The organism is Amycolatopsis sp. MtRt-6, from assembly GCF_017308975.1.
Classification (GTDB): domain Bacteria; phylum Actinomycetota; class Actinomycetes; order Mycobacteriales; family Pseudonocardiaceae; genus Amycolatopsis.
On sequence record NZ_JADWPD010000028.1, the window covers coordinates 114,675 to 157,072 of the forward strand.

Annotated in this window: 28 protein-coding genes (1 of these 28 only partly in view); 11 read left to right on the forward strand and 17 right to left on the reverse strand. The window is 72.5% G+C overall.

The window, feature by feature from the left end:
* The 5 genes in view from I4Q55_RS36360 to I4Q55_RS36380 are tightly spaced (at most 1 nt apart) and all read right to left on the reverse strand, a layout consistent with a single transcriptional unit that may run on beyond the window.
* Positions 1 to 397, reverse strand: partial view of a tryptophanase gene (locus I4Q55_RS36360; RefSeq protein WP_206791914.1) — the 5' end (the start) only. Its footprint begins 1,001 nt before the window's first position; the window shows 397 of its 1,398 coding nt (coding positions 1-397); its start codon is at positions 395 to 397; its stop codon lies off the left edge, out of view.
* Between the two features lies 1 nt (position 398).
* On the reverse strand, positions 399 to 1,553 hold the full coding sequence (locus I4Q55_RS36365; protein WP_206791911.1) for a cation:proton antiporter: 1,155 nt from the start codon (positions 1,551 to 1,553) through the stop codon (positions 399 to 401).
* Positions 1,546 to 2,928, reverse strand: a complete 1,383-nt coding sequence (locus tag I4Q55_RS36370) for a tryptophan 7-halogenase (protein ID WP_206791910.1) — start codon at positions 2,926 to 2,928, stop codon at positions 1,546 to 1,548. Before I4Q55_RS36370 ends, I4Q55_RS36365 begins: the two co-directional genes overlap by 8 nt.
* Entirely contained in the window at positions 2,925 to 4,742 is a 1,818-nt protein-coding gene (locus I4Q55_RS36375; protein WP_206791909.1) for an amino acid adenylation domain-containing protein, read from the reverse strand. Before I4Q55_RS36375 ends, I4Q55_RS36370 begins: the two co-directional genes overlap by 4 nt.
* Complete coding sequence (locus I4Q55_RS36380; protein ID WP_206791908.1) at positions 4,735 to 5,517, reverse strand: thioesterase II family protein; 783 nt, start codon at positions 5,515 to 5,517, stop codon at positions 4,735 to 4,737. The genes I4Q55_RS36375 and I4Q55_RS36380 overlap by 8 nt, the downstream gene beginning before the upstream one ends.
* 557 nt (positions 5,518 to 6,074) lie before the next feature.
* Between I4Q55_RS36380 and I4Q55_RS36385 the strand changes: the two genes are divergently transcribed.
* The 3 genes from I4Q55_RS36385 to I4Q55_RS36395 all read left to right on the forward strand — a co-directional run bounded on the left by I4Q55_RS36385 (position 6,075) and on the right by I4Q55_RS36395 (position 8,600).
* Entirely contained in the window at positions 6,075 to 6,908 is an 834-nt protein-coding gene (locus I4Q55_RS36385; protein WP_206791907.1) for an alpha/beta fold hydrolase, read from the forward strand.
* A complete protein-coding gene (locus I4Q55_RS36390) occupies positions 6,905 to 7,699 on the forward strand; it encodes an alpha/beta hydrolase (protein WP_206791906.1) in 795 nt (264 codons plus the stop codon). The genes I4Q55_RS36385 and I4Q55_RS36390 overlap by 4 nt, the downstream gene beginning before the upstream one ends.
* Positions 7,700 to 7,781: 82 nt before the next feature.
* Positions 7,782 to 8,600, forward strand: coding sequence for an alpha/beta fold hydrolase (locus I4Q55_RS36395; RefSeq protein WP_206791905.1), 819 nt, complete (start codon positions 7,782 to 7,784; stop codon positions 8,598 to 8,600).
* Between the two features lie 6 nt (positions 8,601 to 8,606).
* Here the strand turns inward: I4Q55_RS36395 and I4Q55_RS36400 are convergent, their stop codons facing one another.
* Positions 8,607 to 11,345 carry a helix-turn-helix transcriptional regulator gene (locus I4Q55_RS36400; RefSeq protein ID WP_206791904.1) on the reverse strand — a complete coding sequence of 913 codons (2,739 nt, stop codon included), beginning with the start codon at positions 11,343 to 11,345 and terminating at the stop codon, positions 8,607 to 8,609.
* Between the two features lie 135 nt (positions 11,346 to 11,480).
* Here I4Q55_RS36400 and I4Q55_RS36405 point away from each other — a divergent pair, with 135 nt between their 5' ends.
* Positions 11,481 to 12,437 (forward strand): helix-turn-helix domain-containing protein, encoded by a 957-nt coding sequence (locus I4Q55_RS36405; protein ID WP_206791902.1) that lies wholly within the window; start codon positions 11,481 to 11,483, stop codon positions 12,435 to 12,437.
* Between the two features lie 4 nt (positions 12,438 to 12,441).
* On the opposite strand, the gene I4Q55_RS36410 is transcribed toward I4Q55_RS36405, so the two are convergent.
* The gene (locus tag I4Q55_RS36410) at positions 12,442 to 13,746 is read right to left on the reverse strand and encodes an aminotransferase class V-fold PLP-dependent enzyme (RefSeq protein ID WP_206792108.1); all 1,305 of its coding nucleotides are present in this window, start codon (positions 13,744 to 13,746) and stop codon (positions 12,442 to 12,444) included.
* Between the two features lie 140 nt (positions 13,747 to 13,886).
* On the opposite strand from I4Q55_RS36410, the gene I4Q55_RS36415 reads away from it, so the two are divergent.
* Both I4Q55_RS36415 and I4Q55_RS36420 read left to right on the forward strand, forming a co-directional pair.
* On the forward strand, positions 13,887 to 14,378 hold the full coding sequence (locus tag I4Q55_RS36415; RefSeq protein ID WP_206791901.1) for a MarR family winged helix-turn-helix transcriptional regulator: 492 nt from the start codon (positions 13,887 to 13,889) through the stop codon (positions 14,376 to 14,378).
* 471 nt (positions 14,379 to 14,849) lie between these two features.
* On the forward strand, positions 14,850 to 16,547 hold the full coding sequence (locus I4Q55_RS36420; RefSeq protein WP_242546933.1) for an enoyl-CoA hydratase-related protein: 1,698 nt from the start codon (positions 14,850 to 14,852) through the stop codon (positions 16,545 to 16,547).
* A gap of 213 nt (positions 16,548 to 16,760) precedes the next feature.
* On the opposite strand, the gene I4Q55_RS36425 is transcribed toward I4Q55_RS36420, so the two are convergent.
* The 6 genes from I4Q55_RS36425 to I4Q55_RS36450 all read right to left on the reverse strand — a co-directional run bounded on the left by I4Q55_RS36425 (position 16,761) and on the right by I4Q55_RS36450 (position 34,300).
* Positions 16,761 to 27,686 (reverse strand): calcium-binding protein, encoded by a 10,926-nt coding sequence (locus tag I4Q55_RS36425; protein WP_206794239.1) that lies wholly within the window; start codon positions 27,684 to 27,686, stop codon positions 16,761 to 16,763.
* Between the two features lie 240 nt (positions 27,687 to 27,926).
* A complete protein-coding gene (locus I4Q55_RS36430; protein ID WP_206794237.1) occupies positions 27,927 to 28,604 on the reverse strand; it encodes a helix-turn-helix domain-containing protein in 678 nt (225 codons plus the stop codon).
* A 103-nt stretch (positions 28,605 to 28,707) separates the two neighbouring features.
* Positions 28,708 to 29,427, reverse strand: a complete 720-nt coding sequence (locus I4Q55_RS36435) for a hypothetical protein (protein ID WP_206794234.1) — start codon at positions 29,425 to 29,427, stop codon at positions 28,708 to 28,710.
* The gene (locus I4Q55_RS36440) at positions 29,420 to 32,443 is read right to left on the reverse strand and encodes a DEAD/DEAH box helicase (RefSeq protein ID WP_206794232.1); all 3,024 of its coding nucleotides are present in this window, start codon (positions 32,441 to 32,443) and stop codon (positions 29,420 to 29,422) included. The genes I4Q55_RS36435 and I4Q55_RS36440 overlap by 8 nt, the downstream gene beginning before the upstream one ends.
* Positions 32,444 to 32,700: 257 nt before the next feature.
* Positions 32,701 to 33,879, reverse strand: a complete 1,179-nt coding sequence (locus tag I4Q55_RS36445) for a serine hydrolase (protein ID WP_206794230.1) — start codon at positions 33,877 to 33,879, stop codon at positions 32,701 to 32,703.
* 55 nt (positions 33,880 to 33,934) lie between these two features.
* On the reverse strand, positions 33,935 to 34,300 hold the full coding sequence (locus I4Q55_RS36450) for a MarR family transcriptional regulator (protein WP_307793399.1): 366 nt from the start codon (positions 34,298 to 34,300) through the stop codon (positions 33,935 to 33,937).
* 37 nt (positions 34,301 to 34,337) lie between these two features.
* On the opposite strand from I4Q55_RS36450, the gene I4Q55_RS36455 reads away from it, so the two are divergent.
* The 3 genes from I4Q55_RS36455 to I4Q55_RS36465 all read left to right on the forward strand — a co-directional run bounded on the left by I4Q55_RS36455 (position 34,338) and on the right by I4Q55_RS36465 (position 36,607).
* Entirely contained in the window at positions 34,338 to 34,853 is a 516-nt protein-coding gene (locus I4Q55_RS36455) for a hypothetical protein (protein ID WP_307793398.1), read from the forward strand.
* 152 nt (positions 34,854 to 35,005) lie between these two features.
* Complete coding sequence (locus I4Q55_RS36460) at positions 35,006 to 36,235, forward strand: HNH endonuclease signature motif containing protein (RefSeq protein WP_206794226.1); 1,230 nt, start codon at positions 35,006 to 35,008, stop codon at positions 36,233 to 36,235.
* Positions 36,236 to 36,376: 141 nt separating this feature from the next.
* Positions 36,377 to 36,607 carry a hypothetical protein gene (locus tag I4Q55_RS36465; protein ID WP_206794224.1) on the forward strand — a complete coding sequence of 77 codons (231 nt, stop codon included), beginning with the start codon at positions 36,377 to 36,379 and terminating at the stop codon, positions 36,605 to 36,607.
* Positions 36,608 to 36,950: 343 nt separating this feature from the next.
* On the opposite strand, the gene I4Q55_RS36470 is transcribed toward I4Q55_RS36465, so the two are convergent.
* From I4Q55_RS36470 to I4Q55_RS36485, 4 genes are read right to left on the reverse strand one after another with little or no spacing between them, the layout of a single operon-like run.
* Positions 36,951 to 38,102: a mandelate racemase/muconate lactonizing enzyme family protein gene (locus tag I4Q55_RS36470; RefSeq protein WP_206794222.1), complete on the reverse strand. Its 1,152-nt coding sequence runs from the start codon at positions 38,100 to 38,102 to the stop codon at positions 36,951 to 36,953.
* Position 38,103: 1 nt separating this feature from the next.
* A complete protein-coding gene (locus I4Q55_RS36475; protein ID WP_206794220.1) occupies positions 38,104 to 38,931 on the reverse strand; it encodes a carbohydrate ABC transporter permease in 828 nt (275 codons plus the stop codon).
* A complete protein-coding gene (locus I4Q55_RS36480) occupies positions 38,931 to 39,878 on the reverse strand; it encodes a sugar ABC transporter permease (protein ID WP_307793397.1) in 948 nt (315 codons plus the stop codon). Before I4Q55_RS36480 ends, I4Q55_RS36475 begins: the two co-directional genes overlap by 1 nt.
* Positions 39,879 to 39,882: 4 nt before the next feature.
* Complete coding sequence (locus I4Q55_RS36485) at positions 39,883 to 41,151, reverse strand: ABC transporter substrate-binding protein (RefSeq protein WP_206794218.1); 1,269 nt, start codon at positions 41,149 to 41,151, stop codon at positions 39,883 to 39,885.
* Positions 41,152 to 41,305: 154 nt separating this feature from the next.
* On the opposite strand from I4Q55_RS36485, the gene I4Q55_RS36490 reads away from it, so the two are divergent.
* Together I4Q55_RS36490 and I4Q55_RS36495 are read left to right on the forward strand one after the other, a co-directional pair.
* Positions 41,306 to 42,064, forward strand: coding sequence for a FadR/GntR family transcriptional regulator (locus I4Q55_RS36490; protein ID WP_206794216.1), 759 nt, complete (start codon positions 41,306 to 41,308; stop codon positions 42,062 to 42,064).
* A gap of 46 nt (positions 42,065 to 42,110) precedes the next feature.
* Positions 42,111 to 42,398: L-rhamnose mutarotase (locus tag I4Q55_RS36495; RefSeq protein ID WP_206794603.1), on the forward strand; the 288-nt coding region annotated here is incomplete at its 3' end.

The following is a 42,398-nucleotide window of genomic DNA, read 5'->3' on the forward strand; positions in this document are numbered from 1 at the left end:
GTTCCTGGTGGGCGCGCGTGCTGGGGAAGTACATGTTGCCGGGAATGTGCGTGCCGGGCCGGATCAGGCAGCGGGACAGGATGTTCTCGCCGCCGCGGCCCTGGTGCACCGGGATCACGTGCTCGTAGCCGTAGAAAGCGCGCACGGCCTCCTCGAAGACGTAGAAGCTGCGGGCCCCGGCGTAGGCTTCGTCGCCGTGCAGCAGCGCCGACCACTGCCGGTCCGACATCGCGTTCGTGCCGGAGTCGGTGAACAGGTCCACGTAGACGTCCTCCGCGCGCAGCAGGCACGGGTTCCAGCCTGCCGCGCGCAACGCCGCTTCACGGTCGTCACGGGTGGTGGCGCGCAGCGGCTCGACCATCTTGACGCGCCACGGTTCCGGTGGGTAGACGGGCATGTCAGACTCCCTCGCGTTGCCGGGACAGCCGGGTGAGCAGCGGGCCGGTCATCGCCGTGGTCACCAGGGCCATCACGACCAGCGCGGTGTAGAGCGCGCCGTCGATGAGGCCCAGGTTCAGGCCGATGCCGGCGAACACGATCTCGGTGACGCCGCGGGTGTTCATCAGCACCGCGAACACCCCGGCCGGGTGCGGGTCCAGCCCGCCACAGCGCGCGCCCAGGTACGCGCCGCCGAGCTTCCCCGCCACGGCGACGCCGACGACCGCGGCGATGTCCGCGGCCAGCCCCGCGTCGAGCAGGCGCAGGTCGACCGCCCGCCCGGTGAGCACGAAGTACAGCGGCACCAGCAGCGAGCCGGCCGGCGCGAGCAGCGCGGCGGGATCGAGTGCCGGGACGGCGTGGCCGAGGACGATGCCCGCGAAGAAGGCGCCGATCGCCGGGTGCAGGCCGGCGGCCTCGGTGCCCGCCGCGGCCGCGCAGGCCAGCCCGGCCAGCACCGCCGTCGCCGACGGCCGGGACAGCCGGGCGGCCCAGCGGCGGAACCGGTCGCGAGCCAGCCACGGCACCGCCACGAACGCGACCAGAACCGGCCACGCCGGCGTCGCGGACCAGCCGTGCCAGGACGCGGCGGCGACGGCGAGCGCCGTCCACGCGGCGACGTCGGAGACGGCGGCCGCGCTGAGGGCGCGCTGCCCGGTGACCGCGTCGGACAGGCCGCGTTCGGCGAGGATCCGGGCCAGCACGGGCAACGCCGTGACCGCCAGCGCGGCCGCGACGACGATGACGAACGCCCCGGAGCCGGCCCGGGCGTGCCGCTGGGCGAGCCACACCGCCAGCACCACCCCCAGCGCGAACGGGACCAGGGTCGCGCCCAGGGCCGGGACCACCGCCGACTTCAGCCGGACGCGGGTCATCGACGGTGCCAGGTGGGCACCGGCGGCGAAGAGGAACAGCACCAGGCCGAGCTGGGCGAGCGCGGTGAGCGCGAGGCCGGCCGGCTCCGGCAGCAGGCGCAGGAGGGGCGCGAGGGCCACCCCGCACAGGATCTCCCCGAACACCGCGGGCTGGCCGAGCCGGACCGCGGCCGCCCCGGCGAGCCGGGCCAGGCCGAGCACCACAGCGAAGGCAGCGAGCAGGATCGCGAGCTCAGGCATCGGGCACCTGCCACCGCCGGCCGTCCGAAGTAGACACCAGCCCGCCGGGGAACATCGGCGGCTCCTCGCCCGCGTCGGCCCCGAGCAGGCCGCGCAGCTGCAGGTGCGCGCCTTCGGCGAGCACGTCCCCGAAGGCGTCGAAATCCCCGGACGACACCCCGCCGACGAGATCGGCGAACGCCGCGCGGTCGTCGCCACCGTCGCCATCGCGACCGGTGACGTGCCCATCAACAACGTGGTGCGCGTACCGGAAGTAGGCGCGCTGGTCGGACGCGAGCCGGTAGAAGCCGCGCAGGAAGTCCCGGAACACCCCGAACTCACGGCGGTAACGCGCTTCGAACTCGGCGAAGCACCGGTCTTCGGGCACCAGCCCGGCCAGGGTGCTGTTGATCGACCGGGCGGCCAGCAGCGCGCTGTAGGTGGCCAGGTGGACCCCTGAGGAGAAGACCGGGTCGATGAAGCAGGCAGCGTCGCCCACCAGCACCATGCCGGGGCAGTACAGCGAAGTCCGGTCGTAGGAGTAGTCCTTGCGCACCCGCAGCCGGTCGTACGGCGGTTCGGTGGCCGGCCGCGCGTCCCGGAGGAACTCGGCGATCAGCGGGCAATCGGCGATCAGGCCGCGGAACGCCGCCTCCCGGTCGCCTTGCACGCGGGCCGCGCACTCCTGCCGGACGACCGCGCCGACGCTGGTCAGGGTGGCCGACAGCGGGATGTACCAGAACCAGCCGGCGTCGAAGGCGACGCAGAGGATGTTGCCCGCGTCCGGCTCCGGCAGCCGGGCGCCGCCGCGGAAGTACCCGAAGAGCGCCACGTTGCGGAAGTCCGGGGAGTATTCGCGGGTGCCGCCGGCGTCGTGGTGCAGCCGGCTGGTGTGCCCGGAGGCGTCGACGACGAAGCGGGCCGTCGCGATCCGTTCGCGGCCGGCCTCGTCGAGGTAGCGGACGCCGGTGATCCGGCCGCCGTCCCGCACCGTGCCGACGGCCCGGTGCCCTTCGCGGACGTCGGCCCCGAGCCGCCGCGCGCCGCGCAGCAGGATCGTGTCGAACCGGGTGCGTTCGACCTGGTAGGCGTAGGAGGTCGGCCCCGCCATGCGGTCCGAGGCGGCGAAAGCGAACGTCCACGGCTCGGGGCTGCTCCCCCAGCGGAACGCGCCGCCGCGCTTGCGGACGAACCCGGCGCGCTCGATCTCGTCCCGCACGCCGAGCAACGCGCAGACGCCGTGGACGGTGGCCGGGAGCAGCGACTCGCCGATCCGGTACCGCGGCAGGTGTTCCTGCTCCAGCAGCAGGACGCGGTGGCCGTCGGCCGCGACCAGCCCGGCCGCGGTCGACCCACCGGGCCCGCCGCCGACGACGATGACGTCGTAACCGGTCATGACGCACCGCCTTCCATGCTGTCGGGGACGAGTTCGGCGAGCCGGGCGACGGTGCGGCGGCGCAGGACGTCGCGCAGCGAACACGGCACCCCGCGGGCCCGCAGCCGCGCGGCCAGCGCCGCGGCGGAGAGGCTGTGCCCGCCGAGGGCGAAGAAATCGCTGCTCGGGGCCACCGAAGTCACCCCGAGCTGGCTGCGGAACGCGGCCGCGACGACCGCCTCGGCGCGGGTCATCGGCGCCGGGCGCCGCGCGATCCGGGTGGCGGTGCGGCCAGTCTTCGCGGTGCGGCCAGTCTGCACAGTGCGGCCAGTCTGCACAGTGCGGTCGATCTTGCCGGCGCGGTCGATCTTGCCGGTGCGCCCGACCGGCAGGGCGTCGGCTTCGACGACGACGGGCACGAGGTATTCGGGCAGCCTGCGGCGAAGCCGCTCGCGCAGGTCCTCCGGCGTTCCCGCGTCGAGGACGACGTAGGCGACCAGGGCGCCGTTCTCGCCGCGGACCAGGGCCTGCCGCACCCCGGGCAGCGCGAGCAGGGCGTGTTCGGCTTCGGCGGGCTCGACGCGGTGACCGCGGATCTTGACCTGGTCGTCGAACCGGCCCAGCCAGCGCAGCGTGCCGTCGGGCTCGCACCGGCACCGGTCGCCGGTGCGGTACCAGCGTTGCGGCGGGGACCCGAACCGTTCGGCCGTCAGCGCGGCGTCGCCGAAGTAGCCCAGCGCGAGCGACGCCCCGCCGACCAGCAGCTCACCGGCTTCCCCGACCGGCACCGGCCGCCGGTGGTGCGGATCCACGACCTGGACGGTGGTGTTGGCGATCGGCCGGCCGATCGACGGCGTTTCCCGGTCGGCCACCCGACAGCAGGTGGTGAACACCGTGCATTCGGTCGGGCCGTACAGGTTGACCGCCGTCAGGTCCGGGGTCTCGCGCAGCCGCGTCCACAACGATTGCGGGACGGCTTCGCCGCCCATCAGCAGCATCCGCGGGCGGGTGTCCTCGGCGAGCAGGCCCGCGTCGACGAGCCCGGACAGCTGCGCCGGGACGGCTTCCACCACGGCGAGCCGCCGCTCGCGGACGAACCGGACGTAGCGCTCGGGATCGGTGCGGACGTCCTCGGGTACCAGGTGCACCTCGTGCCCGCCGACCAGCCACAGCAACGGGTCCCACGCGGCGTCGAACGCCGGCGGCAGGCCGTGCGCCACCCGCTGCCGCTCGCCGCCGGCCGGGAACAGCCGGGCGGCGAGCTCGCAGTACAGGTTGACCAGGCTCCGGTGTCCCACCACGACACCCTTGGGCCGTCCGGTGGAGCCGGAGGTGTAGACGATGTACGCCGGATCTCCCGGGCGGGGGCCGGTGACCGCGTCCCCCTGCTCGGGGCGCGCGGCGAGTTCGCGGCGCCAGTTCTCCGGTGTCAGCGCCACGTCCGCGTCGGCGGCGAGCTCGGCCACGTCGGTGAGCAGCACCGCCGGACGCGCCTCGGCGAGGATCAGCGCGCGCCGGGCCGGCGGCAGCCCCGGGTCCAGGGGCAGGTACACCGCGCCCGCCTTGGCGACGGCGAGGGGCGCGAGCACGGCCAGCACGGACCGGGTCATCGCGCACGCGACCACCGAGCCGGGCACCGCCCCGGCCGCGCGCAGCGCGTTCGCCAGCCGGGCACTCCACCGGCACAGGTCGCCGAAGCTCCAGGCGACGTCGTCGGCCACCAGCGCCGTCCGCCCGGGAAACGCCCGCGCGCGCAGCTCGAACAGTTCCTGCCACCCCACCTGCGGCACGAAGCGCCGCCCACCCCCGACCACGCTCGGCGGCAGATCAGGCATCGCGTGCCCCCGCCGCGACGACGTCCCGTTCGACCCGGCGCATCCACGTCCAGAACCCGGCGCCGCCGCCCGGGGCGAGCAGCCCCAGGTGGCCGCCGGGGACCGTCGCGGCGAGGAAGGCCCCGGTCGTCCAGTCCCGCCACGCCTCGGTCGCGTCCTCGGTCGTGACGGGGTCGTCCTCGCCGCACAGCGCGGCGAGCGGGCACCGCACCGGCGTCCCGGCCGGACCCCGGTAGGCGGCGGTCAGGGCGACGTCGCGCCGCAGGAGGTCCACGGCGTACGCCCAGACCTCGAAGGACGCGCGGTTGCCCAGGCCGGGAACGAACCCTTCGCCGCCCAGCACCTCGGGCAGGCTGTCCTCGCCGAGCTGCCGGTACCGCCCGCGGACCCGCCGCTGCGGCGCCGGCGCCCCGGCGACGACCACGGCCGCGGGCAGCGGGCCGCAGCGGGTGCGCAGCCGCTGGGCCAGCTCCACCGCGACGAACGCCCCCATGCTGAACCCGGCCACGACGGTGCGCCGCACCCACGCGGGGTCCCGGATGAGCAGCTCGCCGGTGAGGTGCTCGGCCAGCTGTTCCAGCGACGCGGGCGGCGGCACGTCCAGCCGGTCGCCCCGGCCCGGGTACTCCGCGGCCCACACCTCGGCGCCACCCGCCGCGGCGGCGACGTGGCGCAGCGTGCCGACAGTGCCACCGGCCGGCGGGAGAAGCAGATATCGGCACTCGCCGTCGCCGAGCCGTTCCCCCGTGGACAATGACCTGATGGCAGCGGGCATGACAAATCCTTCGGTGTACCGCGTCGGCGTTTTTCCCGATTTTCCAAAAAGGAAAACCGGCCTTGGTGCCGCCATTGTGGAATGGCGATGGAATTTCACAGGCGGCGACCGCCAACGTCTTCGGTTTCCTGCGATCGCGGGGGACCGTGTCCAGCTACCTCCGTCAACCGATGTCGATCATCGCCTGCCCCGAAAAGATACGACTCGACCAGAGCAACGTCCATAACGGTTCGGTCGCGTTGCCGGAAATTAACCTCAGTCCACCCAGGACTGGGCAATACTCCCCCGCCGGGGTGATATTCCGGGGAGACCCGTAGCTTCGAAGGATATTCATCTTCGACCGGGCCCGGAATTGCGAACCGCGACGGTGACCGAAGCGGGACGGCGAGTGCGGACCGCGACCCACCGCGAGGGTGCCCGGCGGTGGCCCGCGCGTGCTCGAAGCCGGGCCGGGTCGGTCCGCACTACGCGGAGCGCGGGATTCGAAGCGGGTGGTGCCGCGGAAGGGTCGGCGGTGTGGCCGGGACACGGCCGGCCCGACTCGGAGGGATACCACGTTGAGTTATGTCACCGCTTCTGACGGGGCGCGGATCTTCTACAAGGACTGGGGTGCCGGCCGTCCGGTCGTGCTCAGCCACGGCTGGCCCCTGAACTCCGACAGCTGGGAGGCCCAGGCTCTGTTCCTGGCCGGGAACGGGTACCGGGTGATCGCCCACGACCGGCGCGGGCACGGCCGCTCCACGCAGACGTGGGACGGCAACGAGATGGACACCTACGCCGACGACCTCGCCGCGTTGCTGGACTTCCTCGACCTGGCCGAGGTCACCCTGGTTGGGTTCTCCACCGGCGGCGGCGAGGTCGCCCGGTACGTCGGCAGGCACGGCACCGGCCGGGTCGCGCAGGTCGCGCTCGTCTCGGCCGTGCCGCCGTTCATGCTGCGCACCGAGGACAACCCGGGCGGGGTGCCGGTGGCGGTGTTCGACGCGATCCGCGCGGGGTCGCTCGCCGACCGGTCCCAGACGTACCAGGACCTGGCCGACGGGCCGTTCTTCGGCCACAACCGGCCGGGCGCGAACGTCTCGCAGGGCATCCGTGACGCGTTCTGGCTGCAGAGCATGGCGTCGGGGCACCGCAGCGCCTACGAGTGCATCGCCGCGTTCTCGGCCACGGACTTCCGCCCGGACCTGGCCGCGATCGACGTCCCCACGCTCGTCGTGCACGGCGACGACGACCAGGTCGTGCCGTTCGAGGTCGGCGGCAAGGCGTCGGCGGAGCTGATCAAGGGCGCGCGGCTGGTGGTCTACCCCGGCGCGCCGCACGGCATCACCGACACCCACAAGGCGCAGCTCGGCAGCGACCTGCTCGCTTTCCTGAAGGAGTACGGGGCATGACCACCATCGTTCTGGTCCACGGGCTGTGGATGACGCCGCGCAGCTGGGAGCACTGGGTGCCGTACTACGAGGCGAAGGGGCACACCGTGCTGACGCCGGCGTACCCGGGCTTCGAGGTCGAGGTGGAGGCACTGCGCGCCGATCCGGCGCCGATCGCCACGGCGACCGTGCCCGAGACGGTGGCCCACCTGGAGAAGGTCATCACCGCGCTGCCGGAGCAGCCGATCATCATCGGGCACTCGTTCGGCGGGACGCTGACCCAGCTGCTGCTCGACCGGGGGCACGGGGCGGCCGGGGTGGTCATCGACTCGGCGCCGCCCGAAGGCATCCGGGTGAACCCGCCGTCGCAGATCAAGTCGTTGTTCCCGATCCTGAACAACCCGGCCAAGCGGCACCAGGCCGCCGGGTTCACCCCGGAGCAGTTCCGCTACGCCTTCACCAACACGCTGTCCAAAGAGGACTCCAGGGCGGCGTACGACCGGTACGCCATCCCGGCGCCGGGCAGCTGGGTGTGGGCGTACGGCCTGCTGGCCAACCTCACCCCCGGCAAGCAGGAGACGTGGGTGAACTTCCGCAACGAGCAGCGGGCTCCACTGCTGTTCATCGCCGGCGGGGCGGACCACATCATGCCGCCGTCGGTGAACAAGTCCAACGCCCGCCACTACAAGGCACCCGGCACGGTCACCGAGTACGTCGAGTTCCCCGGTCGCTCGCACTGGACGTGCGCCGAACCCGGCTGGGAGCAGGTCGCCGACCACGCGCTCGACTGGGCGCTCCGGCACGCCCGGTGACGCGGGTCCGGCTCGGCGACGTGATCCACCCGCACCACGGTTCCCCTCCCCGGCAAACCGTTCCGACCAGTGAGGACATCCCATGAGCCACGACGCGACCGGACTCCGGCGCCGCACGTTCCTGGCCGGTGCGGCCGCCGCCGGGGTGGTGACCGCGGTCGCCGCCCCGGCCGCGGCCGCCGCTTCCCCCGGCGGTCCGAAACCGACCATCGTCCTGGTGCACGGCGCGTTCGCCGACGCCTCCGGCTGGAACGACGTCGTCCACCGGCTGTTGTGCGAGGGCTACCCGGTCATCGCGCCGGCGAACCCGCTGCGCGGCATCGCCGCCGACTCCGCCTCCCTGGCGAGCCTGCTCGCCGCGCTCGAAGGCCCGCTCGTGCTCGTCGGCCACTCCTACGGTGGCGTCGTCATCACCAATGCCGCCACCGGCAACCCCCGCGTCAAGGCGCTGGTGTACATCGCGGCGTTCGCTCCCGACGACGGCGACACGGTCGGGGGCCTGCAGAACATGTTCCCCGGCACGAAGCTCGGGCTCGACGCCCTCGACCTGCGGCCGATCACCCTGCCCGACGGAACGCCGAGCCACGACGGCTACGTCAAGAAAGCCGTGTTCCGCGACGTCTTCGCCGGTGACCTGCCGCCGGCGACGACCGCGGTCATGGCGGCCACCCAGCGCCCGGCGAACGTGCGGTCCCTGCAGGAGCTGTCCGGGCCGCCGGCGTGGCGGACCATCCCGTCGTGGTTCCTGGTCGCCCGCGACGACCAGCTCATCCCCGCCGCCGCGCAGCGGTACATGGCGCGGCGAGCGGGTTCGCGCGTCGTCGAGGTGCGCAGCTCGCACGTCGCGATGATGTCCCGGCCGGCCCAGACCGCGGCGATCGTCCTCGCCGCCGCGCGCTGAGCCGGCTCACTCCAGCCGGGACACGTGGGCCAGCCGGCGGCGGGACGTCACGCCGAGCTTCCGGAACACCTTCCGCAGGTGGTAGTCGACGGTGGAAGCGCTGATGAAGAGCTGCTCGGCGATCTCGGCGTTGGTCGCGCCGCGGGCGGCGAGCTTCGCGACCGCGAGTTCCTGCACGGTCAGGTCGCCCGCCGTCTCGGGCGACCGCCGCCGCGCCTTCTCGCCGGTGGCGACCAGTTCCTTGGCGGCTCGCGTGGCGAAGCCGGGTGCCCCCATCCGCTGGAAGATCTCCAGCGCCGTCCGGAGCTGGTCGCGGGCGTCCCGGCGGCGTTTCCGCCGGCGCAGCCATTCTCCGTAGAGCAGGTGGGCGCGCGCGAGGTCGGCGCGCGCGCCCGCTGCGGACAGCAGGGTGACCGCCTCGCGGTAGTACGGCTCGGCGGTGCCGGCCGGGGCGAGCAGGGCACGCGAGCGGGCCAGCACCCCGGCCGCCCAGCCGGTGCCGGCGGCCGTGGCCCGGGGCGTCAGCCTGGCCAGCGCGGCGGCCGCCAGGACCCGGTCACCGCTGCGGACGGCGGCTTCGACGAGGTCGGGCAGGATGCGGGAGTGCACGCTCAGCACATCGGTCTCGGCGACCTCGTGGGCGATCGCGCGGGCCCGCGCGTAGTCGGCCCGCCCGAGGTACAGCACGACCAGGCCGATGCGGACGAGCGACTGGACCGAGCCGCCCCCGAGCCGGCCGGCCGCCTCCAGCGACTCGTGCAACGCGGCGGCGGCGCCGTCGTGGCCGCCGTCGTCGGTGCGCCAGGCCAGCAGTTCCGGCAGGCGGTGGATGGACCACAGCTCGTCCGTCGCCCCGATCGCCGCGCGGACCTGGTTGCACTGCGCCAGCAGGTCCTCGGCCGCGGCCAGGTCGCCGAGGTAGGTCTCCACCGTGGCCGAGCAGTACAACGCGGTCACGAGTGTCCACAGTGCACCGTTCTGCCGCGCGACGTCGACGGCTCGCCGCCACACCGCCCGGTGCCGCTCCGGGTCCCAGAGCAGGATGCTGAGCGTCGTGCCGGCCAGGTGCCGGCGCAGCACGTGCTCGGCGGGGGTCGCCGGGTCCAGCAGCGCGTCGGTGGCTTGCCGGATGTGCGGCACGGCCGGCGCGCAGCCGTCCGTGACCAGCACGGTGAACGCGCGCAACACCAAGTCTCGTAGGGTCGCGTCGCCGGGTGCGCCGGCGGCACGGGCGATCCGCGCCACCGTGGTGTCCTGGATGAGGTGCCCGCCGCGCACGGCGTGCTCGACGGCGTCCACCAGCGCTTCACGGGCGAGTTCGGGCTCCCGTTCGCCGAACGCCGCCGCCGCGTCGAGGCACAGGGCCGAGCCTCCCGCGTACGCTCCCTCGCCGCCGAGCACCACCAGCGTGCTCGCGCGGACGAGCAGCGCCCGGCCCCGCCCGACGTCGCCGACCTGCTCGACGCCGACCGCGTCGAGCAGCTTCAGCGCCTGCACCGGCGCCCCGGCCAGGAGCGCGGCTTCGGCGGCCCCGAGCATCCGGTCGGCGCGAGCCGGCCCCTCGGGAGTCAGCTCGGCGGCCCGGGTCAGGAACGCCGCGCGCGCCGCGTACCCGCCGCGCGCACCGGCCCGGTCGGCCGCCCGTTCCAGCTCGACGGCCACCGTTTCGCCGGGTCCGACGCAGGCGGCGGCCAGGTGCCAGGCCCGCCGGTCCGCGTCGGCCGGCCGGGTGGTCGCGCCGGCGAGCGCGGTGTGCGCCCGCTGCCGCTGCGCGCTGGTCGCCCCGCCGTAGACCGCGGAGCGCACCAGCGGGTGCCGGAATTCGGCGGTGGTGCCGAGCACCAGCAGGCCCGCCGCCTCCGCGGGACCGATGTCGTCCAGCCGGACGCCGAGCTGCGCGGCGGCGTCGGTGATGTAGCCGATGTCGCCGCCGGGCTCGGCCGCCGCCACCAGCAACCACGTCTGGGTCTCCGGCGGCAGCGCACGCACCCGGCGCAGGTAGGTCTCCTCCAGCCGCCTGCCGAGGGGCAGCGGGTCCGGCAGGGACAGCGCCCCGGTCAGGTGGTCGGCCGACAGCTCCTGCCCCAGCAGGGTCAACGCCAGCGGGTTGCCGCCGGTCGCCACCGCGATGCGCGCGGCGACCCGCCGGTCCACCGGCCGGGTCACCACCGCCTGCAGCAGCTCCACCCCGTCGGCCTCGGCCAGGCCGGTCACTTCGAGCACCTCGAGCCCGGCCAGCGCGTCGACGGCGTCGCGCGTGGTGAACAGCAGCCCGAGCCCCTCGGCGTGCAGCCGGCGGCCGACGAAGGCCAGCACGCCCAGGGACTCCTCGTCCAGCCACTGCGCGTCGTCCACACAGCACAGCACCGGCGCGCCGGCGGCGACCTCGGCGAGCAACGTCAGGGTCGCCAGCCCCACCAGGAACCGGTCGGCCGGCGGGCCTTCGGCCTGCCCGCAGGCCACCCGCAACGCGCGGTCCTGCGCCGCGGGCAGGCCACGCGGAGCGCTCAACAGCGGGATCAGCAGCCGGTGCAGTGCCGCGAACGGGAACGCGGTCTCCGCCGCCACCCCGGCCACCCGGACGACCCGCAGGCCCTCGGCCCGCGCGGTGGCGTCGTCGAGCAGGGCGGTCTTGCCGATCCCCGCGTCGCCGCGCAGGACCAGCGCGCCGCTCAACCCGGCACGCACCGTGGCGACCAGCCGGTCGAGGCGCTCGCGTTCGGCTCGGCGGCCGTGGAGCGTCACCGCCGCGGTCCGGTTATTCCGTGGAAGAACACAGGACAAAAGGGTAGAAGCGGGATCAACCGGGAGGACGGCTGTGCGTGCACGCCTCTCGGCTCACCGTGCATCATGGGAGCGCTAACACTGGGAGGGTGCGCCATGCCGTTCGTCCTCGACACCGCGGAACTCCCGGCCGGCGACCGGATCGAGGCCGTGCACGCGGCGATGCAGGAGGCGTCCGCACCCTGCTACGTCATCCACGAAGACCCCGGGGGCGACGTCCACGCGCTCATGGGGGTCTGGGAACTCGGCCCCGCCAACATCTTCACCAACCGCGCCTCGGGCATCCGGCTGTCCCGCACGGCCAAGCAGGCCAAGCAGGACGTCGAGCCGGTGGTCGCCCTGTCGGTCCAGCTGCTCGCCGACGGCCGGCGGGAACAGCTGTCCGCGCGGGAGGTGGTCAAGCCGGGCGAACTGATGGCGATGGACCTGTCGGCACCCTACGAGTTCTCCTGGTCCGGCACCGGCGCCGCGGGCTGCGTCCAGATCCGGTTCGAGCAGCTCGGCCTTCCGGTCGACGTCATCCGCGACGCCACCGGCAACCTGCGCGCCAGCCCGCTCAACCGGCTGTTCACCGACCACGTCAGCCACCTGGTCGCCGACGCCGGCCGCCTCAGCGCCGACGCCGGAGCCGCCGCGCTCGGCACCGCCACTGTCGAACTGGCCCGCGCGCTGCTCATCTCGGCCGCGCACCCCGGCCGGCACACCGCCGAGGTCCTGCACCAGACGCTGCTGACCCGGGTGCGCGCGTATGTGCGCCGGCACCTCACCGACCCGGCCCTCCGCCCGGCGACGATCGCGGCCGCGCACAACGTCTCCCTGCGCTACCTGTACAAGATCTGCGCGGAGGCGGGCTTCAGCCTCGAACAGTGGATCATCGGCGAACGGCTGGCGGGCGCCCGCGCGGACCTCGTCCGCCCGAGCAGCCGCGGCCACACCATCGCGGTGATCGCCCGGCGGTGGGGCTTCAGCGACCCGACCCACTTCACCCGGCGGTTCCGCGCGGCGTACGACATCACGCCGGGCGAGTGGCGGCGCAGCGGAACGCCGCGATAACGGCTCACCTGCTCAACCGGGCGATTTCGCGGTGCAGGCCGGGGATGTGCGTCTCGCTCTCCGGCTTCATCAGGACGCTGCGCAGGATCCGGCCCCGGGGGACGTCCTCGCGCACCGCGTGACCTCGGCGGGCGAGGTCGGCGCCGGTGACCGTGTACGTCGCCACGAACAGCGCCTGCTCCGGAGGGCGACGCATCCCGGCCTCGAGCACGTGGGCGCTGACGCGGTCGATCTCGGAAAGCGTGTCGCGGGCGGGGAAGTAGCTGACGATGTCGAGCTGCGGACGCTGGAACAACGCCAGCTCGGCACCGCCGGCGATCAGGTCTGCCCAGGCGAGCGCGGCGCGGCGCCCGGGCCGGAGCACCGCGCCGAGCCCGTCCGGGGTCAGGGGCAGGACCCGCGACGTCAGCCACAGTGCCGCGGCCGCGGCACCGGCCCGGGAGCATTCGAGGGAGATTTCCCCGAGGTGCAGCTCGTCGGAGGTGAAGTACGTGTACGGCGAGTCGTGCAGGTAGAGGCCGGCGACCGACGGGTCGCGGAAGAGCACGGCACCGCAGCCGTAGGGCTGCAGCCCGTGCTTGTGCGGGTCGATGACCACCGAATCGGCGTCGGCGATGGCGCGGAACGGCGCCGAGGCCACGCCGTCGGCGGTGTCGTCGGCGATGAGCCGGAAGAACCCGCCGTAGGCCGCGTCCACGTGCACCCGGGCGCCGTACCGGCGGGCGAGGGTGACGATCTCGCCGACGGGGTCGACGGCACCGAGGCCCGTCGTCCCGGTGGTCGCGACCACCGTGCCGACGCGGCCGGTGCGGAGCAGGTCTTCGAGCGCGTCCAGGTCGAGGGTCCCGGCCGCGGTGACGGCCACCGGGACGGCCTCGATCCCGAGCACGTGGCTCATCCGGCCGTGGGTGTAGTGGGCGTCGGCGCTGTGCGCGATCGCCCGGCCCGGGTGCGTCTGGCGGGCGACGAACAGGGCCTCCAGGTTCGCGATCGTCCCGCTGCTGGTCAGGTGTCCCAGGTGCTGGGGCAGGCCGAACATCGCCGCCAGGTCCGCGACCACCTCCTTCTCCATGGCCGCGGTGGCGGGACCGCCGTCGAGGGCGTGGTTGTTCGGGTTGATCAGCATCGCGCTCAGGTAGCCGGCGACGGCCGCCGGGTGGGGCGGCTTGAGCATCTGCCCGACGTACCGGGGGTGGAAGAACGGGTAGTTGTCCCGCAGGCGGCGGTGCAGGTCCGCGGCCGCCTCCCGGAACCGTTCGAGCGGCACGTCCTGGGCGGGGTGCGGGTCGTAGCCGCCGTACTCGGACATCCAGGCCCCGACATCGCGGACGGCGTCGCCGAGCACCGCCGCGAGCTCCGCGAAACCGGCCGGCCCCGCACGCAGGACACCCTCGTTTTCGTTCATCGGCACATAATTATGTTTACATAACTATCGGGTAGCGTAAAGGGGTGCCGCTCCCCCAGCCTCCGGACCCGTACGCCGACCTGGCCGACCTCGTGCTCAACGTCGCGCGCCTGATCCGCCTGCGCACCCCGGCCGAGCCGGACGTCGTACCGCTCACCGCCACCGAGCGCCAGGTCATGCGCATCGTGGACCTGGACCCGGGGTGCGCACCGAGCCGCATCGCCGAGCGCGCCGGCTTGCAGCGCACGAACGTCAGCACGGCCCTCCGCGGCCTCGAAGCCAAGGGCATGCTGACGCGCTCGGGCCACGGCCGGACCGTGACGGTGCACCCCACCGAGCTGGCCCGGACCAACCTCGAAGTCCTCCGCGGCGCCTGGTCGGAGCTTCTGGCAGGCCTGCTCGACGACATCGACCCGGCCGAGATTGCGCGGTGCAACGAGACCCTCGCCCGGCTGGAGCGGCGCTTCGCCGGCGACGGGGCCGGCCGGGCGGCACTTCTTGCGCAACCTCGGCCGCCCGGTCCGGCAAGCGCTTGAGCTGCCTCCTTTCCGCGGTACGAACCTGCCGACGACCTGCCGTCCGAGTGCGGCGAGCACCTCGTCCGCCGCGTCGAGAGCCGCACCGCCGTCTTCAGCTCGGCCCCGATGGCGCACGCCGCTTCCGTGGCACGCGCGAAGTCCGGCTCAGGCCGCGGTGCGCAGCGGCCGGACCGCCCGGACTTCTCACGACGGAAGGCCTTTCGAGGAGGAGAACAGGGTGCTCCGCCGTGCATTGAAAGCGCTTTCTCAAAGTGACCGACAAAACGCAAGGTGACCGGCGGTCACACCGTGTCGAGAGAAGAAATATCTCCACTTCACCGCCGTAAACGAATGTTTCGCACGGCGCTTCAGCCGAACACCCCGGTTGGCCGAACGGGGTTACCCCGTTGGCCGCGTCGACTTCACCGCCGCCTCGGGTAGCGTCGGTCGGTCGCCCCGGGATCGAAAGCGTCAACGAGCGGAGGCCCGTTGAAAATCCTGCTGCTGTGCTCCGCGTTCAACGGTCTCAGCCAACGCGCCTGGCTCCAGCTGCGCGGCCGCGGCCACCACGTCACGGTGCGGACCGTGCGCGATCCGCAGGACATCGCCGCCGCGGTTGCGGCAGGCGATCCCGACTTGATCATCTGCCCGTTCCTGCGCCGGCGCGTTCCCGAGGGGGTCTGGCGCCGCTACCGCACGATCGTCATCCACCCCGGTCCGGAAGGGGATCGCGGCCCGTCCGCGCTCGACTGGGCGATCATGGACGCCGAACCTCGCTGGGGCGTCACCGCCCTGCAGGCGACCGGGGAGCTCGACGGCGGGCCAGTCTGGGGCACCCGGGTGTTCCGGATGCCGGCCGACCCGCCGCGCAAGAGCACGCTCTACAACACCGAGGTGTCCGACGCCGCGCTGAGCCTCATCGACGAAGTCGTGACCAAGGCCGGAGACCCCGGGTTCGCGCCCCGGCGGCAGGACAGCCGGGCGGGCGCGGACCGGCCCCTGGTCCGGCAAGCCGACCGGGCCTTCTCCTGGGGTGACCCGACCGGCCACATCCTGCGTCGCGTCCGCGCCGCGGACGGCCGGCCCGGCGTGCACACCGAGCTGGCCGGTGTCCCGGTCGCCGTGTTCGACGCCCATCCCGGGGACGCCGGGCCCGGCGAGCCCGGCACCATCGCGGCACGCTCGCGCAGTGCCGTGCTGGTCCGGACCGGCGACGGCGCGCTGTGGATCGGTCATGCGCGGCGGCTGGCACCCGAAGCCCCGGGCACGACGGTCAAGCTCCCCGCCGTTCTCGCCCTCGGGGACCGGGTTCCCCCCGTGCCGCGGATCGCCGCGCCGCCCGGCCTGCGGGACATCGGCTACCGGCGGGCAGGCCGGGTCGGCTTGGTGCGCTTCGCGTGCTACAACGGCGCGATGTCCACGGCCCAGTGCCGCCGGCTCGGCGCGGCCGTGCGCTACGCCTCGGCGCAGGACACCGACGTCCTGGTCCTGGCCGGCGGCGAGGTGTTCTCCAACGGCCTGCACCTGGGTGTCATCGACGCGCACCCGGATCCCGCGGCGGAAGCCTGGCGGAACATCACCGCGATCGACGACCTCTGCCGGGACATCATCGGCTGCACCCGCCAGGTCGTGGTCTCCGCGCTCGCCGGCGACGCCGGCGCGGGCGGGGTCATGCTGGCTCTCGGCGCCGACAAGGTGATCGCCCGGGACGGCGTCCTGCTCAACCCGCACTACCGGAAGATGGGTCTCTACGGCTCGGAATACTGGACCTACGTGCTGCCGCACCGGGTCGGCGAAGCACAGGCACACCGGCTGACCACCGACTGCGAGCCGATCACCGCCGCCGAAGCCGCCGGGATCGGGATCATCGACCGGCTCGCCGCGAGCGACCGCGCGGCCTTCGTCGCGAACGCACTGGCCTACGCCACCGAACTCGCCGCCGGCGGCCACGCGAAGGCCCTGATCAGCCGCAAGCGGGCGACCCGGGAAGCCGACGAGCAACGCCGCCCGCTGGAGACCTACCGGATCCGGGAGCTCGCCGAGATGAGCCACGACATCTTCGACGACCGCCACGGTTTCGCCCACGCCCGGCGCGCCTTCCTCACCGGCCGGCCCGCCGACCCGGCACCACCGGAACCGCCCCGGCTGCCGGTCCCCCGCCGGCCCCCGAAGACACCCGTCGGCTGACCGCGGCCGGCGGGTCCGGTGGGCACGGCCGGCGAAGGCGGCAGGTCACGGCGGGCTCGCGGGACAACGCCGGCCTCGGCTGACTGTCTTCCCAGAGGACTCGGCGGCGGAGCCTACGCCGAAGTGGCACATCATTGTGCCATTTGGCCCTAGGGTCCGGCAGCACGGCGGGCGCCCGGGATTCCGGGCGCCCGCCGTGGCTCTTCCTCCCTGTCAGGGTGCGCAGGCGTTCGGGTTGTCGAAATGCCCCGGCGTGGTCGGGAACGCCGGTCCCGACCCGTGCTCCTGCAGGTCGGACTGGTACACCAGCGCCAGCTCGTCGAACGCGGACGTGCCTGCCGTGGTCACGTCCCCGGCCGCCTGGCCGGCGCCCAGCGAGTACGCCCACCGCTGCAGGAAGTCCTGGTGCGTCGGGCTGAACTGACGGACGTCGTTGTAGCCGCCGTAGGCCGCGTTGCAGTGCGTGTACAGGTTGTACGCTCCGCCCCAGTCCAGCAGGCGGTCGCCCTGGTTGGGGCCGTTGTCGGCCACGTCGGCCTGCAGCACGTCACGGTCCCAGCCGCCGTAGATCCAGTCGATGCCCTGGTGGTGCTGGTTGTCCGCGACGTCGGCGTTGTGCAACTCGGTCAGCTCGAACCACGTGCACGGGTCCACCGTCACCGCGTTCTTGCCGTTGCCGAACGTCTGCGGCCACGGGTTCGCCGTGCACGTCGTCTGACCCGGCGTGCCGTACGTGCCGCGCGGGCGCCAGTCGATGATGTCCGAACCCAGCGCTCCGGTGTTCGGATCGACCGACGGGCCGGACGTCGCGCCCTTGCCGCCGAGGACGTAGTCGACGAGCGAGTCGTTGACGCCGCGGTCGTTCGGGTTGGCCGGGTCGGTGCTTCCCTTGCCACCCCACAGCACGTCCGCGCCGTCGTCGCCGAAGACGATGTCCCCGCCCGAATCGCCGTTGGCCAGGTCGTCGCCGAAGCCGCCGTGGATCGAGTCGTGGTCGTCGCCGCCGCGGATGCGGTCGGTGCCTCCTTCCAGGTCACCGCGGTGGGGCATCGCCGGTGCGTTGCCCGGTGCCGCGAACGCGTCGCCGTTGACGTCGTGCTGCAGGTCGACCTGCCGGGTGACCGAGCCGGGCAGGAAGCCCTCGTAGTGGATCGCGGGCACCTGGCTGTTGTCGATCACGAACTTGTTCGAGCCGTCCTGGTACACGTCGACGATGCCGCCGCGGTCGCCGACCATGGCGTCGTCGCCGCCGGTGCCCCACATCCGGTCGTCGCCCAGCTCGCCGTACATGTCGTCGGCGCCGTCGCCCGGAGCCGTCGTCGTGCCGGTGTCGCCGTGCATCAGGTCGTTGCCGTCCTGGCCGTACAACGTGTCCTCGCCCGCGTCGCCCCACAGGTTGTCCCCGCCCGACGCGCCGAGCGCCTCGCACGTGGCCTGCGTGGTGGTGCAGAAGCGGGTGGGAGCGCCGCCCGCGCCGTGGCGGACGAACGCCGCACCCACCGGCGGGGTCGCCGGGTAGCGCTTGGCGTAGATCCGGTTCGTCAGCGGCAGCGACACCTTCGACAGGTCGTCGCCGAGCGCCACCGGCTTGCCGGTCTGGTCCACGATGTCCCGCACCGCGGTGCCGCCGTCGCCGAGGACGAAGTCGGCGGCGCCGTCGCCGTGCACGTCGTCGGCCGTGTCGCGGAAGACCGCCAGGGAGCTGCCGCCGAGCAGGTCGTCCTGCCCGTTGGGTGCGGAGACGTCGCCGAGGTCGCCCGAGGCCGCGCCCGGCCACACCGGGTTCGGCGGCGTGATCGGGATCCCGGCTTCGGCCAGGGTGCGGTCGCCGAACATCGTGTCGTGGCCACCGTTGCCCTCGGCGTAGTCGTCGTGCGCGCCGCCGGAGATCTGGTCGTCGCCGTCCTGGCCGAAGACCACGTCGACGCCGCCACCACCGGACAGCTGGTCCCCGCCCGCGACGGGACGCGCCGGCGCGCCGAGGAACCCGTTGCTCCACGAGAGGTCGAGCAGCCGCAGCGAACGTTGCGTCTCGAACGTCCCGGTGCTGCCCACGCGGAGCAGGTACGGCGACGGCGGCGCGATCCGGTCGGTGATCGCGTTGTCGCCCAGCACCACGTCGTCCCCGGTGCCGCCGAACACGACGTCACCGATGTCCGGCTGACCCTGCGTGGTCAACGCCGTGTCGGTACCGAAGATCACCGAGCTGCCGCCGACGAGGTCGTCGTCGCCGCCGTTGCCTTCGATCCAGTCCCGGCCGGGACCGCCTTCGGCGTAGTCGCCGTCGGCGTTGCCCTTGAGCCGGTCGTTGCCCGACTGGCCGAGGATCGCGTCGCAGCCGTTGTCCCCGGTGATGTCGTCGCCGCCGGAGGTGTTCGGCACCGGCCCGTCGCCCAGGTCGTACAGCTGGATGCTGCGCTGGACCATCGGCGCCGCGCCCTGCGCGTCGGTGTCGAAGCGGCCCTGCGTGATCGGGCTCTTCGGAATGCCCGCGTCCCGCGTCAGCAAGGCGTTGTCGCCGGTGATCAGGTCGGCGTCGTCGCCACCGGAGATGGTGTCGCCGGTGTCGAGCTGGCCCGCCGTGCCCTGGCCGGTGCCCGACTCGACGTACGACGAGCCGCCGACGAGGTCGTCCTGCCCGGACTCGCCGAACAGCTTGTCCGCGTCCTGGCCACCCTCGCCGTAGTCGTCGCCGGCGTCGCCGTGCACGGTGTCCGTGCCGCCCTGGGCGTAGATGACGTCCGTGGCCTCGCCGCCGAAGATCGAATCTCCGCCGGACGTGCCCGCCACCGGCGTGTAGCCGAGGTCGAACAGCACCACGTGCCGTCCGGCCGACAGCCCGCGGCCCCGCGTGACCGGGTCGCCGGTGTCGCCGCCGCCTGTACCGGTGATCGTGGCGTTGTCGCCGGTGATCACGTCGTCGGCGTCGCCGCCGGAGATCGTGTCGCCCGCGTCGGGGTAGCCGGCCGCGTTCTTGACCGCCGGGTCGCCCGGCGTCTGGTGGCTGCCGCCGATGATGTCGTCGGCGCCGGTCTCGCCGTTCAGCGTGTCGGCACCCGGGTTGCCTTCGATGCGGTCGGGGTCCTTCCCGCCGAAGACCGTGTCGTTCTCCAGCCCGCCGAACAACGCGTCGTTGTCGAAGCCGCCGGAGATCGTGTCGTCGCCGCCCAGCGCCGGGTCGGCACTGGCCAGGTCGAACACCGGGCCGCCGGGCACCAGCGGATCACCGTTGTCGCCGATGATCGTGTCGGGGCCGGTGTCGCCGAACAGCTTGTCGCCGTCGTCGGGCTGGCCGGCCGCCCGGGTGCCGCCGACGATCGTGTCGCCGGCCAGGCCACCGGAGACCCAGTCCGTCCCGTTGTTGCCCTCGATGGTGTCGGGGTCGTCGCCGCCGAACATCGTGTCGGCGCCGTCGTTGCCATAGAGCATGTCCGCCCCGGCGTCGCCGTGGACGGCGTCGTCGTCCGAGCCGCCCCAGACCTGGTCCGCGTCGCGGCCGCCGTGCAGCGCGTCCTTGCCCTTCTCGCCGCACACCAGGTCGTTCGCCGCTTCGGCATCGACGTTGTCGTCACCGCCACCGGCCCGGACGTTCTCCACGCCCGCGCCGCCGATGATCCGGTCGTTGCCGTCGAGCGGGTCGTTCACCGACTCGTCGACCGGGGTCGACGGGATCGGCGTCCCCGCCTTGCACGGCGTCGTCTGCTTGTCGCCGTAGACGTCCGCGCCACCGTCACCGCCGATGACGTGGTCGAAGCCGAGGCCACCGACCAGTGTCTTGGGCGACGGCGTCACGCCCTGCGGCAGCGGGGTGTGCGTGACGACGTAGAACGGCCCGAAGCCGTCGGTCTTCCCCGGGTTCGGGAAGTCCAGAGTGGACGGTTCGGCGATCACGTAGTCGTCGTCCGGGCCGCCGTAGAGCGTGTCGGGCCCGAAGCCGCCGAACAGGATGTCGTTGCCGCCGCCACCGCGGAAGTCGTCGTGCTGGTCCTTGGTGGAGTGGCCGGTGACGCGGTCCTGGCCCTTGCCGCCGTAGACCGTGTCGTTGCCGCTGCCGGTGTCGATCGTGTTGATCGGCCCGCCTTCGGGACCGCCGGAGGTGTTGGCGTCGTCCGAGCCGTAGCCGTCGATGCCGGGATCGACCTGGGCCGCCGGGTAGATCTTGTCCGGCCCGGTGCCGCCGGCGAACCGGTCGCTGCCGTCGCCGCCGACGAGCGTCGCGCCCTGCGACACGAACAGCGCCTGCGGATAGGTGGGCACGTCCTTCAGCGGGTCGTCGGCCGAGACGCCGAGGGTGTCGTCGCCGCCGTTGCCGAACGCGGTCGACTTGGCCAGGCCCACCTTGATCGTGTCGCCGGCGTCGCCGGTGCCGGTGCCGCCCGCCGGATCGGGCAGCAGCGCCCAGTTCGGCACGGAGACGCTCGGCCCTCCGGTGCCGTCTGTTAGGGGGTCGCCGCTGTCGCGGCCGTCGTTCTTGAGTTCCTTCAGGCCGATCGACGTCACCGGGGGCGCGCCGAGGCTCGAGTCGCCCGCGACGATGTCCACGCCGTTGCCGACGGTGATGCTGTCGACGCCGGGACCACCCGCGACGCGGGCTTTCGCGTCGTCGCGGACGTAGCTCGTCTTGTTCGCGGCGAGCACGGTCCGGTCACCGGTGACGATGACGTCGTCGCCGGCGCCGCCGTCGACCCATGAGTGGCCGATACCGGTCTTGATCTGGTCGTTCTTGGTGCCGCCGAACACGACGGCGTCACGGTCGAACTGCGCGGTCGGCGGTGGTGGGCCGGTCTTGGTGGTGTCGGCCTTGGCGTCCCCGATGAACGTGACGCTCATCGGTTTGGCGTAGCCGCGGCCGTCGACGATGACGCGTTCGATGTTCGGGTTCCGGAACTCGCGCCGGATGCCGAGCATGTCCACGGCCACGCCGGTGAACGCCGGGTTCGCCGGGTTGGCGTAGTCGTGCAGTGAAGTGATCTTGACGGTGTCCTTCTCCTGGTTGTTCGACTCGTACGGGTCACCCGCGCCGCCGCCGCGTTGCGCGGTGTGGCCGAGCGCGGCCGCGTACACGACCAATGTCTTCCCGTCGCCGCTCAGCCCGCCGAGCTTCGGCGGTGGTGGTGTGCAGTTCGGGGTCGCGGTGAAGTCGAGCAGGGTGACGTCGACGATCGTGAAGCTGAACGACACCGAGAACGGGCCGAACCCGACCGTCACGTACAGCTTGAGGAAGACGTAGAGCCGCCCGGACACCGTGAACAGGCATATCGGGTTGTTCAACGCCGTTTGCAGGAACTCCGTGATCCGGAACTTCCCGTCGTGGTTGGGATCGTTCCACAGGAACGAAACCGTGAGGCCGAGCCCGCCCTCGATGCCGACCGTGATGATCACCGCCGTGACCGCGGCCCCGGCCGCGATCTCGCCCGTGAAGGTCACCACCGGGATCGGCTTGCCGTTTTCCGTGGTGTAGAAGAACAGGCTCTGCAGGAACGCGTTGCCCACGGTGCCGAGGTCGAGGGTGCCCGCGCGGGCCGCCTCGAACGCCTTGCGGATGCCGTAGGTGTCGAAGCCCGCGACGATGCGCAGGGTTACCGACGCCGAGCCGTGCAGGGTGATCACCACCGGCGGCGGCGCGTACACCGGCCCGAACTGCTGGCGCCAGTCGAAGCCGAGGCGCAGTGGCCCGGAGTCGAACTTGACCAGGTCGACGTCGCCGCCGAGCAGCACGTTGAACAGTGACGCCGGCTTCTCGAACACCGGGAAGCTGAAGCCGGCCGCCGACGCCTGGGTGGTCATCGGGTTGACCGAGTTCGGGTTGGAGTTCTTGCCGTTGATCGTGTCGAGCAGCGGCGCGAACGTGGTGCCGCCCCCGGCGTCCTTCTTGGTGCTGATCAGGCTTTCGGTGTTGTCGGGGGTCGCTGTGGTGTCGAGTGCCTTCTGGCCGCCGAGCTCGAACGAGCCGAGCGGGATGAGGCACGTGGTCGTGCACGTCGGGAAGTTGTTGATGAAGGTGATGATCCCCGCGATCGTGTCGACGAACTTCAGGTCCGGGCCACCCGCGATCGTGCTGAACGCCTTGCCGAGGGAAACGAGCGTGACGTCGCCGCCGCCGGCCAGGTGGGACAGGTCCGACAGCACCGGGATCGGCGCGTACAGCGTCTTGATCACCGGGTCGAGCGGGCCGGTCACCTGCTTGACCTTGTTGACGATCGGGCCGAGGATCTTCCCGAAGATCTCGCCGCTGTCGATGGCGACCTTGTCGAACGCCAGCGTCAGCGGGCTGTTGCCGCCGTCGGCGCTGTTGGTGCCCGGCTTGACGTTGTTCCACGCCCAGTGCAGGCGGAAGTTCGCCTGGATGCCCGGGAACCCGGCGTCGTCACCCGGCCGCGCCTTGAGCAGCCAGTTGATGTCCGCGCTCGCGTGCAGCTTGACGTCGGCGAGCCGGTCGAGTCCGGCGTTCTGCAGGTCGGTCAGGTGCAGCCGGCCGTTGGTCGGGTCGTCCGGCGCGATCAGGTCGATCTTGAACGCGCCGCCGAACAGTGGCAGGACGGCGTTGGCCGGGGGCGCGGCCGCGGCGTTGCAGTCGTCCGCGCTCAGGTCCTTGGTGCAGTTCTCCGCGGTGATGTTGATGAACGCCAGCTGCGCGTTGATCTTCTGCGGCAGGGTGACGTTCAGCCCGACCGCGAACTCCGGTTGCGCGGAGTCCTTGGTGATGACGAAGAACCCTTCGCTGCGGCTGATGCCCATGGCCAGGTGCAGCCGCCAGCCGAGCTGGACCTCGGGGCCCGCGCCGCCGTCGGCCTTGAGCGAGAACCCGGGGATGCCCAGGTCCAGCGGCACGGACTTCTTCAGGCACTCGTGGCCGGCCGGCAGCCCGGCGCAGTTGAGCAGGTCGCCGCTGAAGTCGCCCTGGCTGACGTTGAGGCTGATCGTCACGGCGTCGAGGTCGTTGTACGCGCAGTCGTGCGGCTGCGGGTTCTCGGCCGGGTTCTCCGGGGCCCCGCCGATGGCCGCGGCGCCGGTGTCGGTCGTCTTGGTGCCGGTGACGTCCGCGATGAGCTTGAAGACGCCGCCTTCCTCACGGAACACCATGTACCCGGAAGCGCTGTCGACCGGTTCCCAGGAGATGTCCAGGGAGTCCGTTGCGGACAGTGTGGCCGGGCCGGTGGTGATCGAGCCGGGGTCGCTCGCCTTGGCCTGCTTCTTCTCCCCGTTGATCGTGGCGTAGGACGCGATGACGTACCGGTAGGTCTTGTCGGCCGCCGTGGCGCCTTCGTGCAGCGCGACCGTCGGGACGCCGACCGTGCCCAGCCGCGTCTTGCACACGGTGTCGACGGTGACGGTGTCCGGGTTGAGGCCGGCGGCGGCGAGCTTCGCGCCGAGCTGGTCGTTCACCCAGCCGCGCACCGCGGCCATGTCGGTGAAGTGCCCGTCGGCGGGCAGCTGGTCCAGCGCGGTGTGGATCGCCGCGCGCAGCTTGCCGATGAAGTCCGCGCCCTGCTGGAGGTCGTCGCCGAGCAGCGGCAGCTTGCCGCCGAAGCTGGCGGTGTTGAGGGCCTGCTCCACCAGGTTGAGGTAGCTGTCGAGGCCGTCGAGCCTGCCGAAGTCGATCAGCCGCTTGGCCAGCTCCTGGCCCAGCAGCGTCGGGTCCGGGGTCTCCAGCCGCGGGTGGCCGTCGATGGCGGCGCCGCCGAGGTCGAAGTAGTCGTCCGGCGTCGTGGACTTGGGCAGGCGCAACGCGAAGTCGTTCGCCTTGGTGTCGTCGGTGATCACCTTGCCGTAGGTCGCGCCGCCGTCTTCGCTGATGTACAGCGGCAACTTGGCGCACAGGCCCAGTGGCGTGCTGCCGTCGAGGCCGCAGTTCACCGCCGTGCTCGCGGCGTTGACCGACGGGCCGACCGCGCCCACGAACTCGGAGAACGTCACCGGCGTACCGGTGCCGCCGCTCTTGGCCAGGTCGAGCGAGTAGGACGCCTTCGCGGTCGCCTTGTCCGCCGACTTCGGGTTGCCGAGCGAGACGGTCAGCGGGCCGAGGGTGGTCGCGATGGTGGCGTTCTCCACGGCGGCGTCGAGCTGCACGCCGATCTTGGAGTCGTCCAGGATGCGCAGGGCGTTCGCGTCGGCCGGGCCGGAACCCGGCTGCAACGGGACGACCAGGCCCATCTTGACCTCGCCGCCGACGCCCAGCGACACCGAGCCTTCGCCCTGCACGCCGGCGACGCGCTGGGTGCCCGCGGGCAGGCTGAAGTCGAACTGCACCGGGGTGCTGGTGTGGTAGGCGCGCTTCCAGTCCAGCCGGATGATCAGCGACGGCGTCCCGGCGAGGTCGGCGTACTCGAACTGCACCGGCGCGCTGCCCTTGAAACGCTCGTTGATCGTCTGGACGAGCCGCTGCAGGTTGTCCGACGGCGCCGCTTCCAGCATCGAGATGACGTCGTCCAGTTCGGACCGGATCACGTAGGCCGTCGACGGCGAGGGCTGGCTGGCCCACGGCCCGGCCAGGACGAGGGTGTCCGCCGTGACGCTGCCGACGATGCCCACCTGGGTCCCGGCGACGACCGTGCGCCCGATGAGGGTCTGCGGGAACGCGTTGCCCTTCTCGACGCTGCGCGCGGTGTCCTTCACGGAGTTGGCGCCGTAGGTCACCTTCGGGCCGGAGCCGGCTTCGTCGGCTCGCAGCAGGTCCCGCAGCGAGCGGCCGACCAGCGGGATCTTGGTGCCGAACACCGCGGCGCCGGCCGGGGAGGCGTCGCTGATCGACGCGTTGAGCGTCTGCAGCGTCTTGAGGACGATCGAGAACAGCGCCTTCGGGTTGGCCGGGTCGAAGTCGAAGTTCGCCAGCTCGGACAGGTCGCTCGTGCTGAACTGCGGGCCGTCGGAGCCGGTGAGCTTGGTGAGGTCGTTCCAGGTGAACCCGGCGTGCGCGGTGGCGCCCTTGAGGAAGTCACCGGTGCCCGGCGCGCTCGCGTCGACCCCGCCCGCGCCGCGGACGCTGACCTGGAAGTCGAGCAGCGCGCCGGGGTCGTGCAGCAGCTTGTCCACGACCGCGCCGAAGGTCAGGTCACCCTGGTCCTTGAGCTTCACCTGGAGCATGTGGTCGTCGGCGTCCGGGGTCCCGCCGCAGTCGGCGCCCGCGTCCGGGTGGCAGACGTGGGCCGCGCCCTTGAGCTCCACCTGGAGGAAACCGGCGTTGGCGAAGATGTCGACGTCGGCGTCCATCGGGAAGTCCGCGGTGAACAGCGAGGGAGCGCCGGCGGTGCGCAGCAGCACCCGGTCCGGCCCGGTCGGCGTCGCGCCGACGAGGATCGTGCTGCCGTCCGGGTTCTTCTGCTCGATCGGCGGGTTGTGCACGGTGGGGTTCCGCAGGTCGAGCACCAGCGTGACGGCGGCGTCGTAGGACGGCTTGACCTTCGCGGTGGCGTTGACCGCGTTGGCTTCGCCGACACCGCGGCCACCGGTCTTGAGGTCGTTGCCGAGCTGGACGACACCGACGTCACCCTGCATCCCGGAGATCGTGTAGGGCGCGTTGGCGACGGGGACGACCGGCGTCCAGCCGGGCGCCTGCAGGAACAGGGTGTTCTCGTTGTTGTTCTCTACCGTCGCCCCGGCGGCTCCGGCGACGACGTGCCGTCCCGCGAACTCCCCCGGCTTCCACTTCTGGTTCTCGTCCTTGAGCGTGGTCTGGGTGTAGGTCGTCTTCCCCGGGCTGCCCGCCGGACCGGACGCCGCCGCCGCGGCCGCGTTGAGGTCGACGGCCGTCGTGGGTGCCTGGCGCGAGATCGTGATCTTGAAGTCGAGCTTGGTCGTGCCCGGTGGGAAGTGGACGTCGGAGACGCCGATCTTGCCGCCACCGGGGAGGTTCGCCGCGGTGTTGAGCTTGTCGAGCATCTCCTGCAGGGACACGAACAGCGGCTCGCCGGCCTGTGCCGGGTCCGCGGCGGTCTTGGTGTTGTCCTGCAGGAACTTCTTGATCGACTCGTTGAGCTGGATCGCGTCGGCGAGGGTGCCCTTGAGGAACGGCAAGTCGAGGTTGCCGACCGGGTTCGCGGCGTCGCCCCACTTCGCGCGCTGGATCGAGGTGAGTGTCGTGGCCAGCTGGGCCAGGCCGGTGGCCAGGTCGCGCGGGGTCATGTTGAGGAACGGGCCGACCGTGTCGATGCCCTCGGGCACGATCTGCGGGGTGCCGGTGGCGATGTCGGGCCACTGGATGCCGATCTTGGCGTCCACGGCGGGCAGTTCGAGGGAGAACGAGCTCGCCGGCGCGGCGGCGAGGTGCAGCGAGCCGGTCAGCGACCCGGCCGGGCTCGCGAAGCCGAAGCTGACCAGGCCGGCCAGCGAACCGTTCTGGGCGAGCTCGCCGGCGGTGCCGTCGAAGTTGGTGAACGCGAGTTTCCCGTCGTTGTCCGGATCGTTGATCGTGGCCGCGAAGTGCGCCTTGAGGTCGAGGGAGGAATCGTCGGCGAGCCGCACGCCGAGGATGCCGACCGCGGCCTTGACCGCCTTGACGGCGTTCGCGTCGGGGAAGCCCGCTTCGGCGTCGACGGTGAAGGCCGGGGTGGTCCCGTCGTTGACGAAGTAGGCCTTGTCGTGGGCCTTGTCCCAGATGAGGCTCAGCTTCATCGTGGTGCTGACGGTGAGCCGCACGCCGCCGGTCGAGGAGAAGGCCGACTGCGGCGCGTTGGTGCCGCCACCGATCGGCAGCGGGACGCTCAGCGCCTGGTCCTGCAGCACGCGGGAGACGGTGAGGGTGAGGTCGAGCCGCTTGTCCTCGCCGACGGAGGTCAGCGTGGTCTTCAGCGTCCCGGTGCGGTCGGCGCTGAGGCTGATCGGCTGGTCGATGTCGAGATCGGCGTCGTCGACGGCGTCGGCCAGCTTCTTCGTCCCGGTGTGGAAGGCTTCCTGCGCCAGGGTGTCGAACCCGAGCGCCGCGCCGGGGCTGGTCTGGACGGCGGGCAGCGCCTTGGCGAGCTGGCCGAGCGTGCCGAGTCCCTTCGACCAGGCCGCGAAGCTGTTCGCGGGGGCGGCGAGGGCGTTCACCAGGGTGGTGACACCGGGGTCGGCCGCCCGGGCCGGAGCGGCGGTCACGACGATGCCGCCGAGCGAGAGCGCGAACGCCGTGGTCAGTCCGAGCCAGCGTCTGGAGCCCATGGGTCAACCTCCACTGTCGCGGGCGCACGGAAGACCGGCGCCGCTCACCGGGCGAGACTGACAAAAGGGACGGATCTTCGGGAAGAGCCGGGTCCGCTCAGTGGACCCGGACCCGCCGCGCCCCTCGGCTCCTGTCCCCAAGCGCCCCAATGTGGCCTTCGGTGCGTCCAACGCACCCAAGGCGGCCTTCGGTGCGTTGAACGCAACCAAGGCCACCTTGGGGCGCTTTGCCGGGGTCGCTCAGCGGAGGTGCAGCGGTTCCGCCAGCTCGCGCCCGGCCTCCGCGGCGGCGGACGTCACCAGCGGCCGCAGCCGCGGTAGCTCGTCGGCCGAGGGGCTCAGGACGCCCAGCGCCGCGACGACCCGGCCGTCCGGGGCGTGGATCGGGGCCGCGGCGCAGCTCCGCCCGGCCACCTCCGGGCCGGTTCCCGTGCCGCACCCGCCCAGCAGCACGTCGGCGAACGGGGTCGGGGGCGGCAGGACCGTGCCCGGCCGGACCACCGGCAGCCGGGCCGAGTGGCCGGCGAACGTCGCGACCACCAGGACCTCGGCGGCGGACAGCACGCACACCACGACGTCCGTGCGCGAGAGCTTGGCCAGCCGGACCGCGGGCCGTCCGGCGGCGGCGCGGATCCACGCGTGCCCGCGGTCGCGGCCGTCGCACAGGCGGCCGAACATCGGCCCGACGCCGTAGCCGCGGACGCGGTGCTCGGCCGCGCCCATCCCGCACAGCTGCTCCAGCAGCCGGTGCGCGGTGGACTTGGGCAGCCCCGCCCGGCGGGCGGCCTCGGTGAGTCCCAGTTCGGCCTTCGCGTCGGCGAGTGCCTCCAGCAGCGCGAACGCGCCGGCCAGCACACTCCGGCCCGGAGCCCGCCCGGCCTCTTCGACCAGCCGCAAGTCAGAGCCGTCCGTGAACATCGACGCCTCCCCTCCTGGGCCGAATGGCCGTGCCGGGGGGCAAGTCGCGCCGCGTCGCCACGTCGTTACGGCACCTCCCACAGGTGGGTGAGGGCCCGCCCTGCTAACCGGTGAGGGCCCGGTAGGCCGGCCGGAGCAGATCGGCGACGACTTCGCCACCCACCGTGATCGCGAACGGCGGCGCCTGGTCCAGGAGCACGTCGGACGCCGTCCGCGGCGCGTGCAATGGCGCCGCACCACCGAGGCCCGGGGCCGGACCACCGGCGAAGAACGTGGCCATGACGTCGGTCAGGGCCGGGGACCCGTCGCCGGGGTGGAGTGGCTCGGCGGAGATCAGCCGGTGCTTCAGTTCCTCGAGCAGCGCCTCCCGGTTCCGGCCGCGCAGCGCGAGGACGGTGAACGGATCCTCCGCGACCCGCGCCACGAGCGCGGAGAACACGGCGTTCAGGTGGCCACAGGGCACTTCGGCGGCCGGGCAGGTGCAGTCCAGCGAAACCTCGCGGGCCGCCGACGGGAACAAGGGCAGCCGGACCGTTTGGCAGACCTGTTCGACGTCGCGGGGCAGCTCGCCGCCCAGCAGCTGGACGGTGAGCGACGCCTTCGCGGCGAGGGCGTGGGTGATCGCCGCCCAGTCCGCTTTCCCGAACGCCGCCAGGCCGATCCGCACCTGGTGCGGCCGGCCGTCGCGCACCTCGGCGTCGACCCGCCCGGCACCGACCGTCAAGGACGCGACGCGCCCCTGGCCCTTCGCCGGCAGCGGGACGCCGATCGACGTCAACGCGCGGACGAACCGGGTCGCCCACCACGGGAGTGGCTCAGTCATCGATCGCGTCCTCCCCCAGGGTGAGCACCTCGCGCAGCGCGTCGGTGGACAGTTCGGTGAGCCAGGATTCGCCTTCGCCCACCACCATTCCCGCGAGCGCGCGTTTCTTGGTGATGAGGGTGTCGATGCGGTCTTCGATGGTGCCCGGGCAAAGGAACTTCCGCACCTGGACGGTGCGGCCCTGCCCGATCCGGAACGCCCGGTCGGTGGCCTGGTTCTCCACGGCCGGGTTCCACCAGCGGTCCAGGTGCAGCACCTGGCCGGCCGCGGTCAGCGTGAGCCCGGAGCCGCCGGCTTTGAGCGAGAGCAACAAGATCCGCGGCCCGGCGCCGGACTGGAAGCGGTCCACGATCGCGTCGCGCGCCCCCTTGGCCAGGCCACCGTGCAGGAATCCGACTTCGGTGCCGAGCCGGTCCGCCAGGTGGGGCACGAGCAGGTGGCCGAATTCGGTGTACTGCGTGAAGCACAGCACCCGGTCTCCCGAGGCGAGGATTTCCGCCAGGACCTCTTCGAGGCGGGTGACCTTGCCGGAGCGGTCGCCGATCGGGGAACCGTCGTGCAGCAGGTGCGCGGGGTGGTTGCAGACCTGCTTGAGCTTCGTGATCGCGGCGAGGACGTTGCCGCGGCGCTTGATGCCTTGGCTGTCCTCGATCTTCTTCATCATCTCCTCGACGATCGCGCGGTACAGCGTGCCCTGTTCGCGGGTGAGCCGGTACTCCTGCCGGATCTCGATCTTTTCGGGCAGCTCGGGGACGATCGCGGGATCGGTCTTCACCCGGCGCAGCAGGTACGGCTGGGTGCGCCGGCGCAGCGCGGCGGCCGCGGCGGTGTCGCCCCGGCGCTCGATCGGGACGGCGAACCGTTGCCGGAACTCGAACCTGCTGCCGAGCAGCCCGGGGTTGAGCAGGTCCAGCACCGACCACAGGTCCGCCAGCCGGTTTTCCACCGGCGTGCCGGTGAGCGCGAGCCGGTGCCCGGCCGGGAACCGGCGCACCGCCTTGGCCGTCGCGGTGTCGGCGTTCTTGATGGCGTGCGCTTCGTCGAGCACCAGGCGTCGCCAGTCGAACGTCTCGAGCTCGCCGGCGTCGCGGGCGGCGGTGGCGTAGGTCGTGACGACGAGGTCGGCCGCGGCCACCTGCGCGGCGAGCGCGTCCCCGTGCCCGCGCGCACTGCCGTGGTGGGCGTGGACCCGCAGGCCCGGGGCGAAGTTCGCCGCCTCCCGCTGCCACATGCCGACCAGCGACATCGGGCACAGCACCAGCGTCGGACGGCGCTCGCCGTCCGCCCGCTCGAGCGCTTCGAGCGCCAGCGTCTGGACGGTCTTGCCGAGGCCCATGTCGTCGGCCAGGCAGGCGCCGAGTCCCAGCGCCGACATGAACGCGAGCCAGGCCACGCCCCGCTGCTGGTAGGGGCGCAGCGTGGCCTGGAACGACGGCGGCAGCTCGACCGGCCGCAGCGTCTGCCGGACCCGCCCGGCCAGGACGTCCCCGACCCAGCCGTCGGCGCGGACGTCGACGACCGGCAGCGGCGTCTCCAGTCCCAAGTGGACTGTTTCCAGCAGCTCGGCCGCGGTGGGGCGGCGGTTCTGCCGGGCCGGGTCCCGGCGCAGGAACTCGAGACCGGCGCGGAGCCGGTCGGCGTCGACGCTGATCCACCGCCCCCGCAGCCGCACCAGCGGTGTCTTCGCCGCGACGAGCCTGCCCAGCTCTTCTTCGCCGATCTCGTCGTCGCCCACCGCGATCGACCAGCGGAACGCGGCGAGCTCGTCGCGGCCGACCCGGGTGCAGGCGACGACCTGCTCGGCCGGCGTGCTGCGGACGGACAGCCGCAGCCCGAGCCGGCGCCGGCCGTCCCAGGTGGCCGGGAGCTGCACTTCGAACCCGGCCTCGATCAGCCGGTTCGCCCCCGAGGTGAGGAAGCGTTCGGCTTCTTCGACGGTCAGGTCGTACTCGGACGGCTGCGTCCGGCGCAGGGCCGGCGCCAGCACCGGTTCCACCAGCGCGGCCCGGCCCAGTTCGGCGACGAGCAGTCCCCGCGGGTCCCGGACCAGGCCGTTCGCCTCGCCGGACCAGATCTGCCCGGCCGACAGCAGCAGGCTCGGATCGGCCGTGGCACGCAGGAGGAACTGCAGCTGCCACTTGGTGCCGTCGCCGGTCTGGTCGTCGGGATCGTCCGCGTCCGGCTGCCGCAGGGTGCGGACCTCGGCCAGCCGGAAGCAGGCCCGGCCGTCGACGACGTCGGTGTCGGCGACCTCGTCCCACTTCGCGACGGCCTCAGCCAGGACGCGGAGTTCGTCCAGTGGCAGGTCGACGCGGGGATCGCCGCCCTGCAGAGCGGCCAGCCACACCCCGGCCGCGCCCTGGCCCCCACGCAGGTCGACGGGCGGCTCGGCCCGCGCCAGCCGGTCCCGGACCGCGGCGTCGACCAGGGTGTGCAGGGCATCGGTGCCGAGCGCCCGCGGCGAGGCCCCGATGAGCGGCGCGATCTGTTCGGCCCGCCCGACCGGCGGCATGGCCGCCACCAGCGCGTCGAACGCGACGAAGTCCACGCCCTGCAGCACCGGGCGCCACCGGGCCTCCGCCGCGTCGCCCCGCCGGAGCAGCGTCGGCAGTACCCGACCGCGGCGCACCAGATCCCCGGCCAGGCGGGCAACGGCCTGCAGGTGGGTGACCGAAGCGCCGTAGGAGGCGGAGCAGTCGAGGTCGTCCAGCTCGGCCGCGTCCACGACCAACGCGGGCACGGACCACGCCCGCAGCGACGGCGCCGGGCCACGTGGCTTGCCGCCTGCCTGCAGCTCGGTGGCGGCGAGCGGCCGGTTCGCCCGCGACGGCAGCAGCAAGGTCACCGAGGTGGGCTTGCCGGGATGCAGAGCGGTCAGGTCCGAGCTGGAGACGGCGAACGGGTGCGAGAGCGCGATCCGCGTCGAGCGGCTCGACGTGCCCACCGGGCGCCGGTCGTGCTCCGCCCAGAGAACCAGGCCGCGGCCCGGAGACCACAGAGCGTGCACGAGGGGCAAGGGTCTTCCTCCGGTCCGGGTTCCCCGCCGATCGTCGCACGACGGGGCCCGGCCGCCGCCGCCGGCGGGATGTTCACCGGGCCGCGGTCACCGTCCGGCCCGACCTCGAAAGCCGGTACCGGCACCGGCCGGCCTGTTCGCCGAGTATCGCGACCGAAGCCGGGCGGCGCCGCGGGCCACGCTGTCGACCCACGCCGGCTCGGGGCTGCGGCACGAGCCCGGCCGCCCGGCGCGGGCGGGGGTCGGCGCAACCCGCGTCAACGCAGCGCGGCCTGGATCCGCGCGGCGCGTTCCGGGGCCGCCGGCAGGTCCGGCGTACAGAACTCCGTGACCATCGCCAGGATCCGGCGGGACGCCGCGGCGGGCGAGGCCGTCAGGTCGGGGCTCGACGCGACCGTGATCCCCCGCGTGCCGGCCGCGTCGCTCATGCTCCACGTGTTGTACCCGGGCACGTCTCCGCCGTGGCCCCAGACATCGGGGGCGCCGGGACCGCAGATCCCGGACAGGGAAATGCGCATCAGCCCGAGCCCGTAGCCGACCAGCCCGCCCTCGCCCGGCCACGGCACCGTGGTCTTCATCTGCGCCAGCACGTCGGCCGGCAACAGCTCGCCGCCGACCAGCGCGTGGAAGAAGCGGTTCAGGTCTGCCGCGCTCGAAATGATGTTGCCCGCGCCGAAGTAGCGGCTGAAGTTGTAGACGGTGACGTCCGTCAGCCCCCGCGGCGCCGGGTAGAGCTGCTCGTACCCGCGGAGGGCCGGGCGCGGGACCCACGGGAAGTCCCGCGGCAGGAAGGTGTCCGCCAAGCGCAGCGGCCCGGTGATCCAGTCGGCGAGCACCTGCTCGAACTCCCGGCCGGTGAGCTTCTCCACCAGCAGGGCCAGCACGTTGTAGCCGGTGTTGGAGTACGCCCAGCTCGTGCCCGGCGGGAACAGCAGCGGCTGCACGGTGCTGCCGTGGATCGCCTCGACTTCGCCGAAGTGCACGAAGCGTTCGGTGTCCACTTCCTCGGCGGTGGTCCAGGTGTACTGCGGCGCCAGGTCCCGGGGCACGCCACTGGTGTGCTGCAGCAGCTGCCGCACGGTGATCGGCTCCGGGTACGGCAGCAGGCCGGGCAGGTACTTCGCGATCGGGTCGTCCAGCCGCAGCCTGCCCTTCGCGGCGAGCTTGAGCACGAGCGTCGCGGTGAACGTCTTGGACACGCTGCCGATGCGGAACCGCCCACCGGTATCGGGTTTCGCCCCGGTGACGACGTCGGCGACCCCGGCCCGCCCCCGCCACCGCCCACCCGGATCCGCCGCGACGGCGATCATCCCGACGTTCCCGGCCTGCACGGCGACGTCCAACGCGGTTTGCCGCGAGTCCGGTTCCGCGGCGGCGGTACCGGTGCCGCCGGCCAGCAGCACGGCGCAAGCGGCGGAGACGACCAGTCGACGCATGATTCCCCCCGGTGTCTGCGGACCCGGCAACGGTAGCGCACCCGGGCGGACGGCATCACCGCTTCGTGAGCAACCGGGTCTGCGCACGCAAGACGTCGATCGTGCGCGTCACCCAGTCCGCGATCACCGCCTGCTCGGCCGGGGTGTAGCGGCCGCTCAGCTCGGCCATGGCCGCGTCGAGGCCGGCGAAGACCTTTCCGAACGCTCCGGGCACGGCCGTGATCACGAGCCGGCGGCGGTCGGCCGGGTCCGGTGCGCGGTGGGCGAGCCCCGCGCGCTCGAGCCGGTCGACCAGCCCCGTCACCGCGCCCGGGGTGAGGCCGATCTGCTTGGCCAGGTCCCCCGCCGACATCGAACCGGCGGCCGCGATCATCGCGAGGGCGCGCTGGTCCACCGCCGTCACGCCCAGGCTCGCGCCCACCGCTTCGTGGAACGGCGACCTGAGGCGAGCACTGGAAGTGCCGAGCTGGACCTGGCGCTGCTACGCCGGCAACTGGCGGCCCATCGTGGGCCTGTCGTCGATCGCCTCGATCCAGCGGTTGTTCGTGGTCAACTGGACTGGGCAGATCCCCCACGGCGCCGCCCTCGCCTCCGAGGTCGTCGTCCTGGCCGCCCGGATCGTCCTGGTGGTCCTGCTCTGGCGCCTCGCAATGCGCGGACTGACCCTCCGCTGGAGCGCGGGCCGGGCGTTCGCGCGCAAGCACTGGCGCAGCCTGCTGTGGCAGAGCGCGTTCCTCGGCGCGGCCGTCCTCGTCTTCGAAGTCCTGGCCGAACACGTCCTGGCGACGCTGCTACCCGAGCCCGCCCGGCAGACTTACCTCGCCGTCCTGCTGTTCCTGAAGAACCCCACGGTGATCGCGTTGACGCTCGTCTGGGGGATCGGCTTGGTCCGCCAGGTCTTCCGCGTGCGTCCCGCCGCCGAGCCGGGCGCCGCGGAGCCGTCTCGGCCACGACCGTCCACTATGGACCGGTAGAACCTCGGGCGGCGAGAAGAGGTGGCTGGGTTTCAAGCACGGCTTCGCCGTGGCGTGGTTTTCGGTGTTCTCGGGTGCGGACAGCGGCTTTACCTTTTGTTCCCACCGTATCGAGTGATGACCCTGTGTTCGATCGCCGGTAACTTGGAGACATGACCAACGACGCGGCTCTCTCCTCCGAGGCGGTGGCTCTCGCCGACCGCCTCAGTGAGCTAGTCGCGTCGATGCGGTCCGCTGAGGCCGAACTTGGTGCGGTGCTGGTGGAAATCGAGCAGCGGGGGGTGATGGAGCTGTTCGGCTACCGCTCCGCCGCCCGCCTGCTGGAGCATCTGGCCGATATGCCGAAGCCGGCTACGGAACGGCTGATCAAACGCGCCCGCCTGCTCAACCCCGGCCGCAACCTCGACGGCAGCCCCATCCCCGCACTCGCGCCCGCCACCGGCGCTGCCGCCCGCGCCGGGCGGTTGAGCAACCCGATGATCGACGTGATCACCAACGTCCTGACCCAGGTCCCGCCCGAGCATGGCGTGAGTGCCGAGGCCAACCTGCTGGCTTTCGCCGAGGAGGCCGGGCACAAGCAGGTCGCCGCCCTCGGCGCCCGCATCCTCGCCCACCTCGTCCCCGACGGGCCCGCCCCCGACGACACCGAACCCGCCGCCCCGACCCGGGAGCTGTTCCTGCGCCGCAAAAGAACCGGCATCTGGGAACTGAGCGGCCGGTTCGACGATGAGACAGGCACCCGCGCCCACGCGTTGCTGGATGCCCTGGCCGAGCGCCGCACCGGCGACGAGGGTCCCGACTTTCGCACCACCCCGCAGCGTTACGGGGATGCCTTCTCCGATGCCGTCGACCTGGCTCTGAATTCTCCGGAGTTGCCGATGCAGGCCGGAGAACGCGCCCACCTCATGGTCGCCGTGTCATTGGAAGACCTGAAATCCGGCGTCGGCAAGGCCACCCTCGGCGACACCGGCGCCATGACCGCCGCCGAAGCGCGGGTGCACGCCTGCGACGCCATGATCATCCCCGCAGTCCTCGGCGACAAAAGCGAACCCCTCAACCTCGGCCGCCTCCGCCGCCTCATCTCCGCCGGACTCCGCCGCGCCCTCTTCCTCCGCGACCGAGGCTGCGCGTTCCCGGGCTGTCATCGGCCACCCCGGCACTGTCAAGGTCACCACATCCGGCACTGGGCAGACGGCGGCCCCACAGATCTCACCAACCTGGTGCTGATGTGCGCCCACCACCACCGGCTCCTGCACCGCTCCGGCTGGGAAGTCCGCATCGCCACCGACGGCCTGCCGGAGTTCCTGCCACCGGTATTCATCGACCGACGCCGCAAACCAAGGCGCAACAACCTCCACGAACCACTCCCATTCACAGCATGAACACGGGAAAAGGCCCGCAGCCCCACGGCTACGGGCCCACACCCACGAGCACACCAGCTCGACACGACTTCGGCACAGGCTCTGGGGCGTCGGCGTCGGCGTCGAGCAGGCCTTCCGCCCACAACTCGCCGGGGCAGGGGCGTGGCCAGAGCCGCCGCGGCCGCCCGGATCTCCGTCTGCGTGCGGGCTCCGACGACCGCCGCCGTCACCGCCGGGAGGGTGGTTCCGTGGTGGGTGGCGCCGTCCGGCACGTCCTGGCCGGCCGGCAGCCCGGAGTTGAACATCCCGGCGGCAACCACCTCGACACCGGGCACACAGCTGGAGCAGCTCCGCCGGCTGCTCCAGCAGCGTGTGGCGGCCCGCGAGCAATAGCGATGTCCACATCGGACCGCGGACGAACCGGACGGGCAGCCGCCACTGGTTCACCTCCTCCCAGACCGTCCACCCGGCCGAGGTGCCGGACGCCGTCCCACTCCCGGCGTCGGGTCGCCGGGACCACGAACCCCTCGTCGCCGGGCCGGCCGGGTCCGGGACCAGCAGCCGGCCGACCTTGGTGAACAGCCCGCCGGCGCTCGGCGCGACCCGGCCCGTCGTGCGGCGCGGTGACGAAGAGCCGGATCCCCACCTCCCACGCCACGTCGACCACCGCGCGGGCCTCCCCGTCGGTCACCTCCGCGTAGCGGCTGCCCGACGGGGAGGTCCCAGCGAAACCCGCTCAGGCTCCCAAGGCCGGGAGCAGGTGGTAACCGGCGCGGTCGGGCCGGATGTGGGAACCGTCCGATGCCGGGTCGGGCAGCCGGTGCCCGGCCGCCGCGATGGCCGCCTCGTCGAGGCACACCCCCAGGCCGGGGCCGTCGCCGAGGATGAACGCGCCGTCGCCTATTTCGTGCTCCAGGGAGATGCCGACCGGGGGGTGGAGGTCCTGCAGCTCGGTCACCAGGTGGTTGGGCACCGCCGTCGCCGCGTGCGCCAGTCCCACCGGGGTGGTGCCGATCGGGCTGACCGGCAGGTCGTGGGCGTGGGCGAAGGCGGCAACCCGCAGGAAGTGGGTGACGCCCCAGCCCGCGGCCGTCTGGACGACGTCGACCGCCCCGGCCGTGATCAGCGGCCGGTGCTGTTCCAGCCCGGTCAGGTTCTCCCCGGTGGCTACCGAGGCGCGGACGCCGCGGCCGACGGTCGCGTGCCCCTCGACGTCCCAGCGCCGCACCGGTTCCTCGATCCAGGTCAGGTCGAGGGTCCGTTCGAGCTCGCCGACGTGCCGGACGGCCTGCTTGCGCGTCCAGTTCTCGTTGACGTCGAGCATCAGGCCCGGACGGGTGCCGCCGCCGGCTTCGACGAGGACGTCGCGGACCAGCGTCAGGCGGCGCCGGTCGCGGTCGACGTCCAGGCCGCCCTTGAGCTTCGCCGCGCGCAGCCCGTGACCGGCGTACGTCCGGTACAGCTCGGCCAGCTCGTCGTCGTCCAGCGCGATGTCGAGGCCCGAGGCGTACGCGGGCACGCGGCGGTCCCGGCCGCCGAGCAGCCGCCAGAGCGGTTCGCCGGCCAGCTTCGCCTTGATGTCCCACAACGCCGTGTCGAACGCGCCGATGGTGCCGAACACCGCGCCGGCGTGCCCCGCCTTGAACGTCCGGCGCAGCATGCGGTCGTAGAGCGCCGTCACGCCGCGCGGGTCTTCGCCCTCGATCGCGGCGAAGACGGTCTCCGCCTGCACGTGTGACCCGAGCCCGACGCCGGTGACGCCTTCGTCGGTCTCGACGACGACGATCGGCATCCGGACGACACCGCCGGCGTGGACGCCGTTGGCGTCGCCGACCGGGCGGCCCCAGTCCTGGACGGTCGTGAGGGCCCGGAAACCAGTGATGCGCATTTCATCCCTTCGTCGACCCGGCGGTGACCCCGTCGGCGATCTGGCGTTGCAGGAACAGGTAGACGAGCAGCACCGGCACCGCGGCGATCAGCACCCCCGCGGCGAACGTGGGGATGTCGGCGGAGTACTGCCCGCGCAGCGCGGTCACCCCGACCATCAGTGTGCGGTGCTCGGCGGACGGCATCAGCAGCAGCGAAATGAGGACGTCGTTCCAGCAGAAGAGGGCGTTGAGCACCCCGACCGACAACAGCGCCGGGGCACCCAGCGGCAGCATGATCCGCCAGTAGACGCCGTAGAGGGTGGTGCCGTCGACGCGGGCGGCGTCGACGATCTCCGGCGGCACGGCCGCGTAGAAGCTGGTCATCAGGAAGACCGTGAACGGGAGGAACTGCGCCACGTAGGCGAGCACCAGCCCGGGGTAGGTGTCGATGAGCCCGGTGCCCGCCATGATCCGCGCGAGCGGGACCATGATCACCTGGAACGGCACGAACAGCGCGGCGAGGATGCCCAGGAACACCACGGACGACCCGCGGAAGCGCAGTCGGCCGAGCGCGAAGCCGGCCATCGACCCGAGCAGCAGCAGCACCGCCACCGAGCACACCACGACGACGACCGAGTTGAGGAAGTACCGCGACATCCCCACGCTGGTCCACGCCCTGGCGACGTTGTCCCAGCGCAGCGCGCCGGCCGGGGCGAACCGGTCGAGGGTGTATTCGCGGCGGTCCTTCATGGCGACGTTCGCGGTGAACACCAGGGGGTAGATCGTCGCCAGGGCCAGTGCGGCCATCGGGACGGCGGCGAGCCACTTCGTCAGCCGGGAACCCGGCATCAGTCCTCCTTTCCCGCGCGGCGCAGGATGCCGATCTGGGCCATGCCGACCACGAGCATGATCAGGAACAGCACCGTCGACGCCGCGGAGGCGAGCGCGGGCTGGTTCAGGTGCCCCTGCTGGAACCAGACGTAGTACTCGGGCAGGTAGGTCGAGCCGGCCGGGCCGCCGCTGGTCATCACGTACAGCAGGCCGAACATCGAGGTCAGCATCCCGATCATGGTGGTGACGAAGACGAACTGGATGGTGCGGGACAGGCCGGGGACGATCACGTGCCGGATGGTCTGCGGCAGCGACGCACCGTCCACTTTGGCCGCGTCCAGCAGCGAGGAGTCCAAAGTGGAGAAACCGGCGAGGAAGACGACCAGCGCCATGCCGAACGTCGCCCAGACGTGCACCCCGACGACGGCGAAGATCGCCACGTCGGGATCGCCGAGCCAGTCCACCGGGCCGAGGCCCACCAGGCCCAGCAGGGCGTTCACCGGCCCGTCGAAGGCCAGCAGCAGGTTGAAGATCGCCCCGACGATCACCGGGGAGAGCACGGCCGGGAAGAAGTAGACGCCGCGGTAGACCCGGTGGCCCGGCACCTTCAGGTGGATGAAGGTGGCGAGCAGGCCGGGGATGGCGACCGCGACCGGGAGCAGGAGCACGAGCAGCCCGACGTTGCGCAGCGCGGTGCGGAACAGCGGATCGCCGAACAATGTCACGTAGTTGTCGAAGCCGACCGCCATGCCGTTGCGGACGCCGTCCCCGGTGAAGGAGAAGTTGACGCCGAGCAGCAGCGGCCACAGCCGCAGCAGGACGACGACCAGCACGGCCGGGGCGACGAAGACGAGCGGTGCGAAGCGCTCGAGCCGCGTTCCCCGCGGGGCGCGCCGGACCGGCGCGGGGCCCCCGGCGGGCCGGGCCGGGGCCCGGTCCACCGGGGCGGGAGAGTACCCGGTCACGGCGTCAGCCCCGGTCCGACGCGGCCAGCTGCTGCAGCACCTCGTCGACCCCGATCGACCCGCTCAGCAGCTGCTGCGAGAGCCGGCCCATGAGGTCGAGCGTCTTCGAGGACAGCGCGACGTGCAGGGCGGGCTTGCCGTTCTTGACCTCCGAGACGATCGTCGCCACGGCCGGACCGCCCGCCGAGACGTCGATCGACGTGTCCGCGGCGATCGCGCCGCTGTCGGCGTAGAAGGACTTCAGGGCGTCGGTCGAGCTCAGCGCCCGGACCAGGTCCGCGGCCAGCTTGGGGTCCTTCGTCCCCTTCGCCACCGCGTAGCCGATTCCGCCGTCGTACGGGAGGCTCGGCGTGGCGGCCGGGTTGACGCGCGGCGCGGTCATCACGCCGACCTTGTCCGCGCCGAGGAACTCGGCGAAGTCCTTCCAGTGCCCGACGTCGGACATCAGGCCGATTACGTTCGCGGCCTTGCCGGACTGGAAGAGCGCGAACGCGTCGTTGAACATCGCGGTGGAGTTGGGGCCTTCGGTGTTGAGCCCGGCGTCGTTGACCTGCTTCCAGAGCTCGAAGATCCGCTTGACGTCCGGCGAGGTCCAGGTGCGCTTGCCGGCGATCCAGTCGGTGTACTCCTGCGGCGTCAGGCTCGCCGACCCCAGTGCCGAGAGCCAGAACTGGATGCCGGCGCCTTCCTTGTTGCCCAGCGCGAAGCACTTCGCGCCGGTCTTGGCCGAGATGGTGCCGCAGTCGCGGACGAACTCGTCCCACGTGCGGGGCGGGGCGCCGGGGTTCAGCCCGGCCTTCTCGTAGAGCCCCTTGTCGTAGTAGAGGGGGTGGCCCTGCAGGGTGACCGGCTCGGCGTAGACCTTCCCGTCCTTGCTGAACGCGTCCCAGCCGCTGAGCCGCGACCGGTCGTCGGCGACGTAGGAGTCCAGCGGCTCGAGGTCGGCGACCCGGTCGCGGATCTGGCCGCCGCCGTTGAAGAGCATGACGTCCGGTCCGCGCTTGGCCTGGATCGCCGCGCCCAGCAGGGTGTAGTACTGGTCATAGGGCTGGGCCACGAACTCGACCGTGACGCCGGGGTGTTGCTTGGCGAACTCGGCCTTGGCCTTCGCCACGTAGCCGGCGGCCTTGGCGTCGCCGGACTTCCAGTCCCAGACCACGAGCTTGCCGCTCGCGTCGCCGGACGGGGTGGCCGGGCCGGCGGCGCTTCCGCACCCGGCGGTCAACGCCAACGCCGTCGCCAGTACGGCCGAGATTAGTGTGCGCTGCTTCATCGCTGCTCACTTCTCCAGACGGTGGCCGGACGGGGAGTGGCCCGGCACAGTGCGCAGAAACGTAACTCGTATGACGTATGACGTCAACGCTGCAACTGTGTAAACTTCTCCCGTGCGTTCGACGCAGGTCGGCGCCGGTACGACCGGAGGAACGATGACGGCATCAGACCGGCAACCCGCCGCCCCTGACTGGGTGCGCCGCCCGGCGAACCTGGGGAGCGCGGTCACCGCCGAACTCGTGGACCGGATCGTGCGCGGCGTCCACCCGCCCGGGACGTCGCTGCCCTCGGAGCCGGCGCTGTGCGAGAGCTTCTCGGTGAGCCGCACGGTGGTCCGCGAGGCCGTAAAGCTACTGCAGGCGAAGGGCCTGGTCCAGGTCCGGCAGGGTGCGGGCACGGTGGTGAACCCGTCGTCGCTGTGGAACATGCTCGACGAGCTCGTGCTGGCGGCGGTGATCGCCGAGGACGAGACGTCGGCCGTCCTGGACGACCTGGTGGTGACGCGCCGGCTGCTCGAATCGGACATGGCCATGGTCGCCGCCCGCACCGCCGGCCCCGACGTCGTCGAGCGGCTGCGCGAGCTGGTGGACCTCATGGACGAGCTCGTCGACGACCCGGTGGCCTACCGCGAGCAGGACCTCGCGTTCCACGACACGATCATGCAGGTCTCGGGCAACCGCCTCGCCCGCGGCGTCGTGCGCGCGCTGGAGAACCAGGTGGTGAACACCGCGCGGTACGTCGGCCCCAGCGAGCGTGCCCTGTGCGTGGCCTCGAACAAGGGACACCGCCGGATCTACGAGCGGATCGCGGCCGGCGACCCGGAGGGCGCGGCGAAGGCGATGTTCGACCACATCACCGAAGCGTGGCTGGCCCGCCGCCCCGCGTCCGGCGACCTCGCCCGCCTCGAGCGATGACCACGGTTCCGCGTTCCCCCAGAGGTTTCCCCAGAGAAGGAGTTCGATGGCCCAGCGCTACGGCATGCTGATCCGCCTGCGCCCGGAGCGGCGCGAGGAGTACCTGCGGCTGCACGCCGCGGTCTGGCCCGGGGTGGAGGCGAAGCTGCGGGAGGCCAACATCCGCAACTTCACCATCTTCCTGCACGACGACCTGCTCTTCGGCTACTACGAATACGTCGGCGAAGACCACGACGCCGATCAGGCGCGCATCGCCGCCGACCCCGAGACGCAGCGCTGGTGGGCCTTGACCGACCCGTGCCAGGAGTCGCTTTCCGCCCGCGAAGGCGGCGCC

What these genes read in the sequence shown, in the direction of transcription:
- I4Q55_RS36365 (WP_206791911.1), bottom strand. Translation starts at nt 1,553, where the DNA reads ATGCCTGAGCTCGCGATCCTGCTCGCTGCCTTCGCTGTGGTGCTCGGC.
- I4Q55_RS36370 (WP_206791910.1), bottom strand. Translation starts at nt 2,928, where the DNA reads ATGACCGGTTACGACGTCATCGTCGTCGGCGGCGGGCCCGGTGGGTCG.
- I4Q55_RS36375 (WP_206791909.1), bottom strand. Translation starts at nt 4,742, where the DNA reads ATGCCTGATCTGCCGCCGAGCGTGGTCGGGGGTGGGCGGCGCTTCGTG.
- I4Q55_RS36380 (WP_206791908.1), bottom strand. Translation starts at nt 5,517, where the DNA reads ATGCCCGCTGCCATCAGGTCATTGTCCACGGGGGAACGGCTCGGCGAC.
- I4Q55_RS36390 (WP_206791906.1), top strand. Translation starts at nt 6,905, where the DNA reads ATGACCACCATCGTTCTGGTCCACGGGCTGTGGATGACGCCGCGCAGC.
- I4Q55_RS36395 (WP_206791905.1), top strand. Translation starts at nt 7,782, where the DNA reads ATGAGCCACGACGCGACCGGACTCCGGCGCCGCACGTTCCTGGCCGGT.
- I4Q55_RS36405 (WP_206791902.1), top strand. Translation starts at nt 11,481, where the DNA reads ATGCCGTTCGTCCTCGACACCGCGGAACTCCCGGCCGGCGACCGGATC.
- I4Q55_RS36410 (WP_206792108.1), bottom strand. Translation starts at nt 13,746, where the DNA reads ATGTCCGAGTACGGCGGCTACGACCCGCACCCCGCCCAGGACGTGCCG.
- I4Q55_RS36425 (WP_206794239.1), bottom strand. Translation starts at nt 27,686, where the DNA reads ATGGGCTCCAGACGCTGGCTCGGACTGACCACGGCGTTCGCGCTCTCG.
- I4Q55_RS36430 (WP_206794237.1), bottom strand. Translation starts at nt 28,604, where the DNA reads ATGTTCACGGACGGCTCTGACTTGCGGCTGGTCGAAGAGGCCGGGCGG.
- I4Q55_RS36435 (WP_206794234.1), bottom strand. Translation starts at nt 29,427, where the DNA reads ATGACTGAGCCACTCCCGTGGTGGGCGACCCGGTTCGTCCGCGCGTTG.
- I4Q55_RS36445 (WP_206794230.1), bottom strand. Translation starts at nt 33,879, where the DNA reads ATGCGTCGACTGGTCGTCTCCGCCGCTTGCGCCGTGCTGCTGGCCGGC.
- I4Q55_RS36460 (WP_206794226.1), top strand. Translation starts at nt 35,006, where the DNA reads ATGACCAACGACGCGGCTCTCTCCTCCGAGGCGGTGGCTCTCGCCGAC.
- I4Q55_RS36470 (WP_206794222.1), bottom strand. Translation starts at nt 38,102, where the DNA reads ATGCGCATCACTGGTTTCCGGGCCCTCACGACCGTCCAGGACTGGGGC.
- I4Q55_RS36475 (WP_206794220.1), bottom strand. Translation starts at nt 38,931, where the DNA reads ATGCCGGGTTCCCGGCTGACGAAGTGGCTCGCCGCCGTCCCGATGGCC.
- I4Q55_RS36485 (WP_206794218.1), bottom strand. Translation starts at nt 41,151, where the DNA reads ATGAAGCAGCGCACACTAATCTCGGCCGTACTGGCGACGGCGTTGGCG.
- I4Q55_RS36490 (WP_206794216.1), top strand. Translation starts at nt 41,306, where the DNA reads ATGACGGCATCAGACCGGCAACCCGCCGCCCCTGACTGGGTGCGCCGC.